Raw genomic sequence first — 57671 nt, forward strand, 5'->3', positions numbered from 1 at the left:
GTCTTTTATCTATCCTCTTTACTCTATTTCCTAAAAAAAATAAAAAATGCCAATATCTCCCAATTTTACATCAGTTTTAAGCAAGGACTGGGAAATCAATTTCACGCAATGTACGCCAAACGGCTACTTAAAATATACAGATTTGTGTAATCTTTTACAATTAACCGCTGCAGCACATTCTGAAGTTGGCGGAATCAGTTTTTCTGATATGCAGGAATTTGATCAAGCTTGGGTTTTAAGCCGCATGCGTGTTGAAATTACAGCATTACCAAAATGGCAAGATGTTGTAACCGTAAAAACATGGATTAACAGTTTAGAAAATTCACGTTCTGTCCGTGCCTTGGAAATGTATGTAAACGGAAAAAAAATCGTAGGAAGTGAAACCTATTGGGCCGTTTTCAATACCAAAGCACGTCGTCCAGAAGCTTTAGCATTGCCTTTTGAACATTTCGAATTATTTCCAGAAAAAAGAGCAACAGAAGAAGGTTTTTCAAAAATTAATATCAACCACGAAAAAGAAGCCGTTTTCGAAAAGACAGTCTATTTATCAGATTTAGATATTGTAAATCACGTAAATAACGTAAAATACTTGGAATGGTGCCTTGATCATGTTGATCCAAAACGGATCATGAAACAAGAAGTTAAAAGCTTTGAAATGAATTTTATGAAAGAGCTTTCCCTCAATGATAATGTTGTAATTCACGAAAGTGAAGATGATGATCATACAACCGCAACTTTCAGCATTACAAAAGGTGAAAAAACGTGTTTTGCTTTGGAATTGCATTGGAAATAACTTTTCTTTAATCTCACAATACTATCCACAATATTGTCATTTCGACGAAGGAGAAATCTCCACAAGTAAATCCACAACGAAAATCAAATCTTTGTCGAGCTTCTCGCGAAGATTTCTCCTTCGTCGAAATGACAAACTTGATGCATATAAAAAAAACGATGCAAAATTTGCATCGTTTTTTTTTATTCAAAATCATTTCGATCTCTTTTTAGAGCCTTTCTTAGATTTCTTATCTTTCTTCTCTTTTTTCTTTTTCAGCAAATCAATTTTATTTTCAATCCTCTTTTCAACATCTATAATATCAGACTCATAATTAAATTGCAACAAATGAAGTTTCGCATTTTTTATTTCTTCTAATGCTTTTTTAAACTCATTTTGCGCTTCTAAAAGAATGGCTTTCTTGACATAAATTTCTGATTTGTTTATTCCTTTAACAGTCAGAGCAAAATCAATTAATTTTTGTGCTTCTTCGTAATCTTCATTTAAAATCAACGTTTTCAGATAATACGGATATACTTCAAGAGCATGAATGTTAATCGCTAAAGCTTGCTGAAAATAAGATTTCGCTTCTTCATAATTCATTAACTGCTCCGCCTGAATTCTTCCGTACAAACACAAAACCATTGTATTTTTGTCATCATAAGAAAAAGCATAATCTAAAGACTCAATTGTTCCTTCCAACCAAAACGGATAATTATCCAAGGCTTGAAAAAGGTATTTATCAGTTGTTTTCATTTCGTAAATCGTTTTTTAATTTCTGACGAGTTCCTTTGTAGCTTTTCTCCACTTTGTTCTTTTTAAAATCACTTCCTGTAAAAACTCTCACAGGATTTCCACGCTCCACATGGAGCTGATTTTCCCATTGTTTTCCAACATGATTTTTAAGTTGAACTAGTTTCTCGTCTTCTAGTTTTTTAATTAATCTTTCTGTTGCCAGTTTTTTGTTTTGGTGCTGCGAACGGCTGTCCATTGCTACAACAGCAATTCCAGTCGGAATATGAGTTGCGCGAATTGCCGAACTCACTTTATTCACATGCTGACCTCCCGCTCCAGAACTTCTCATGGCTTGATATTGAATATCATTTTCTGAAACTATAGCATTCTTCTGTGGTTCAATTTCAAAAATTCCAATAAACCAGTTTTTTCTTTTATGCATTTTCCTAAACTGACTCTGACCAATCCACTGAATTGTTCCAATCCAAGATTTCACAAACTCATCGGCATTTTTTCCTTTTACAGAAATTGAGGCAGTTTCAATAGTTCCATTTTCTTCTCCTTTCTCTCTCTGAAGTAAAACCACATCTAAATTCTGATCCTGCGCTTCTTCCAAAACTTTTTTAAGCACTTGGGCAACTACCCAAGTGCATTCTGCAGGTCCGCGACCCGCCGTTATCTGAATAATTCTTTCCATTTTAAATTTCTCCTTAACGATCCATTCTAACAATTTTCGGCGTAAAAGTCCCCAAAACTTCAACTAGATCAGTTTGATTCGTCATTACTTTCGTGATGTCTTTGTATGCCATTGGAGCTTCGTCAATATTCCCACCGATTAAAGTCACTTCGTGTTTCTTCAACTCTTTATTGATCTGACTTTGTGTAAAAGTGCTTTTACATTTTGCTCTCGAAAACAAACGTCCTGCACCATGAGAAGCCGAGTTCAGACTCTCTGCATTTCCTTTTCCTTTTACAATAAAACCTGGGGCAGTCATCGACCCTGGAATAATTCCCAATTGACCTTCACCAGCAGGAGTTGCTCCTTTTCTATGCACAATACATTCTTGACCATTCACGATTTCTTTCCAGGCAAAATTGTGATGGTTTTCAATTGTTACAACTACTCTTTTTCCAATTGCTTTTGCAATTCGTCTGTGAATATCATCATGACAGGCTTTTGCATATTCTCCAGCCAAATTCATCGCCAGCCAATATTCCTGACCATCGTGCGTATTCAGATCCAGCCAAGCCAAATGCTGTACGTTTTTTGGCAACGGACATTGTTTTGTTGCTAAATACGTATAATGTTTCGCAATATTAGCGCCTAATCCGCGAGAACCGCTGTGTGAAAGAACAGCAAAATATTCCCCTTTTTCCAATTTCCATTCATTTTCAGGATTTTCAATTTTGGCGATTCCAAATTCTACAAAATGGTTTCCTCCTCCTGATGTTCCTAATTGTTTATAGGCTTTTGGAAGAAGATTCTTCAATAATGGAATATCTTGAAATCCACTATTGTAAAACACCTCATGATCTACACGAGAAGCGTGCGTTTCATACATTCCAAACTTTGTATTGTCTTTTAAAATGGCTTCCAATTGATGTTCTTTTCCTTTAAAATGAGAACCGGGCAAATCAAAAATCGAAAGGCTCATTCGACAGCCAATGTCAACTCCAACTCCGTATGGAATCACGGCATTATCAGTCGCTAATACGCCACCAATTGGCAATCCGTAACCCGAATGCGCATCTGGCATTAATGCTCCTGCAACAGAAATTGGCAGTTTCAATGAATCGTACAATTGAAATTTTGACTGTTCATCAATTTCATTTTCACCAAAAATTTTAAAAGGAGCTCTGGTGTTTTTAAGCTGATGCATCCTTACTTGGACAGGTTTAATTAGCCCTTCAGCTACTTTTCCCCAAGTTCCGTTCCCTTCGTACTTTTCAGGATTTAGCAAAACATCTTTTGCTTCTGTTAGAATAGATTCTTTTTTTTCTCTTTTTCTATATCTGTTTATCTGCCCTAAGGCGATGTTTATTGAATTGTTTTTTGGAAAACCCAATTTAATCAGGTCTTTTCCAGATAATTTATTTCCCATAAATTGTTTAATTATGTTATTGTGCAGAATAAATCAGATTGAAGTCTGAAAGAAATCAAAATGAAAATAAACATGCGGAATCATTTATCTTTTGGATAAATACTAAATGTTTTTTCGGGAAAATTTTGAAGTGTCTAGAATAAAAAAAAGCCCGAAACTTATTATCTTCGGGCTTTTTTATATATCTAAAAATGTATTTTTCTAAGATTGAAATAAGCCACGAAGAATCGCTGCACCAAATTCGTTTGGTGTGAAGCTTTGTGATGTCGATGTAAGTACAAACATTTTTTCTTCGTTTTAAAGGGTTATTATTTTTTTCGTGTGCAAATATTCAGAATTGTTTTTTGAATTTCCAAATTTATTTTAAAGAAAATTCTTTAAATAATTTTAAAATCAGAAATAACAGAACAAGCAAAACTAGTATATAACTTTAACAATCAAATAATTAGACTGATAAAAACATTTCATTTTGAAGCAATAAAAAAGCTCTGATTTCTCAGAGCTTATATTTTATATAAATGAACTTTAATTATTCAGAAACTTTGCTTTTTACTACTAATCTGAAACCTTCTCCGTGAATGTTTAAGATTTCAACATCTTCATCCGCTTTTAAGTATTTTCTCAATTTAGCGATGTAAACGTCCATACTTCTTGAAGTAAAGTAGTTATCATCTCTCCAGATTTTAGTTAAAGCTAATTCTCTTGGCATTAAGTCATTTTCATGAAGAATTAACATTTTAAGCAATTCGTTTTCTTTTGGAGATAATTTAATCGGTTCCTCATCTTGGAAAGTAAGGAATCTCAATTTTGAATTTAAATGGAATTTACCAATATTAAATTCAAATTGTACCTGCTCTGCTTTTGTATCAGCTGATTTTCTTTGAATGATTGCTTTAATTTTCATTAAAAGAACTTCAGAATCAAAAGGTTTATTTAAATAGTCGTCAGCCCCAGCTTTGTATCCTTTTAAGACATCCTCTTTCATAGATTTTGCTGTCAAGAATATAATTGGCACCTCACTGTTCTTTTCTCTAATTTCTTTGGCTAAAGTGTAACCATCTTTATAAGGCATCATTACATCAAGAATACATAAATCATATACATCCTTCTTGAATTTCTCGAAACCTTCCATACCGTTTTTAGCTAAAGTAACTTCAAAGTCATTTAACATTAGATAATCTTTAAGAACCGCCCCAAAATTTAGGTCATCTTCTACTAAAAGTATTCTTTTGTTAGTATTTTCCATATTTTAATTTATTAATGGTATTTTTATTATAAAGGTGCTACCTTTTCCTTTTTCGCTTTCTACATATACTTGACCATTGTGATCCTCCACTATTCTTTTTACATATGCCAATCCTAAACCATGACCTTTTACATTATGAAGGTCACCGGTATGCTCTCTATAAAACTTCTCAAAAACTCGTTTCTGAGCTATCTTACTCATTCCCAAACCATGATCTTTTACTTTTATCAGAATCATGTCCTTCACATTTTCTGTAAAAATTTCAATCTTAGGCGCATCTGGAGAATATTTGATTGCATTTTCTAAAATATTAACCAATACGTTTGTAAAATGAACTTCATTTATCAAAACTGTTGTTCTGGCTGCATTATAATGCTTTTCTACAGTTCCTTGTCTGTCTTCTAAAATTAAATTAACATGCTCGATTGCATCGTCAATAATATCTGTAACTACAGTAGGCTCTTTTGTAATGTCAAGCTCCCTTTTTTCTAGTTTAGAAATACGCAATACATTTTCGACTTGAGCGTGCATTCTTTTATTTTCGTCTCGAATCATTTGAAGATATCGATAAACCTTTTCTTTATCTTCAATAACCTTAGGACTTCTTATCGCATCTAGTGCTAAATTTATTGTAGCGATCGGAGTTTTAAACTCATGCGTCATGTTGTTAATAAAATCTGTTTTAATTTCAGAAATATGTTTCTGACGCAATAGCTGATTTAATGCACTCGTGTAGGCCACAATTATGATTAAAGTAAAAACTATCGATAAAATAGTAATACTTAACAACTCGGATAATAAGAACTTCTTTTTATGAGGAAACGTAACCGAAAGTTCATATCTGCTATTTCCTTCATTATCTGTATAAATTGGAATATTGTATGTAGCTTCTTTATCATAATGAAATCCGTCAGATTTTATCTTTGTTGGATTACCACTACTGTATATTCCGAATTCAAACTTGGTTTTTACACCATATTCTTCAAGCTCTTTCTTCAATAATTTAAAAAGCTTATCTTTTGTGATTCTCCCTTCAATTGGAGTCAAAGAAGCAATATCTTTATATTGAATCTGTTGCTGAACTTTATTTAATATGTCTAAGCTTCCTGATTTTTCAATTTTCAGATCAGGAATAATACTTTGTCCTAAACTATTATTATCAATTCCGTTATTGTTATTATAAACTTCAGTTACTCTTTTTGAACTAAAATTTTTAAATCGTTCACTGCTGAATTTTTTGTTAAATACCGAACCATTGATATCATAATCCTCAGATGTCAAGGTATTAGAATAAACAATTGTTTTATTTGTTTTTGTGTTTCTCTGTACATAAAGTACTTCTAGTAAATCTTCTTTTTTTGGAATTTTACCCGTACTGTCTTTAATACGGTTGTATTTGTCGTAGAAACTGTACTCTTCTTGTTGTTCCAGCTTATCTGCAACATTTCCAATTACTTGAGTAACGTGGTATTTAAATTGCTCTTCATTATTTTTGAACGAAGAATTGAACCAAAATACTTGAACCAGAATTATCCCTATCAAGGACAGACTCATCAATAAAACAAGTATTCTAAAAAATAATTTATTCATCGAAACAAAATTAATATTTTAACAATATACTAAATAATACATTAACCAAATATTAACATTTAAGACTGTTTTTGTTTTATATTTAAAATTTTAAGAATTTTAACAACTTCTTCTTTAGCATTTTTAAGATTATTGTTATTAATCACGAAATTGCTCTTAGAAATTCGTTTTTCATCATTCCACTGCATTTTCATTCTACTCACAACTTGTTCACGGGTAGTCTTATCTCGTTTTATAACTCGTTCAATTCTCACTTCTTCTGGAGCTGTAACGGTTATAATTACGTCGCATTCTTTATATCGGCCACTTTCAAATAAAATTGCGGCTTCATAAATCACATAATCATAATTTTTATATTTTTCTAGCCAAGCTTCAAAATCAAGTTTCACTGCTGGATGCACAATGACATTCAATTTTGCCAATTGTTCCTTATCATTAAAAACTATCTGTGCTAATTTGGCACGATTCAAAATATCACCATCAAAAATATTGCCACCAAAAGCAGATTTTACTTCATCGAGAATATTTTTTGACTGCATTACTCTTTTAGCACCGTCATCGGCGATATAAACAGGAACGCCCATTTCTTCAAAATAGTTTGCAACAGTTGTTTTACCGCTGCCAATTCCTCCTGTAAGACCAATAACTTTTGTCATTCTTATAATTTAAAAAACATACGCGGAAAAGCTTCTTGTGGCTTTTTCTTTAACAAAATAACTTTCACATATGATTTCAAAAATCCTGTTCCGTAACCATAAAACTGTTTCCAAACAGCTATTACAGACAAGTATCCAATTTTGATGCTTTTGTTTTGCACACTGGCTGTAAGAAAAATTATAACGAAATATACGAAATATAATTGTAATAAAATATCGATATTAAAAATTAACAATAAAAAAGCTAATAATAATCCGAGTATAAAAAATGTTGGAAAGAAAAAAGTAAGCTTATTGTGTTCTGGATACCAACTATTTAAAATTGGCCTTGCAATACCAAACTTATTTACTTGAATAGAGAACTTCTCCCAATCAATTCTTCTTTTATGATACACATAAGCTTCTTTAAAAAGTCTTGTCTCGAAACCTAAATTCCATAAACGAATTGATAAATCTGGATCTTCTCCAGGATGTATGTTTCCAAAACCTTTCGAAGCCTCAAAAGCTTTTTTAGAAATACCCATATTAAAACTGCGTGGCTGAAATTTATTGATTTTCTCAGAACCGCCTCTAATTCCACCTGTTGTCAAAAAAGAAGTCATAGCAAAATTGATTGCTTTTTGAATGTCTGAAAAACTGTCTAGTGCTTTATCTGGTCCGCCAAAACAGTCCACATAATTTGCATCTAATTCTTTGCGAACTTCTGTCAAATATTGCGAGGGAATGATACAATCTGAATCAAAAATGATGAAATAATCTCCTCTAGCTCTCTGCATTCCAAAATTTCTAGAATCTCCAGGACCTGAGTTTTCTTTAAAATAATATGAAATATTTAATTTTCCTTGATAATTCATCACCACATCACGACATGGAATTGAAGATCCATCTTCGACAAGAACAATTTCAAAAGCTTCATTATAATCAGATTTTGAGAGACTTTCCAAAAGCTCATCAACTTCATCTGGACGATTATACACGGGTATAATTAAAGAAAAAATCATAGCAGGATGCGCGTTATTAAAGGGTATATTTTTAGTGTTGTAAAATTTTAACAAAGATATGGTATATTCATAAAAAAACCATCAACTTTTGGCTGATGGTTTTTCGTTTTACTAAGTAAATTGGTATTATTTGATGCTTTCTATCTCAACAACTTCGTTAGTATCTGCGTTATAATCAACACCAGGAACTTCAAATCCGAATAAGTTTAAGAAATCATTTCTGTATCCTGCTAAATCACCAATTTCTGGCAATGTTTCAGTTGTTGCTTCTAACCAAAGTTTAGCCACTTTTTCCTGAACATCTTCACGCATTTCCCAATCATCAATTCTGATTCTTCCTTTTTCATCAACAGGAACTTCAGAACCAGTGTATAATCTATCTTGGAATAAACGCTGAATTTGCTCGATACAACCTTCGTGAATTCCTTCTTCTTTCATGATTTTATATAAAAGAGAAATATATAACGGAATTACTGGAATTGCAGAACTTGCTTGTGTAACCAAAGCTTTGTTTACAGAAACATACGCTTTTCCTCCAATAGATTTTAAAGAATCACCGATAGTAAATGCAGTAGCCTCTAAATGATCTTTAGCACGCCCGATTGTGCCTTTACGGTAAACTGCTTCAGTCAATGCTGGACCAATATAAGAATAAGCAACTGTTGTAGCTCCTTCAGCTAATAAATTTTCAGCTTTTAAAGCTTCAATCCACATTGCCCAGTCTTCTCCACCCATAACAGCAACTGTATTTTCAATATCTTCCTCATTTGCAGGAGCAATAGAAACATCTGAAACTTTTCCTGTGTGGAAATCAACTGTTTTATTTGTAAACGTCTGTCCAATTGGTTTTAAAACTGAACGGTGCGTAACGCCTGTATTTGGATTTGTACGCACTGGAGAAGCTAAACTATAAATCACAAGATCTACCTGACCTAAATCTGCTTTAATTAAATCGAGAGTTTCTCTCTTAATTTCGTTTGAGAAGGCATCTCCATTAATACTTTTTGCATATAAACCTGCTTTATGAGCCTCTTTTTCAAATGCTGCAGAATTATACCATCCTGGAGAAGCAGTTTTTCCTTCAACTGGCGGTTTTTCGAAAAACACTCCAATTGTTGATGCACCAGAACCAAAAGCACTAGTAATTCTTGAAGCTAATCCGAAACCTGTAGAAGCACCAATTACTAAAACTTTTTTAGCTCCAGCAATTTCTCCTTTAGATTTTACGTATTCAATTTGATTTTTTACATTTTGTTCAGCTCCAGTTGGGTGGGCAGTCAAACAAATAAATCCTCTCATTCTAGGTTCTATAATCATCTTGCAATTATTTTTTTTGTATTATTTCAATTTCAGTTTTAATTTTTCAAAAATAGACATTTTATCTTTAACCCTTTTCATATTGGCCTTCATATTGTCAATAAAATTTGGGTTTAATGCGTTTTTCACAGCTTCTTTATAATACCCATAAGCCACAATATATTGGTTTTCGTATTCCGCCATTCTTCCTAATTCACTGTTATAAGAAGAGTTATCAGCATTTTCTAATGTAGCCAATGTAAAATTAATATGCTCTTTTGCCTCGGCATAACGGCCAATATCAATCAGCAAATACGTATAATTTAAGTATGGAGCAGGATATTTAGGATCAAATTTCATAGCCAATTTATAGTGATAGATTCCTCTCTCGTAATCACTTAGCTTGTTATAATAAATCCATCCCAGATGATTATGGGCTTTGCCAAAATCAGGATATTGCGATAAAATTTCTTCCAACAGTTCTTTTGCATCTGCCGAATTTCCTTCAGAAATTAACGAATCTGCTTTTATAAACTGATTTTCGTAAAAACTCAAACTTTCCATTTCTCTGTTTTAATTCAATAATTCCTTTGCGTGATTTAAAGCCGAGTCGGAAATATTAGCTCCTGACAACATCTGAGCAATCTCTATAATTCGATCTTCTTGAGCTAAAAGCTTTAACTCAGACTGTGTATCATCGCCAATAGTCGATTTAGAAACCTTGAAGTGAGAATCTCCTTTTGCTGCAATTTGAGGCAAATGAGTAATAGCAAATATCTGCATCGTTGTACTCATTTCTTTCATAATCTCTCCCATTCTAATTGCAATTTCTCCAGAAACTCCCGTGTCAATTTCGTCAAAAATTAAGGTCGGCAATTTTGAATATTTAGCCAAAATTGCTTTCACAGCCAGCATTATACGAGACATCTCCCCTCCTGAAGCTACTTTTTTCAGCAAACCAAAATCAGTTCCTTTATTGGCAGAGAATAAAAATTGCAATTCGTCTTTTCCATTTTGGAAATAAGTTTCAGAAGGTTGCAATTCCATATTAAAACGAGCATTCGGCATTCCTAATGTTTCTAAAATAGCAACCAATTGTGCTGATAGATTCGGAATTGCATTTACTCTATTTTCATGTATTTTCGATCCATAATTATCTAATTCAACTGCTTTCTCTTCGATAATTTTAGACAAAGAAGCAATCTCTTCATCCATATTATCCAATTCCAATAAAGAATTACCCAAATCTGATTGGATTTGAAGAAGATCATCTACAGAACTCACCTGATGTTTTTTCTGCAAATTATAAATCAGCTGTAATTTTTGATTTATCAATTCTAACTGTGCAGGATCATTTAATAATTTCTCTGAACAGTTTTCCAATTCTTTAGAAATATCATCAAACTCAATAGTCAAACTTGTAATTCTTTCGAATAGATTTTGATATTCTGGCGAAAAAGGAGCCACTTTTTGCAATGCATTTTTGATTTCATTCAAATTATGAAAAACACCAAATTGTTCTTCATTAGCAATGGCTAAAGATTTATCAAGAGATTCTTTAATGATCTCAACATTATTCAGTTTTTCGTAGTCAGCCTCTAATTCTTCTTGTTCTCCAGATTTTAACTGTGCTGCAACCAATTCATTTAATAAAAATGTATGGTATTCTTGCTCCTTGCTTGCATCACTTTGTTTTTTAAGCAATGCGTTTAACTTAGATTTATCTGATTTATAAGATTTCAGCAGTTTTTGATATTCAGCGATTACATCTGAATTATTCGCAATAGCATCTATAATCTTAAACTGAACGCTCTCATCAGAAAGTTCCTGAGTTTGCTGTTGCGAATGAATATCAATTAAATAGAAACTTAAATCTTGCAATTCCTGAAGATTTACAGGACTATCATTTATAAAGGCACGAGATTTACCAGAAGGAAGAATTTCTCTTCTTATGATTGTCTCATCTTCATAATCTAAATCATTAGCCTCAAAAAAATCTTTTAAATTGTATTTTCCGATTTCAAACTGTGCTTCAATAACACATTTTTCTTCTTTATTTTTTAATGAAGTAAGATCTGCTCTTTTTCCCAAAACAAGACCGATAGCTCCCAAAATAATCGACTTTCCTGCACCTGTCTCACCTGTTATTATAGAAAAACCTTTAGAAAAATCTATGGCTAGCTTTTCAATAAGAGCATAATTTTTAATTGACAGTGATGTAATCATAGGGCGATTTGGTAAAAATAAAAGTTATAATGATAAATAAAAGATTGTAAAAAGAAACGAGATTAGTATTTAATCTGTGACCATTTGGTAGAGTTTAACGGCGAAACTTTATTCAAAACATCCGTTAAATCTGTAATTGGAATACTTGGTCCACCAGAAAAAATAGAAACAATTTCATCTGATTTTGCGTCAAAGAAAACTCGAGTTATAAAAGCATTTGGTTTTACTGAATTTAGTTTTCCTATTAACAGCAAAGCATTTTTTATTTTTTCTTTTGCAGCTTTTTGATCCAATGTCATTGCATCCAATCCTGTATGATAAGCATAAGTTGTTTGGCGTAGATCGCTATAAGTTGGCGCGATCATATCATTAATCAAATAATAACGATTTTGTAGTCCGTCAGATTGATTCCACCCTTTAAATCCGCCTTGTTGCGCCACATTGGCAATATTTTGCGCAGTTTGAAGATATGGATTTCCTGCACCCATTTGAAAAGTGTCAGCATCCATACCTAAAATCATATAACAATAAAAAGAGATTACAGAAACCAAATTTGAATCGTAAGTATTTGGATTAAACAGCAATGGCTCGTATTCTGTATATCTAAAGTTAAAATCTTTATCGTTATAATTTAAAACAGGAGAAGAATAAGTAGAATTAAAAATCAATCTTGAAGATTGAACCTGAATGGTTCCTGTAAACTGATCTGAACTATTTGATGACAAAGTAATATACATAGAACAGTTTATTCTCTCGTTTTGTTTTAAAACTGATCCCGTCCAATCTGTTTTATTTACAAATTCAGATAAAGCAGTCTGAAGTGTTTTAAAGACCTGATTATTTGGATTTGTCAGACGTTCTGTATTGATAGTTACTGTACAATTTAGCTGTTGAGCTTGTACAAAACCAAAGCTTAAAAACACTAATAGCGTAACTAATTTATTCATAATCGTCTAAATATTTAATTTACAAACATAAATTGCTTCCAAATTATGTTTCCGGCGTATATTTTAAATTGATGATTTTGAAAAATGCTGAATAACCTTATTCAAAATATCAGCCGCTACAGATTCTTTTGATTTCAATTCCATTGGTTCAATTTCAAAATTCTTATCAATAAACGTTACTTTATTGGTATCTTTCTTAAAACCGGCACCTTTATCTTGTAAGGAATTTAGAACAATCAAATCTAAGTTTTTTTTCTGAATTTTCAACTTAGCATTTTCAATTTCATTTTCGGTTTCTAAAGCAAATCCGATTAAAAACTGATTTTTTTTGATGGCACCCAAAGAAGACAGTATGTCTTTTGTTTTTTCCAGCTCTATTGAAAATTCTTCTGTGGTTTTCTTAATTTTCTGATCTGCAACAAATTTAGGTCTGTAGTCTGCAACAGCTGCGGCTGCAATTGCCGCATCAACTTCATTAAAATGCAAATGACAAGCATCATACATTTCTTGAGCTGAAACAACATCAACCACTTTTATTAGACTATTTTTAGCTTTTAAATGAGTCGGACCTGCAATCAAAAATACTTCTGCTCCTAAGCTCGCCGCTTCATTGGCAATATCAAATCCCATTTTACCAGAAGAATGATTTCCAATAAAACGCACAGGATCTATCGCTTCGTATGTTGGACCAGCTGTAACTAGTATTTTTTTTCCTTTTAGCGGCAACTTGCTCTCTAAATCAGCTTCTAAAAAAGCAACAATATTCTCAGGTTCAGCCATTCGGCCTTCACCAGACAAACCGCTAGCCAATTCTCCGCTTTCAGCAGGAATCATAATGTTTCCATACTGTTTTAATGCAGTAAAGCTCGATAAAGTTGAAGGATGCTTGTACATATCCAAATCCATTGCAGGTGCAAAATAAACTGGACATTTTGCCGATAAATAGGTAGCAATTAAAAGATTATCGCAATTTCCCGTCGCCATTTTAGACAAAGTATTTGCAGTAGCAGGCGCAACCAGCATAAAATCTGCCCAAAGAGCCAATTCTACATGATTGTTCCAAACTTCGTCTTCATCATCTTGATTAAAGAAACTTGAATGTACTGGATTTTTTGATAAAGTAGATAATGTAAGTGGGGTTACAAAATCCTTAGAAGCAGGTGTCATGATCACTTGGACATGTGCACCTGCTTTTATAAAAAGTCGTACTAAAGTGGCTGTTTTATAGGCTGCAATTCCACCGGAAACACCCAGCAAAATCTTTTTCCCGTTTAAAACTGACATTGTACTATTATTTGTTTGAACTTCTGTGGTAAGTTTTACCGTCTAACCATTCTTGAACAGCTAAAGCGTGTGGTTTTGGTAATTTTTCGTAAAATTTAGAAACTTCAATTTGTTCTTTATTTTCAAAAACTTCTTCTAGACTATCATTATAAGTAGCAAACTCTTCTAATTTTTCAGTCAATTCTTTTTTAATCTCTGAATTAATTTGATTTGCTCTTTTAGCCATAATGGTAATTGCCTCATACACATTTCCTGTTGGCTCTTCAATAACTGTTTTGTTGTAAGTTATTGTGTTTACAGGAGCATTCGTCTTTTTTAAATCCATGACTTTATTTTATTTAGTAAATTTTTGTAAATCTGTTTCAACTCTGGCATTCATTTCGTCAGCCTTTTCTTTATATTTTGTATCGCTTTTAAACTTCAACAGATTAGCATAAGCGGTTTGTGCAACGTGCAGACGCTCTTCCATTTTTGAAGGAACACTGTTAATGGCCAATTGATATGCTGAATCGTATTTATAAAACAATGCATCTTCTTTTAAAGGCGTTCCAGGAAAATCAGCTATAAAGTTATCAAAAGCTATTATTGCCGATTTATAATCTGAAATTGTATTGTATCCTTTAGCATTTTCATATGCTTTTTTCTCTAATTTTCCGTTCAGTTTTTGCACAGCCTCGTTTGCTTGAGGAATATATTCTGAGTTTGGATAATTATCAATAAAAGCCTGTAATTTCTCCAATGCCTTTACGGTATCAGCCTGATCTAAACTGTAAACTGGCGATAATTTAGAATAGCTATATGCCCCTAAAAACGCAGCTTCCTGTACTTTTTCACTTCGTGGATAACCTGAAACAAACGCTTCAAACTGATAACCAGCCAAATAGTATTGTTTTGTTTTATAATACGATTGTGAAAACATGTAAAACAGCTTTTCTGCCTGAGGTTTTCCTCGGTAAGAAGTGGCTAATTGCTCAAAAAGACGAATCGCTTTTGTGTATTTACCGGCATCATACATTTTTGTTGCCATTTCAAATTTTGCTGCAACATCTTCATTTTTCAACGCTTTTTGATATTCTCCACAAGAATAAAAAAGAGTTACAACAATTAATAGCGATAGTATTTTTTTCATTTTCTTACTGTTATTACAATCTCTCAGACAATTATGCCAAAGTGAAATTGCACCGAAGTTTCGGTGGCAAATTTAGTTATTAATTTAGCTACTGCAAAATAATTTTTTAGTATCTTAAAATACTAACACTTTAACAATTATTTAATGCTGTTTTTTACAAACTCATTAAGCCTTGCTGCTAGAGAATCATCAACAGATACTAATGGAAGACGAACAGTATTCTCAGCAATTCCAAGTGCTTGGAAAATTTGTTTGATTCCAGCTGGATTGCCCTGCTCAAAAATCATATCGATACTGTCTGATAAAAAGTAATGTGTTTTGAAAGCGTCTGCTGCTTTTTTATTCAATCCTAATCGAATCATTTCTGAAAATTCTTTAGGGAAACCTTGTCCGATTACAGAAATAACTCCTGCTCCACCCGCTAAAACGATTGGAAGCGCCAGCATATCATCTCCAGAAATCACCAAGAAATCTTTCGGAGCATTTTTAATAATCTGCATTGCCTGAGCCATATCTCCTGCTGCTTCTTTAATTGCTACAACATTTTTAAAATCGTTAGCCAAACGCACCACTGTTGAAGGAAGCATGTTGCTTGCCGTTCTACCTGGAACATTATATAGGATTACAGGAATTGGAGAAGCTTCAGCAATTGCTTTAAAGTGCTGGTAAATTCCTTCCTGAGTAGGTTTATTATAATATGGAGAAACAGATAATATCGCTTCAAAAGCAGAAAAATCTCTTGTTTTTAACTCTTCTACAATCTGCATAGTATTATTACCTCCAACTCCTAAAACTAGAGGCAGTCTTCCTTTATTCACATCGATTACAGTCTTTATAACCAATTCTTTCTCTTCTGCTGTAAGGGTCGCATTTTCAGCTGTTGTTCCCATCACAACAAGATACTCCACTCCACCATCTATAGAAAAGTTTACAATACGCTGTAAAGCTTCGATGTCAACAGAAAAATCTTTTTTAAATGGCGTTACAAGCGCAACACCCGTACCTATTAATGATTGCATATTATTAATTAAAATTTATTTTATATTTTTTAAATACCGAAACAATTCTGAAATGAATAGTTTATAGTTCCCTAATTCTGTACTAATTGTCAATCGGTTCAGATTTTGATCTACAGCGGAAAATCCGACTTTAAATTTAGCTTTTGAATTGCTGGTTACCAACATTAAAAAAACATTTTCAATATCGTAGTAACTTAGCAAAAGATCAAATTCTGAATTTATAAATTCATTTAAGAAACCTTCTGTAATTTTTCCGTTCCAATTGATATGTTTTTTACCAAAAGTTGGACGCGAATAGGCTTCTTTTTCCTTAAATTTTTCTTTGTAGGCAAGAACTTTTATATTTTCTAAAGCAATTCCGTGGAGCGCTAACTCTTTTATTATGGCTTCTGAATATTCAAAAGTGCTCTCATCTATCAATAAACCAATTGTTTGAACGTTTTTAGTAAATACTTCGCTTTTTTCATTATTTAAATTAACATTTAATGATTTTTTTACAAAAAACTCCTTTATATAATTCAAAAACATAGTACTTTTACCAGATTACAAAATTAATTATTTAAGTTGCATTTAAAATGGTAAAACTAAAAAAGTATAACGGATTTTTAAAACTTTTTGTTATATTCTTAACACTTTTTTCAATCTCTTCGTGTAGTACAAAAAACTACAATTTAACTAAAATTGAGGGAAAACAGCTTCCTGTTAGTGAAAAAGCTGGCGAAACAGCTGAAATTGAAAATTTTATTAAACCTTATCGCGATCACATTAATAAGGATTTGGATAATGTATTGGCGTATTGTCCTGAGACTCTTGACAAAAGCACGGGAAAGTGGCAAACTGGCATTGGAAGCTTAATGGCAGATGTTTGTATGCAAAGAGGAAACATCGTTTTTAATGCACGCGAAAAGAAAGATATTGATGTATGTCTTTTAAATCATGGCGGTATTCGCGCTATTCTTCCTAAAGGAAATGTTACCACTAGAACAGCTTTTGAAATTATGCCGTTTGAAAACAGTTTGGTTGTGATGGCTTTAAAAGGAGATCAGCTCTTAGATATTGCTTCTTATATTATTAAAGAGAAAAAACCTCAGCCTTTGTCTGGAATGACGTTTACTATTACAAAAGGCAACAAGGCAAAAGATATCATGGTTCAAGGTAAACCGCTTGATCTAAACAAAACGTATTATGTTGCTACAAATGACTATTTGGCAAATGGAGGCGACAGCATGACTTTCTTTGCAAAAAGCACTCAAAAGTTTGACTTAAACTACAAACTTAGAGATGTTTTGATTGATTATTTTAAAGAAGTAGACACAGTTGTTGCTCCAAAAAATATCAGAATAACAGAAGAATAAAAGAGTTTGCCGCGAATTACACAAATTTGCACAAATTTTTAAATGATTGAAAAAACAATTCGTGTTAATTCGTGAATTTGGTGGCTAAAAAAAAAAATTAAAACGACATAGCGCCTCTGGCAAAAAAACATATAAAATGAAAAGAAGAGAGTTTATCGAAAAAACAGCAGCAAGTACTGCCCTACTAAGTTTAGGATTGTCTTTGAGCAGTTTTGAAAGTAACGACATTAAGCATCTAACAATTCTACATACAAATGATGTGCACAGCCACATTGATCCTTTTCCTGCTGATGACCCACGTAATCCGAATAAAGGGGGCGTTTCTCGTCGTGCTGCCTTGATTGAAACTATTCGTAGAGAAAATCCAAATGTGCTTTTGTTAGACGCAGGTGATATTTTTCAAGGAACACCCTATTTCAATTATTATGGAGGTGAATTGGAATTTAAATTGATGAGCATGATGAAATATGATGCTTCAACAATTGGAAACCACGATTTTGACAATGGTCTTGACGGATTGTATGCTCAGCTTCCGCATGCGAGTTTCGATTTTATCAATTCTAATTATGATTTCAAAAATACCGTTATGGACGGACATGTTAAACCGTACAAAATCTTCAATAAAAACGGAATTAAAGTTGGTGTCTTCGGCGTTGGAATTGAGCTTCAAGGTTTGGTAGATAAAAAATTGTACCTAGAAACAGTTTATAACAATCCTGTTGAAGTTGCTCAGGATATGACAAAACTTTTAAAACAAGAACAGAAATGTGATTTGGTAATTTGTCTTTCGCATTTAGGTTACAAATACAAAGATGAGCCAACGAAAATTAGTGATTTGACATTTGCCGCACAAACTCAAGATATAGATCTGATTATTGGAGGACATACTCATACCTTCTTAGACAAACCTACAGTTGTAAAGAACAAGGCTGGAAAAGATGTATTGGTAAATCAAGTAGGATGCTACGGAATCAATTTAGGCCGCATCGATTTCTATTTTGACAAAGATAAAGCTCATACCAACCAAAGCGCCACTATTGTAGTGTAGTCTTTTTTTGAATTCTAGCTTTTTCTAAAAAGTATTCTACCATAAAGAAATAAGCTAGAATTTGAGTTGTATCTCGTATTAGGACTAGAACGACCGAATACGAGAAATATTCATTAAAAATGTAAAAGATATCAGAAAAGATATAGCTTATTGCCATCAGAGACATCAATAAAGCGATATGCGTTCCTTTTGTGATATAGCTTACGAAGCAGAAATAGCTTAATATACTCAAAACGATTCCGTATACAGTGTAAATCAAAATAAATTTTCTCATACTGTCAAGCTGCAGACTCAAAACAGAAATCAATAAATACACTATAAAAACAACTACAATAGAAATTGGCAAAATATCTCGTTTAGTTAGTTTTATCCGTTCATGTTCCCTAATAAATAAAGTAACAATTAAGCTATAGACCGCCAGAAAGCAAAGCACTCCCCCTAGTTCGGAACTTTCTACATCCATCAAATCATAAACTTGTCCAACAAAACAAAAGAGAAAAATGACACCTTCTGTTTTTTTTATTTCGAACTCACTGCTAATTAAATAATAAATAAAAATAGCAGGAAGAACAATCGCTTTTGAGTATGTCGCAAAAACTTCTTGCTGAGTCCAATCAAAAATAATTGTACACAACAAGGCAAAAAAGAACAAAATTAATGACGGTTTATTAAGCTTCATTCAGTTTGTTTATAAAATCTTCTTCTGATAATATAGGGATGTTTAGTTTTGTTGCTTTTTCCAGTTTTGCTGGTCCCATATTATCTCCTGCCACTACAAAATCTGTTTTTGCAGAAATTGAGCTTCCTACTTTCCCTCCGTTATCTTCTATGGTTTTCTTTAATTCGTCTCTAGAAAATTGACTGAAAACGCCAGAAACCACAAAAGTTTTTCCAACAAATTTATCAGTAGCATTTGGGTTTATTTTTTCTTCAATTTCAAATTGGATTCCATAACTTTTTAAACGCTCAATAATTTTTCGGTTTTCTTCATTTTCGAAGAATTCGACAACACTTTTGGCGATTCTTTCTCCAATTTCATCAACTAAAACTAAATCCATTAAAGAAGCTTGGGCTAAAGCATCGATATTCTTATAATGTTTAGCAAGTTTTTTAGCTACAGTTTCTCCCACAAAACGGATTCCAAGCGCAAACAAGACGCTCTCAAACGGAATTTCTTTTGATTTCTGAACTCCATTTACCAAATTTTCTGCAGATTTCTGAGCCATTCTTTCCAAATGCAGAATATCCTCAACTTTCAATTCATATAAATCTGCATAATTGTGTACCAAACCATTTTTAAATAATAAAGCGACAGTTTCACCTCCAAGTCCTTCAATATCCATTGCTTTTCTTGAAATATAATGCTGGATTCTTCCGATAATTTGCGGAGGACATCCGTAGAAATTAGGACAATAATGATTGGCTTCACCAACATTTCGAACCAATTCGATGTGGCATTCTGGACAATACGCAATATAATGGGTTGGTTCTGAATTTTCAGGACGTTTTTCTAAATCTACTGCAATGATTTTTGGAATGATTTCTCCTCCTTTTTCAACAAAAACAGTATCGTTTATTCTGATGTCTAATTTTTCAATCTGATCGGCATTATGAAGAGAAGCTCTTTTTACAATGGTACCTGCAAGCTGTACAGGCTCCAAATTCGCCACTGGTGTTATAGCTCCCGTTCTTCCGACTTGATATGAAATTGATTTTAATACAGTTGAAACTTGTTCTGATTTGAATTTGTAAGCAATTGCCCAACGTGGTGATTTTGCTGTATACCCTAATTCTTCCTGATGCTGGATACTATTGACCTTTATCACAACTCCATCAGTTTCATAAGGTAAATTATGGCGGTGCGTATCCCAATAATCAATAAAGTCAAAAACCTCCTCCATACTGTTGACTAGTTTTGCTTCCATAGGCACTTTAAAGCCCCAGCTTCTAGCCAATTCCAATCCTTCATATTGAGTCTTGAATGGCAAATTATTCCCTGTCACAAAATAAAGAAGACACTCCAACGGACGTTTGGCAACCTCAGCGCTGTCTTGCAATTTTAAACTTCCTGAAGCTGTGTTCCTTGGATTTGAATAAGGTGTTTCGCCAATTTCGATTAATTCCTGATTCATCTTTTCAAAACCAGCAAATGGCAGAATTATTTCGCCTCGAATATCAAATTTATCTGGATAATTTCCTTTCAAATGTAAAGGAACTGATTTTATAGTTTTTATATTAGTAGTGACCTCATCTCCTTGAAAACCATCTCCACGTGTCAAGGCTTGAACTAGTTTTCCGTTTTCGTAAGTAATGCTTATCGAAGCTCCATCATATTTTAGCTCACAAGTGTATTGCAAGTCAACATTCCCTAAAACTCTTTGAATACGGTTTTCCCAATCCAAAAGATCTTCTTTAGAATAAGAATTATCCAAAGAATACATTCTATACTGATGCGCAACTGTTTTGAAATTTTTGGTAACAGCTCCACCTACTCTTTGTGTTGGCGAGTTTTCATCAAAAAACTCTGGATGTTTATCTTCTAAATCCTGAAGTTCTTTTAATTTAATATCAAAATCATAATCTGAAATTGTAGCATTGTCTAACACATAGTAATTATAGTTGTGTTGATTAAGTTCATTTCGTAATGCTTGAATAGTCTCTTGAATGCTCATAAATTGTAAAATATTGCAGATTATTGTGATGAAAAACTGAATATCAAAATTAGAATTTATTTTTGTTACAATGCAGAAAAAATAAAAGTTTTAGAAATCAAAAATCAGACTGCAAATTCATGCAGTCTGATTTTCTCCTTGTCCATTATTCTTAAAAAAGAATTAAAAAAAACCAACTTCCAAATGGTTTCGACGTTTTATATTTTAACTGAAAATCAATATTTTACAGCGAAAATATAAAATTATTTTTGAATAATGATAAAGTCTGAACGTCTATTTAAGAGATGTTCTTCCTCAGAACATTTTACACCATTTTTGCATTTATTAATTAATCGGGTTTCTCCATACCCAATGGCACTTTCAATTCTAGAAGCATCTATGCCTTGCGAAAGGATATAATCTCGAGTTGATTTTGCTCTATTGTCTGAAAGTTTCAAGTTGTACGAATCTTTTCCACGCGAATCGGTATGAGATTCAATTTTGATTCTGATGTTTGGGAATTTCTGCATGATGAACACAACCTTAGATAATTCTTCTACTGCTTTTGGCGTAATGTCATACTTATCGTAATCAAAATAAATCGGGTTTACATCTACTTTTTCTACTCCTTGTTTTTTAACAACCAAATCATCGTAATTGCTCAGCTCAAAATTAACATCTTTTATTTCGCCTCCATTCTGATCGGTGGTTTCCACAGTTTTATCGTCACTACTGTAATTTGGTTTTGCAGCAATCATTTTGACTACTTTGTTACAAGGAACTTCGATAGCATATTTTCCATCAAAATTTGTTTTGGTTTCGCCTAAAACTTCACTAAAAGAGTTGTACGCCATTATAGTAACATCTGCTAAAGGTTTTTTCGTTTTACGATCTATTGCCATTCCAGAAATACTTTGGTTGCAAACTGGTTTTCCTTTTACGAAAGAATAAATATCATCGTCTCCTTTGCCTCCTGCTCTATTTGAAGAGAAATAGCCGTAAGCATCTGTTTTGTCAATGATAAAAGAAAAATCGTCTTTGTTGCTATTGATAGGCGCTCCAAGGTTTTTTGGCACTGAAAAAGTTCCATCTGCCTGAAGTTTACTTTCGTAAACATCCAAATCCCCCCAGCCGTAGTGTCCGTCAGAAGAAAAATATAAAACTCCGTTTTGAAAGAATGGAAACACCTCATTCCCAATAGTATTAATATTAGGGCCGAGATTCTGAGGCGAACTCATTGTTCCATCAGCCGCAATTTTTACCATGTACAAATCGGTTTCTCCATGTCCGCCTGGCATATCTGAAGCAAAGAAAAGCAATTTTCCATCTTCGCTTAATGACGGATGTCCAACAGAATAATCGTCACTATCAAAAAACACTTTTTCTGGATTTTCTAATTTATTATTGACGATGGATCCTTTGACAATCTGGAAATTATTTACCCTCGCTTCATCAACAACCAATTTGTTTTTCTTTACAATATTGGTCGAATAATAAATCGTTTTTCCCTGACTGTCAAAACTTGCAGTTGCTTCGTGATATTTAGTCATTACATTTGGAAGAAAAACCGTTTCGTTGAATAAATTTCCATCTGCCGGATTTCTTTCTGCGATATACAGATTTAGAAAAGGCTGATTGTTCCAAGTATACAATTTCTCACTAAACTTCGTCGTATCGCGAGCCGATGTAAATACGATGTTATCTTTGAAAAATGTAGCTCCAAAATCTGATTTACTCGTATTAATATCTAAATTTTTAATGGTATAAAGAGGTTTTGCCTTCGCAACGCTGTCCATGTACTTCTTTTGGGCAACATATCGGTTAATTTCTGCTTTATCTCCTTTTTTATTCAGGTATTCTTTTGTGATTTTATCTGCCTCATCATAATCCATAACTGCTTTCATAGATTGAATGTAACGCAAATAGTAAATATCAGTCAGATTATTTCCCTGCACTTCATATAATTTTTTATACCATTTTAGTGCATTTCTAGAATCAGAAATAAAATAATAAGAATCTGCCGCATTCTTCAAAGTCTGCGCTGATGGATCTTTTATGTTTTGCAAACATTCTTCATAAGCTTTGGAAGCATCCAGATAAGAAAAGCTTCTAAACAAAGCATCAGCTTTCTTTAAGTTAGTTTTTTGAGCGAAACTAAACGTAACGCTCAAAATTAAACATAGGATATATAGTTTTCTCATAAGTTTTGTTTTTAGAAGAATCGAGGAGATTTAATTTTACTTTGTTTTTGAACAAATTGATAACGCAAGATGAATTCGTGAGAACCATCGTTGTATTTGTTCAATTCGCTTACAGTGTAATCAAAAGAATATCCGAGAAAGAAACTTGGTGAAATTTGAAAACCTGCCAGTATAGCTATCGAATCATCTGTTCGATACGCTCCTCCTATAACAAACTTTTCTTGAATCATGAAATTTGCTGATATGTCTGCAGTGATGGGAGCCCCGCTTACTGCTTTCACTAAAAATGCTGGTTTAAATTTCAAATTTGGATTCAAATCAAAAACATAACCTCCCATTAAATAGTAATGCATACGATCATAATCAATAGATTCACGAACATCGTCATAGTAATCATTCTGAATAAAACTCGGAATAGAGAATCCTACATACCATTTTTCTGTATAATAGTAAACCCCTGCTCCTACTGCTAATTTCATCTGATTGTTAATGTTCTGATTTAACAAAACATCATCATCATCGTAATATCTCCCTTTAGACCAATCGATGTTTAACATCCTTGTACCCGCTTTTACACCAAACGCCAATCTTTGTTCGTAGCCAAGAGGTATTGAATAAGAGAAATTTCCATCCAAATACAGCTCATTTGAAGGCCCAATTTTATCATTTACAACGCTTAAACCTACTCCTAGTTTTTCATTTCTAAGTGGAGAATGAACAGAAAAAGATTGTGTTTCTGGAGCGCCTGGCATTCCTACCCATTGCGAACGATATAAAAGTGCTGCCTCTATGGTTCCGGTAGATCCAGCATACGCTGGATTTACCGCCATAGTGTTATACATATACTGCGTATATTCGGGATCTTGTTGTGCCGAAGCGCAAACCGTAATAAAAGAACATATTAAAATGAAATATGTTTCTAATGATTTTATATATAGTTTCATAACGATACTTATTTAGTTTAATTAATTAGATGATTAATAGAAGTGGGTTATCTCATGATAGACAACCAGCCTTTTTTAACCGTTCCATCTCCAATGGTTATCACATAAAAATAAGTACCTGTTGGCAACATATCTCCTCTATTAACTACACCGGATACATTAGCTGTTCCGTTCCAATCATTTTCATAATGTGCTTTACTATACACTAACGCTCCGTATCTGTTAAATACTCTCAGCTCGTTGTTTGGATAAGACTCAATACAGTCTATTCTGAACAAATCATTTTTACCATCATTATTTGGAGTAAACTCATTGTAAACCGTTAAACAAATTGGTTCTAATGTAACTGAAGCTGAATTGTTTGAAGCATCAACATCTAAAGGAGTTGAAGTTTCCACAGTTGCTACACTTGTATAATTACCGTTTGGCAATACTTCTGCAACAATTGTTAATACTACACTCTGACCTGCATTTAGCGTTGGTATTGTCCAAAGCTGCGTCGCTGGATCATATGTTCCTGATGTTGCAGAAGAACTAACTAATTGCAAACCGCTAGGAAGTAAATCACTTACGATAGTATTTATGAAATCGCCTTCTCCTACATTGTTCACTGTGATAGTAAAGGTTACCTGATCACCAAAATTTGGAGTTGGATTATCAACTGTATGAGTAATCGTTAAATCTGAACAGCTTGCTACAGTAACATTTAAAGTCTTCATTGTTCTTTCGTCACAATTGTTAACATAAGCCACTGTTACTGTTCCTGGTCCGATGTCTGACCAAGAAACGGTTACAGATCCATCGTTTGTACCACCTCCTGAAATAATAGTACCTCCATTAATGGTCCATACATAATTAGATTTTCCATTTGCAATTGAATAAGTTACACCTTTGAATACACATGGAGTATCGTCTGTAGAAGTAAGCTGAACTGCAGCATCATTTTCAAATGCAATGGTAATTCCTAATCTTGGTCCGTTATCACAACCATTAAATGTATTAGCTAACGCCCCTGCATAATAAGTAGTTGCCGTAAGCGGAGTGGTATTTGCTAATGGAGTTCCACCAGTTGCAGACGCATACCAAACCACATTTGGTTCGTTTACCAAAATATTAGCTAATGTTGGCAAAGCAGATAAACAGAATGTCTGTGTTGTTCTTGGTGTTGTAATTACACTTGGTGAATTTACATTTACCGTAACAGCCAATCTTGCTGGATTTTCACAACCTATCGCACTTGAAACTGCTCCATAATAAGTTCCTGTAACAAGCGCTGTTGTTGGCGGAATTGCTGTTCCTCCTGTTGCTGTGCTATACCAAACAACATTTGCTTCGTTTACTTGAATATTTGCCACAGTTGGCGAATTTAAAGTACAGAAGTTTTGAGTTGTATTAGCTGTCGTCGGTGTTGGACTTGGATCGGCTACTGTTACTGTTACCAGAAGACGAGTTGAGCTTTCGCAACCTGCTGGATCAACAATATTTCCAAAATATATTCCAGAAGTAAGAGCCGTTCCTGCAGGAATTGCTGTTCCTCCAGTTGCAGCTGTATACCATGTTACATTGCTTTCGTTTACTTGAATATTTGCAATTGTCGGAGAGTTTGCAGAACAAAAAGTCTGCGCTGTATTGTTTGTTGTTGGGTTTATTGTATTACCAACCGTTACAGCTACTTGTAATCTTATACTGCTTTCGCATCCTGTTACCGGATCCTTAATTGCTCCAAAATAAGTTTGCGTAGTTAGCGCAGCTGTAGAAGCTAAAGCTGTTCCTCCCGTTTGAGTTGTATACCAAACTACATTGCTTTCATTCACTTGAATATTAGCCACTGTCGGATTTGCTCCTGTACAAAAAGTTTGTGCCGAAGCGTTTGTTGTTGGTGTTGCAGGATCTGACACAGTTATGTTAACAGTTAATCTTGAAGCGCTCTCGCAGCCTGTTGTTGGATCTGAGATTGACGCAAAATACTGGCCTGTTGTCAAAGCTGTTGCTGGCGCAATCACTGTTCCGCCTGTTATAGCTGTATACCAAACGATATTAGTTTCATTAAACTGAACGCTTGCAAATGTCGGAGCATTTGCCAGACAGAAGTTTTGCGTTCCCGCTGTCACCAATGTCGGCGTTCCTGGATCATTTACAATCACATCGACCGTCAATCTTGTAGCGCTCTCGCAGCCTGTTGTCGGATCTGAGATTGCCGCAAAATATTGGCCTGTTGTCAAAGCTGTTGTTGGAGCTATAACTGTTCCGCCTGTTATTGCTGTATACCAAACGATATTAGTTTCATTAAACTGAATGCTTGCAAATGTCGGTGCATTTGCCAGACAGAAGTTTTGTGTTCCCGCAGTCACCAATGTTGGTGTCCCCGGATCATTTACAATCACATCGACCGTCAATCTTATAGCGCTCTCACAGCCTGTTGTCGGATCTGAGATTGCAGCAAAATACTGGCCTGTTGTCAGAGCTGTAGCAGATGGAATTAATGCTCCGCCTGTTAATGCCGTATACCAAACTATGTTCGATTCATTAAACTGAACGCTCGCAAATGTTGGAAGATCTTCTTTACAGAAACTTTGTGTTCCTGCAGTCACCAGTGTCGGTGTTCCCGGATCGTTTACAATCACATCAACCGTCAATCTTGTGGCGCTCTCGCAGCCTGTTGTCGGATCTGAGATTGACGCAAAATACTGGCCTGTTGTCAAAGCTGTTGCTGGCGCAATCACTGTTCCGCCTGTTATAGCTGTATACCAAACGATGTTCGATTCATTAAACTGAACGCTTGCAAATGTCGGTGCATTTGCCAGACAGAAGTTTTGAGTTCCTGCAGTCACCAATGTTGGCGTACCCGGATCGCTTACAATCACATCAACTGTTAATCTCGTAGCGCTCTCGCAGCCTGTTGTCGGATCTGAGATTGACGCAAAATACTGGCCTGTTGTCAAAGCTGTTGTTGGAGCTATAACTGTTCCGCCTGTTATTGCTGTATACCAAACGATATTAGTTTCATTAAACTGAATACTTGCAAATGTCGGTGCATTTGCCAGACAGAAGTTTTGTGTTCCCGCAGTCACCAATGTTGGTGTCCCCGGATCATTTACAATCACATCGACCGTCAATCTTGTAGCGCTCTCACAGCCTGTTGTCGGATCTGAGATTGCTGCAAAATACTGGCCTGTTGTCAAGGCTGTTGTTGGAGCTATAACTGTTCCGCCTGTTATTGCTGTATACCAAATGATGTTCGATTCATTAAACTGAACGCTCGCAAATGTCGGAGCATTTGCCAGACAGAAGTTTTGCGTTCCCGCTGTCACCAATGTCGGCGTTCCTGGATCATTTACAATCACATCGACCGTCAATCTTGTGGCGCTCTCGCAGCCTGTTGTCGGATCTGAGATTGACGCAAAATACTGCCCTGTTGTCAGAGCTGTAGTAGATGGAATCAATGTTCCGCCTGTTAATGCCGTATACCAAACGATGTTTGCTTCATTAAACTGAACGCTTGCAAATGTTGGCTGATCTTCCTGACAGAAATTTTGCACTCCTGCAGTTACTAAAGTCGGAGTTCCTGGATCGTTTACATTTACTGTTACTTCCAATCTTACAGAGCTTTCACAGCCAGTAACCGCATCAGTTGCTGCTCCATAATAAATTCTGCTTACTAATGGAGTAGTTGAAGCAATTACGTTTCCTCCTACTGCTGCATCGTACCAAATCACATTGCTTTCATTTACTTGAATATTTGCAACTGTAGACGCAGAAGACAAACAGAAATTCTGAGTACTATTTGTAGTTGTTGGCGTATTTGGATCACTAATAATAATTACCGCGTCTTGCAATGTTCCTGCTAAATTTTCGCAGGTATTAGTGCTAGCAACAGCTACATAATACGTTATTGGACTTACCGCTTTTGTTATACCTGTAGCGGTTAATACACCGGCAGCATCTATAGCATAAGTAACTCCTGCTATTACAGCTCCATTTGTAATTGGCTGTGTTTTATTAGCATCTAAGTACCAAGTGAATACTGGACTAGTTAATGTTGGTGCTGACGGAGTTAAAGATGCCGGAACACCATTACAAACTGTTACATCGTCAACTGTAATATCGTTTACTGTTGAAGGAGGCAAAATAGTGAATGTAATTTGTTTTCTGTCCGCAGCTGCAGTTTCACACAATTCATCTGAACTCACTCCAACAAAATAAGTATAAGTTCCAGGAGCCAATCCGTTTACTACCAATTGTGCAGTCGTTTCACCTGGGATTAACTGGCTGGTCGTTCCATCAAAACGATACCAGTGGTAAACAGGATTTGTTAAAACTGGTGTTCCGCTTAAGCTTGTTGCTAAAGTTACAGTTCCAGAAGCAGAACAAATTGATGTTGCTGTTCCTCCATTCAAAGTAATATCTGTCAAAGCATTTAATGGAGCAGAAGCTTTCACTTCAACAGTAACTTCTCCTCTTGCGTAATTTTCACAACCATAACGTACTGGCTGCACATAATATCTGTAGATTCCTGCAGTTAAATTATCTGGCACCGTAAAAGTCGGTCCGCTTGCAACCAAATTTCCTCCTGTTTCTGCATCGTACCATCGATAAGTAGAGCAAGCCACTTCGGGTATCTGAAGCGTAATATCGGATCCTGGACAGACCGTTATTTTATTCTGCGGATCTGCTCCAATGACAGTTGTATTGGCTGTTCTTTCTACAGTATGAACTCTTAAGAAATCTAGTACACCTGCAACACCTCCTAAACGAATTCTAACTCTATCGTAAATTTCTGTTGGAGAAGATACTAATACCATTGCCAAAGAATTCCCAGGCAATAATTTTACACTCAACAATGTACTTGTATTTTGAATTGGAGCACCAACTGCCACATTTCCTAAATAGCGCTGAATTGAAAACCCTGTAAGCGCATTAACACTTAAAAGAGTCCCCGGTTTAGAAATCACAATTCTTAAAGTATCACTAAGAACAGAAGGTGTTTTAAATTGCGCTGTTAAATCTGCAGCCGCTAAGACTCCTGCTCCGCTATACATTGTTGCAAAAGTAGTCACATCATTGTCAGCAATATTCCAAGCATCACTTACTCCTACTAATGCAGTTGCTGCTCCTATTCCTAAATCTGTTGCACCATAAAAAATATCCTGAATATCTCCTGAAGTACAAGTTACTGCTGTAACAGGTTTATTATAATGAGCATCAAATACTTTTGTATTTTGAGCAACACTTAAAAGTGAGGCTGATTGAATACGAATACCATCATAATCTTGTGGTCCAGATGCATCTGAAGGAACAAAAGTAAATTCATATGTATTATCTCCTGAAATCAGATTTAACAATGACCCAGAAACAGGCTGCATTGCGCCGATAGGAGTTCCTCCAATAGTTCCAACTACTGATAAATTCTGGCCAACAGCCAATAAACTATATTCAGAACCTAATTTTACTGTTACTGGAGTACCTTTAGCAATAGGAGAAGACCAAGTTAAATTCTGCCATGTTGTACCAACTCCCAAAAGTCCTAAACCTGTAGTAATTGTTGAGAATGTCTGAGGATTTCCGTCAACCGCATTCGCACCGTTTGAAACACCTCCAGTGATTATAGAACCTTGAGATTGCGCAGAAGCATAAACTCGTTCTGTTAAGTTTTGACAGCTTGTAAGGTCAATTACATTGATTATTTTAGTTGCAGTTGTAGTACAAATTCCGTCACTTGCAACAGCTGTATAAGTATAAATTCCCGGAATATTTAGTGGACCAGTTGTAAATGGAGGTCCAGCAATTGGATTTCCTTGCGGATCAAACCATGTAATTGTCCCCGTAGAAACTGCATTTAATGGAACATCTGTTCCAACGTTTACAGATTCTTGCGGAGTAGTTACTGTCAAACTTGGTAAAGCATTAATTGTTACCGTTACAGATTGTTTAGCTGAAGGACAAGTGCTTGTTGCACTTTGTGCTTCTATAGAGTAAACTCCGCTTACTGTTATATTTGCAGCCGCATCGGCAGTTATTACATTATTTGAAGGATCGTAGAAAGTATAAGTAGTAGCTCCTGTCGAATCAAAATTAGTGATTGCATTTACCAAATTAGCACTTCCACAAGCTTGCAATGGAGTAGTAATGACAGTTAAAGGAGTTGTTGAAGGGAAATTAACCGTTACTTGTTTTAAATCTCCATTCACGTTTTCACAAGTACCACCATTTAATGTAGAGATATAATAATTATAAGGAGCTCCAGCAGCAGTTAAACCGCTTAATGAAAGAGCACCAGTAAGAGCATCTTTTGCGAATGTTACTCCACCAATGACACTTCCGTCTACTATTTCTGTAGTTTTATTTTGATCTGTGTAATATTTGAACTGAACACCTGCAATAGCAGAAGATGGGGTTAAAACCGCCTCTCCTGTACAAGTCGCTTCAACTGGACTTGTAATTACAATATCTGCTGCAGTCGGTATTGGCAAAACATTAACTGTCACAGCTTGACGTAAGCTATTTATACAAGTTCCGCGAGTTGCCTCTAAATAATAAGTAGTGGTAGCTGATAGAGCTGCTGTTGGAGATACTGTTACAATATTACCTCCTGTTGGAGCATCATACCATACAAAAGTTTCTCCTCCCCCTAAAGTTGCAGATAAATTAGCTGTCTGACCAGCACAAATTGGTGCTGCAGCTCCAGTAATTGTAGCATTTGGATATCTATAAGCCGCTTGATAGATATATAAATTACTTAATAAAGTTGCAGTGCCTCCCAATCGCACTTCTATACGGTCAAACGCCGCTGTTGCTGTGAAACTAGCTTTAAATTTATTTCCAGATAATAATTGAATGTTTAATAAACCACCATTTACCGCTGTTCTGTCATTATTATAAGTGGCACCATTATAAGTGGCAAGAGTAACATTAGATAATGCCCCTATATCTAAAAGCCCTCCTGGAACTTCTAAATCAACATCGATGATATCTCCTGCCAAACCTGGATTTGCAAAAATCAATTGTTGCTGTAAGTAAGCCCCCACACCAACTGGCACACTAAGCTGTGAGAAAGTAGTAATATCACCATCAACGGCATTATTTGGGTCTGTAGGTGCACATAATACACATAATATACCATCATTTGATGATACTTGAGAATTAGCCTGCAAACAAGTACTAGCATTTGCTATTACCGTAACCGTAACCACTCCTCTTGTTGTATTAGGACAATCAGTTGTTAAATCAGAAGCCTCTACATAATAAGTTTGATTACTTGTTAATATTGGAGTCGTAAAGGAAGTAACATTACTAGCTACTAGATTTCCATTTGTTGCCGCATCATACCAATTATATCGTACTCCAGAATCTGGATTCGCAATCGTCAATGTAGCACTCTGACCAGACTGAATAATTACATTAGATGCTGTAAAAGTTGGTGTTGCAGGTATTGGACTAACAGTCAAATTTACTGTTGTGCGTGTTGGCGTTGTACATGCACCAATAGCAGCTTCTACAAAATAAGATGTATTTACAGTTAATACAGGAGTCGTAAAAGCATTACCTGTAAATAGTAAAGTACCGCCTGTGGCAGCATCGTACCAATTATATGTAGTACCTGCAACAGGTGCCTGAACAGTTAAAGTCGTAGTCTGACCGCTACAAATAGTTGTAGGTGAAGCAGTAACAGTAGGCAATACAGGATTATCTATTAATACTTGAATTGGATTTCTTTCGCTATTCACACAACCATTTCTTGTAACCTCAACATAATAAGTCGTTGGTGTAGTTAAAGCAGGAGTTGTAAATGCAGCTGTAGAAGCTAACGAAGTCCCTCCTGTAGCAGCACTATACCAATTTACAGTTTCTCCCACTGCAAGAGCCGCTGTCAACGTTGTACTTGATCCACTGCAAATAGTTGTATCTCCAGTAATCGTAGGTGCCTTATATCTATATGCTGCCTGATAAATATCTACACTTGTCAAAACTGTTGCCAATCCTCCTAATCGAATTTCTACTCGATCAAAATTGGCTCCTGCCGTAACACTTGCTCTAAATCTATTGCCACTTAATAATTGTAAAGTAATAAGAGGATTATTTATAGCAACTCGATCGTTATTATAAGTTAGTCCATTATATGTTGCTAAACTAACTGCGCTTAATAATTGTACATCAGCTAAACCGCTTGGCAATTCTAATTCAACATCAACAATATCCCCTGCTTTTCCAGGATTATTAAATTGTAATGTCTGCTGAATATACCCGTTTACTAACCCAACTGGTACAGTTAATCGGGTTGCAGTTGCCGTATTTCCATCTACAGAAAAATTTGGATTTGTAGAACTACATAATAAACACAAACCGTTTTGAGTAATCTGCTGACTTCCTGCTTCAAGACAGCCCATAAGTGAAGCTGGCTGAACCGTTACAGTAACCGGTACTCTAGTTGCACTGACACAATTTCCATTTGGACTTTGCGCTTCAACATAATAGGTTTTAGTAGCCGTTAAAATTGGCGTCGTAAAAGTGGCTGTATTGGTCGCAACAGCAGTTCCGCCAGTAGCCGTTTCATACCAATTTAATTGTGCCCCAACTTCTGAAGTTGTGGCATTTAAAGTTGCATTCTGACCAGATTGAATTGTTACACTTTGCGTCAGAACTGTTGGTGTAGCGGGAACCGCTGTAGAAACTACATTAACCTGAGTACGAGTTGGACTAATGCAGCTTCCTATGGAACCTTCCACAAAAAATGGAGTAGTTCCTAAAGGAACAGTTGGCGAATAAGTCGTACCTGTTGCTAATGCGGTACCTCCATTTGAAGTAGCATACCAAGAATAAGTTGTTCCCGGAACAGCATTTACGACTGACAAAGTAGTCTGCTGTGTAGATCCTGTAGAACAAACGGTAAGTCCTGTGTTACTAATTGCAGGTGCAACCGGATTAGAAACATTTAAAACAACAGGTACACGAACATTTCCTTCGCACCCTGCTGCTCTAGTTATTCCTATATAATATGTCGTATTTGCTGTTAAGGCAGGAGTTGTATACGTATTTCCTACCGCCAAAGCTGTTGTCGAAAATTCAGAACTATACCAAGCTAGCGAAGTACCCGCAGCTGGTGTTGCGGTAAGAGTTGTTGGAATTCCAGCGCAAATAGTCTGTGTTAAACCGCCAGAGACAGTTGGCTGTGCAAATTCTAATCTAACATCATAAATTCTTAAATTTACCAAGAGACTTACTAAACCTCCAACCTGTACTTGAATTTGGTTGGTATCGCCTGTTATCGGAAACTTTGCAACAGCAACAGTATTGCCATTTAGTAAGTTTAAATTCAAAAGCGGACTGTTTAAAGCCACACTTGAACCTACATTTGTTCCAGAATTTTTCGCTTGAAGAGAAGCATTTGACAGTAAACTTAAATCAAGTAAACCATTACCCGTACCAAAGTAAATAGCAATTTGGTCACCGGCTCGTGCCGTTTGGTTCAAAGTCATTGTTTCTTCGGCGAAACATCCCAGCAATCCAACACCATTTGTTAGAGTTGCATAAGTAGATAAGCCAGCACTATCATAAGCATTGGCTGGACTATTAACATCTAATCCTATACATAAAAGTCCTCCTCCCGTACTATTTGTCTGAGACACAGGTCTACAAATAGTCTGAGAGAATGCATGAGTACATATAAAGAATAAAGTTAAAAGTCCCAATAATCTCTTTTGAAAGAGATTACAAAAAGTAAATTTTTTTTTCATAATTTGGAAGATTAGAAAATGGACAATAAAACACCTCTTGCAATAAGTGCAAGCACTTAAGCAATTAAACAATCAATTAAAAATCAAACAGTTAAAACAAAATACAGCAACTTGTAAAAAAAGCTGTCAAACTCTGTTTTAGTAAAAAAAATATGCTGAGTTCGGCATACCAAAATATACCGGAGAACAAATTCGATCTCTCTGAGACAAAATAAGTTCTGCATTTTCAGGAAAAATGATTGTTGTCAGTTTTCCCAGAGGAGTGATTTGTTGTAGGTCAAATTTTCATTACGAAAATTTCTTAGTTGAAGTAGAACTGGGGAATTCTATATAGTCAATTCATTTTTAGAGAAGGTTGATTAGTCATTCCTAAAAATATCAAGCTACAAAGCTAGATTAGAATCTTCATTATATCCAATAAATTATTACTCCTTACAATTAGCACACCCAATGGGGTAATTATAAGACAGCAAACCAAAAGGTAAACGTTTTGACAAAAAACTAAATATATTATAACGATTAAAATTATCGTTGAGATGAAGTAAGCTTAATAGAGTAAAAAATAAAGCTAAAATAAGGTAAACAACTAAAGTAAATTTGATAAAGAAAGTAATTGTCAATTCCATAAGCAGACTTATTAAGTTATTATTTAATTGTTCTAATTTCAATCTCAACAATTAGTAAAATAATTTTACCTGTATGTTTAGAAACCAAAAGAAAAACTTTGTTTAACTTTTGTTACCTAAAATTAGGAAAAACAAAAACATAAAACAAGCCTAAAATTCTTATAATTTATTCTTAAAACTTAATTCGAAAACTCTGGACGACGCAAAACATTAGAAAAATCGCTACATTTAACATAATTTCTATGCTGTTTATTCACTAGATAAAATAATAAACAAAATATGTTAAATCGATATAAATAAAGTAAAATCCTACATATTGGACAGATTTTAAAAGCAAAATTGTCTGTTAAAGAGTTCATTTAAGCAATTTACCCCAAAAAAAGTTCATTTTTCAATATATTGAAAGATTAGAAATAATCACGTAGAAATACGGGGTCAAAATTAACAAAAACATTAAACAAAAGTTAAAAAATAAAAAATGGCAAACAATTATTTGTGAATTGATTGCCATTTAGACGTTTTCAAAAAAAAAAAAAAAACTAGAATTAAGATTCGATAATAGTATTAATTTGATTAAATAATTGACCGTCGCTTAAAAAAGCACCTTGTTTAATCAATTCAAAAATCGAAGAATTTCGTTCCTCTGTAAACACCTTCTTCCCTACCTTCATTTCAATATTGTCAGTAAACATATTATCACTCAACCATTGAAGTCCGTCTTTAGTTAAAAAATCAACTTCAGGAGAAAATGATTTTAAAACAATAGATTGAATGTAGGTATCAAAACAATGAAATAAAAAGATATGATTCTTAGAAAAGTGCTCTAAATATTCTGCTCTAGTCAATACGCCTTCCCAGATCAAATCTGAAAAAACATCAAGTTCCTGTTCTGCAACTTCTGGTTTATTAACTTTAAGTTCTTCCCACTCCTTTCTGTCTATTGCTTGTGTAGCCAAAAAACTTGCAAATTCAGCATGTAATTCATCAAACTGCTCTTTTGTTAATCTCGCGTATTTCATTTCCCTTTAAGTTTTAAACTTTACGCTGCAAGCTCTAAGCCTCAGCCATAAATCTAATTGTTAGTGTCAGTTTTTTTTAAACAAAAAAATCCCGATTTACATCGGGATTTTAATATAGGTTTTAAAACTATTACTTTTCAGCAACAATTTCGTATGGTAACTCAACAATTACATCTCTGTGTAAACGGATACTTGCATTGTATTTTCCAATACGTTTTACGATACCACTAGTGATGAATTTTCTGTCGATAACGTTTCCAGATTTTTCTAAAGCTTCAGCAATGTCGATGTTTGTGATAGAACCAAAAAGTTTCTCTCCACCAGCTTTTGCAGAAATTTTAATTTCAAGAGCTTTAATTGTTTCTGCTAACGCTTTTGCATCAGCAACAATTTTAGCTTCTTTGTGCGCTCTTTGTTTTAGGTTTTCAGCTAAAACTTTTTAGCAGAAGGTGTTGCTAAAGTAGCAAAACCTTGAGGAATTAAAAAGTTACGTCCGTAACCAGGTTTTACAGATACTACATCATCTTTAAATCCTAAGTTCTGTACGTCTTGTTTTAAAATAATTTCCATGTTGTTGTCCTTATATTTTAGAAGTTAGGTTCTGTTCTAACAGAAACCAGCGACTAGATTTTTATACTATTTTAATAAATCGGCCACGTATGGCATTAAAGCTAAGTGACGAGCTCTTTTTACAGCTACAGAAACTTTTCTTTGGTATTTTAATGAAGTTCCAGTTAAACGACGAGGAAGAATTTTTCCTTGCTCATTAACGAATTTCAATAAGAAATCAGCATCTTTATAATCGATATATTTGATTCCAGATTTTTTGAAACGGCAATACTTTTTAGTTTTGTTAGTTTCAATGTTTAAAGGCGTTAAATATCTGATATCTCCGTCTTTTTTTCCTTTTGCAGATTGCTCAATTGTAGACATAATAATTACGCTTTAGTAGATTTTAATTTTGCTCTTCTTCTTTCCGCCCACGCAATAGCATGTTTATCTAAACTTACAGTTAAGAAACGCATAACTCTTTCGTCACGTCTAAATTCAGTTTCAAAAGCAAGTAGAACTTCTCCTGGAACTTTGAATTCGAATAAGTGATAAAAACCACTTTTTTTGTTTTGGATTTCGTAAGCCATTTTTTTAAGACCCCAATCCTCTTTCGATACCATTTCAGCTCCTCTACTAGTAAGAAATTCTTCAAATTTCGTTACTGTTTCCTTCACCTGAACCTCAGATAAAACGGGATTTAAAATGAAAACAGTTTCATAATGATTCATAAATAAAAAATTTATTTGTTAAAATTGGGTGCAAAAGTAAGCATTTAATTTATATATGCAACATTTTTTTCCTTTTATTCGTCGTAATGCAAAAAAGATGCCTCGACTTTAGTTTTTTTTACAAAAAAATAATACATTTACTACTGCTATCCTGAATTTATTCTAAATTTAAATGTTATGAAACTAAACTGTGTTGTTGTAGATGATAGTTCTATACAAAGGACAATTATTGCCAAATTGGTTAATAATCACCCAGGCTTGCATTTAATCGGGGATTTTTCTAATGCAATTGAAGCAAAAAGTTGTATCTCATTAAATAATATCGATTTAATATTTCTTGATATAGAAATGCCAGTTATTAACGGCTTTGATTTCCTTGACGGGCTAAAATCAAAACCGCAGATTATATTTATCACATCTAAAGCCGAATATGCTTTAAAAGCTTTCGACTATGACGCTACCGACTATCTTCAAAAACCAATTGCAGTAGATCGCTTTAACGCCTCTGTAAAAAGAGCAATCGATATGCATCTGCTCAAAAAAGACATCAAAGAAGAAGAAGGCGAGCATATATTCATCAAAAGTAATCTAAAAAAACTTAAAATCTTCACTTCAAAAATAAAATGGATTGAAGCTTTTGGAGATTACGTGAGAGTAGTTACCGAGGATGACAGCAATCTGGTTCTTTCTACCATGAAATCTTTTGAAAATGATTTATCTAAAGACAAATTTATCCGTGTTCACAAATCATATATTATTAATATAGATAAGGTTGAGCGTTTTAACAGCAAATTTGCTGAAATAGGCATCACCAAAATACCATTAAGCCGCAACAAAAAAGAAGATTTAGTAAAAGCACTCTCAACTTCTTCTTAATTGCTATTTAATAGAAATCTACATTAATCACAACTTTTATAGCCCTGTATTGGGCCACAGCTTCAAAACTATTCAGCATTTTCTGAATAGTTTTTTTTGTGTTTCCTAAATGAAGATTTTGCGGAATCTTAATCAAGATAGTTCTAATATATTCGTTTCGAATTCTGCTTATAGCAGGCTCTTCTGGCCCTAAAACCGGCATGCCTAAATTCTGGCTCAAAACCTGATACAGCCACATTGCTCCCTCCTTTAGTTTGTCAAAATCTTTGTGTTTTAGCGTAAGTTTTATAATTCTGAAATAAGGTGGATATCTATAAATTTGCCTGTCATACAATTGCTCTTTATACATACCTATATAATTATGGTTTGTAACCTGCTGAATTGTATTATGATTAGGATTATAAGTCTGAATGACAACCTTCCCTTGTTTTTCAGATCTTCCTGCTCTTCCTGCAACCTGAGTCATCATCTGGAAACTACGCTCAAAAGCCCTAAAATCGGGATGGTGAAGCATATTATCGGCGTTCATTATTCCAACCAAACCAACATTATCAAAATCAAGTCCTTTGGCTAGCATTTGTGTACCGACTAAAATATCAATTTCACGATTTTTAAATGTATCTATTATTTTTTCGAAACCGAACTTGCCTCGAGTAGTATCTTGATCCATCCTAGCTGTTTTAGCTTTTGGAAAAAGTGAAGACAATTCCTGTTCAATTTGCTCTGTCCCAAATCCTTTTGTAGTCAAATCAATACTTGAACAGCTGTGGCAATTTGTAGGTTTTGCAATCGAATAACCGCAATAATGGCAACGAAGCTGATTTTTATGTTTGTGATACGTCAAACTCACATCGCATTGCTGGCAATGCGGAACGTGCCCGCAAGTCAAACATTCAATTATAGGCGAATATCCTCTCCTATTTTGAAACAAAATAACTTGTTCGCCCAATGACAATGATTCGGCAATTTCTTCAATTAAAAGATCACTAAAATGCCCTGTCATTCTTTTTCTGAAATGTTTGTCTTTGATATCAACTAAAATTACTTCAGGCAAACGAACATTTTTATAACGTTCAGAAAGAGTTACCAATCCGTATTTGTCATTTTGAGTGTTAAAATAAGTTTCGATGCTAGGCGTTGCTGAGCCTAATAAAACTTTAGCTTTATGAAAATTAGCCAAAACTATAGCCGCATCTCTCGCATGATATCTGGGCGCAGGATCAGTCTGTTTGAAAGTCTGCTCATGCTCTTCGTCAACAATTAACAACCCTAAATCATTAAATGGCAAGAATAAAGCCGATCTCGCTCCTATCACAATTTGTGCTTTTGGCGAATTCTCAAGCGTTTGCCTCCAAACCTCAACTCTTTCATTATTGCTGTATTTTGAATGAAAAACAGCTACTTTATCGCCAAAATGAAGACGCAACCTCGAAACGAGTTGTGTGGTAAGTGCAATTTCTGGCAAGAGATACAAAACCTGTTTTCCTGTATGCAGATATTCTTCAATTAGCTTTATATAAATTTCGGTCTTCCCGCTCGAAGTTACACCATGCAGCAAGCAAACTTCTTTCTCTAAAAAGCTGTTTTTGATTTCAGAAAAAGCTTTTTCTTGCGCTTGGCTCAACTGCAATTCCTTTTCCGTTTTTTCTCCATCAAATGTAACACGGTCATGCTGCAAATAATATTCTTCAAATATTTCTTTTTCAATCAAAGATTTTACAGCTGCTGAGCCTGCATTTGAAATTTCAGTAAGCTTCTTTACTGTAATTGGCTTTTTTTCTGAGGCACTGATTTGAAAATAAGCTAAAACGATTTCTTTTTGTTTATTAGCATTTTTCAGCACCGTCAGCAATTCTTCCAAACCATTATCCGATTCGTATTTAGAATGTAATTTTACATACCGAACCAATTTTGGCTTGTAGGTTTCTTTTATTTCTTCATCCAAAAAAATAATATCCTTCGCAATCAATTTCTGCAAAATTGGAAGTATATTCTTTTTGTTTAAAATCGAAACAATTTCCTGAACCTTCAGTGAACTCTGATGGTGTAAAGCTTCATATATCAAAAACTCGTCGTCAGAAAGCTCGCTGTCGTTTACGATAACATCAGGTTTGTGCGAAATAATGGTTTCGCTTTCCAACAGTAATCCACTTGGAAATGCTCCGCGGTAAACATCGCCAATCCCGCACATATAATAATTTGCAACCCAAAGCCAGTGTTTAATCTGGATTTCGGTCGCAATTGGTTTTTCATCCAAAATCTGATGAATTTCTTTAGCCTCATACAATGTTGGCGCATTTTCATGAACATCCAAAACGAGCGCCGTATATATTTTACTTTTACCAAAAGGTACCGCAACCCGCATTCCTTTTTTTATAAAATGGAATTCAGCCTCAGAAACACGATATGTAAAGGTTTTTGCTAAGGAAAGTGGTAAAATAACTTCGATAAAAAACATGTACTATATATATGAATGCAAAGTTACTTTTTTTCGGTAGACTTATGAGCCAAATACTCCTTAACCAATTTCAAAGTATGGTCTATTGATTTATTGGTTGTTCCGCCATCATGTCCCGGAATAACATACTTTGGATTTTTAAACTTTAATTGAACTTTCTTGATTGATTTCTCCCATTCTTTGACATCAGCATCTCCTAAATAGCCTAAATCTTTCGCTTCAGCGCTTTTTATAAAACATCCACCATAAAGAATTTTATCTTTTCCAAACCACACTACGATATTATCTGGCGCATGTCCTTTTCCTGGATAATAGACTTCAAACTTATATTGTCCGACAGTAAAAGTAGTATCATTTGGAATTACAAACTCCGCTCTTGGTTCATTTTTGCTTTTCAGAATATTGTCGGTTAATTTACCTGAATAGGTTTTAATTCCTTTTTTTCTATAAAAATCAAATCCTCCTGCACGATCCTCATGAGAATGCGTACCAAAAAGCATAATAACGTCTTTATTATGTTTTGCTTTTATGCTGTCCAACAAAGGCTGAAACTGCGTTTTATCCCAAGGCGCATCAAAAAGCACAACTCCTTTATCTGTAACCACATACATGGCATTGGCAGAAATAAGAGTTCCGTCGTAATCATGAAACGTTTTATAAACATAAAAGTCACCTGTTAGATGACTTATTGGTAATGGCGAATTCTTAGATTGTCCAAAATTATTTGAAACTGCAACTAAGAATAAAATTATCGAAGTTAATTTTCGCATTAGATTTTAATTAGCTTTTTACTCTAGTCCAATATTGTGTTCTACCCATTAAAGAAATCCCAACATAACCTCGTAGTTTCAATTTATCGGCAGATTCTAAAGTAACATAACATTTGTATTTTTTACCGCTTGTAGGATCCAAAATTGTCCCTCCGTTATATTCAGAACCATCCTTTTTAAGTCCGTTTATAATAACCATTCCTAAAATGGGTTTGTTTTTTTCGGCACCATCACATTTTACACAAACATCTTTCTTGTGGCCTTCACGAAGTATATCCACTACCTTGCCATATATTTTTCCTGATTTCTCGTAAATCTCAACAATCGATTTTGCTTCGCCAGTTTCATCGTCAATTGTCTTCCATTTTCCAATTACACTTTGACTTTGCATGGTTAGGGCAAAGAAGAACACTCCGATAGTTAGCATCAAATTTTTCATATTATTTTTCTTTTTTTTGTTTTAATTTTCTGATAGAAGCATTCAATTCGAACCCTAAAAGCAGAATCATACAGTTTATCCAAATATAAAACATTAGAATTAATAATGTCCCAATTGAACCATAAAGTTCGTTGTATTTTGAAAATTTTATAACCCAAATCCCAAAAAAGAATGAAGATATAACAATTAAGACCGTCGTAAAAACAGAACCAATACTAATAAAAGGTACTTTATTATACTGCTTTGTTCCATAACGCAATAATATTGAAGATGTTATCAAAATCATTAAGATAACGAATAAATATCGTCCTAAAATAATCAGCGGAATACGATCACTCAGCACATCTTGAATAATGGTTTTTTGAATGAAAACCTCAAAAACTACAATTGTAGCCACGGTCACAAACAGAATAACCGTCATTACAAGAGAAATCGCTAAGGCAACGAGATACTGCTTAAAAAATCCGCGTTTATCAAAAACATGTTTTGAAGATTCAAAACCACTCAAAATCCCATTAATTCCATTTGCCATCAAAAAAATCGAAAGCAAAAATCCAGACGATAATAATCCCGAGTGACTATTGTTTAAGATATCGCTGATAATTTTACTAATTGCATCAAATGTATTTGGAGGTACACTCTGCTGCACAAACTGTAGAAAATCTTCCTGAAAATTATCTATCGGAATAAACGGAATTAAGTTTAAAATAAATAAAGCAAAAGGAAATAATGCCATGAAAAAGCTAAAAGAAACAGCACTTGCATGATATGAAAAAGCCCCTTCAAGAATTCCCAAAGAGTACATTTCGAGCAAATCATACAAAGAAAATCCCTCTAACCAAGGGAATTTTATTCTTTTAAAAAGTCGGGCCAGATTGCGTATTACAGGCAGCTTCTCAATCCGATCTTCTATCTCTTTCGACATATTATATAGATTTTTAGACTTCTTAGATGTTAGACTTCTTAGATTTTAAAATGGATAATTACAATCAAAATTTTAAAAAGCTTTTAGGCTCAAATCCATATTATAGACAGAATGCGTTAAAGCACCTGACGAAATATAATTCACACCGCATAAAGCATATTCGCGAACTGTTTTTTCGCTGATATTTCCAGAAGATTCTGTCTGGCATTTTGAACCAATCAAATTGACTGCCGTTTTTGTATCTTCATAGTTAAAGTTATCTATCAGAATTCTGTGAACTCCATCGCTCAATAAAATTTCTCTGATTTCATCCAAATCACGAGCTTCAACAATAATTTTCAAGTCAAGATTATTCTCTTTCAAATATTCTTTAGTTTTTGCAATAGCGCGTGTAATTCCGCCAGCAAAATCAATATGATTGTCTTTCAGCATGATCATGTCATATAACGCATATCGATGATTCTCGCCTCCGCCAATTTTTACAGCCCATTTTTCTGCCACTCTAAAATTTGGAGTTGTTTTACGCGTATCCAAAATTTTTGCGTTTGTCCCTTCCAAAAGCTGCATTAAATGGTTTGTTTTTGTAGCGATTGCTGACATTCTTTGCATAGTATTCAAAACCACTCTTTCGGCTTTTAAAATAGATTGCGAGCTGCCAGAAACTTCAAAAACAATTTCACCATATTCTACACGCGTGCCGTCTTCAATAAAAGTTTTTACTTTTAATTTTGGATCAACGTATTCAAATATCATTTTAGCCAATTCAACTCCAGCAATAATTCCCTGATCTTTTACCAATAGCTTTGCCTGACCATGAGCTGTATCAGGAATACACGCAAGCGAACTATAATCGCCCGGTCCGACATCTTCTCTTATGGCATTTTCTATTAAGAGTTTTAATTCTGCTTGAAATTGAACTTTGCTTATCATTTTTCTGTTTTTAATAATAATGCTAAATTAGGATATATTTTATGGATTTGAAAATTCCAATAACATGAAAAATTATGCAAAACATTAAATATCTCTTTTTTAACCCTTAAGATATTCTGAAAAATAAAGTTACAATTCTTAACAACACTTAATCTCTTAATAAGCGTTCAATTAAATATCTTTGAAGTTCAATCAAACAAAAATCATGGGATTAATTAAAGACATTTACTCCGTTACTTTTTACGAAAAATTTACTCAGGCTGTTGCCGAAGTGTATCCAGCATTCAATAAACAAAAATTTATTGAAGCGATTTATGAAGGCGATTTTGCTCAAAAGGAATGGAAAGAAAGAATGAAACATACAACAGTAGTGTTACATCAATTTATGCCTCAAAATTTTCCCGAAGCTGTTTCATTGATTGATAAAATCATAGAAAGTTTAAAGAAAAATAGTTTTACAGAAGGAAATCTGGCTTTCGTCTTCTTTGCAGATTACATTGAGATGTGCGGTTTAGACGATTTTGAAACTTCGAAAAAAGCTTTTGTTTCTGTAACCCAATTTATAAGCTGTGAATTTGCCGTTCGCCCTTTCATTTTAAAATATAAAGAGAAAATGATTTACGAAATGATAAAATGGTCATTGCATAAAAATCATCACGTACGCCGTCTAGCAAGCGAAGGTTCTCGCCCGAGATTACCATGGGCAATGGCAATTCCGTTTCTAAAGAAAGATCCTTCATCTATTCTGCCGATTTTGGAGAATTTAAAAAATGATCCTTCAGAATATGTCCGCAGAAGCGTAGCTAATAATTTAAACGATATTGCTAAAGATAATCCGCAGATTGTGCTCGGAATTGCTTCGAAATGGAAAGGCCACAGCAAAGAAACCGACGGAATTATTAAACATGGTTCACGAACTTTACTAAAGCAAGGCCATCCTGAAATCTTAAGCCATTACGGTTTAGAAAGCACTAATATTGAGCTTTCTTCTTTCGAAATCAAAACGCCTGTGGTTAAAATTGGTGATTATCTTCAGTTTCAATTTCATTTAAATAACAAAAACGAAGAACCAAAAACAGTTCGTTTAGAATATGCCGTTCATTATAAAAAAGCAAAAGGACATTTAGCAAAAAAAGTCTTTAAAATTAGTGAAAAGGTGTATCATCCAAATCAATTAACCAAAATTGAAAGAAACCAATCTTTTAAGTTAATCACAACTAGAGTTTTTCATACTGGAGCGCATCAATTGTCGATTATTATTAATGGAACTGAAAGTGAGGTTTTGGAATTTGAGTTGATTGGTTAAACAAAAAACATTTTATTTTCATGCTCCAGCGGAGCAAAATATTTATAGAAAACATCATAGTTACCGCAAAAAAGCTCCAGAGGAGCGACATTTATTTCGCCCCGATGGGGCTTTTGGTGATGTTATATTTTATTTGCTTAAATATTTTGTCCCTCTGGTACTTCTAAACTTAAATTTAATCATATCCTAAAACTTAACCACCGTTTTTTCTTATTTTTATAATTCAAAAAAAAATCCAAAAACAATTTTCTTAATCTAAATTAAGTTATAGAAAAACACAACTACTGTAATTTTGTTTTCAAATCAAATAAAACCATGTCAAATATCAGTTTAATAATCGAAGAACGTGCTGCCAATATTGGCAACTTTTTGGTAGGCCGTTTATTGCCTTTCCGTGAAAAAAGATCCGTCGGACCATTTGTATTTATCGACCATATGGGACCTGCACATTTAAGTGACCACGAAAATATGGATGTCCCACCACACCCGCATATCGGACTTTCAACGCTTACTTTTTTATTCGAAGGAAGCATTATGCACCGCGACAGTTTAGGAACAGAATTGGAAATAAAACCTGGAGCCGTAAACTGGATGACGGCTGGAAAAGGCATCGTTCATTCTGAAAGAACTCCAGAATATTTAAGACATTCAGACAAAATGCTTCACGGATTGCAGATTTGGGTAGCGCTTCCGAAAGAATTGGAACAAATGGATCCGAATTTCACGCATGTGGAAGCAGATGATATTCCAGCTTGGGAAGAAGACGGTGTTTCATATAAATTAATTGCTGGTGAAGCTTTTGGCAAAAAATCGCCAGTTCCTGTTTATAGTCCGTTGTATTTTATTGAAATTAAAAGTAAAGAAGCTAAGAAAATCAATATCGGACATCATTTATTTGGTGAAAGCGGTTTGTATATTTTGGAGGGGAGCATCAAAAACGGCGAACATGTTTACGATCCAAAACAGATTCTAATTACAACTGAAGCTTCGCTTTGCGAGTTTGAAATTGCTGAAAATTCTACGGTTTATCTTTTTGGCGGACAGCCATTTCCTGAAGAACATTTTATCTTTTGGAACTTTGTTTCTTCTGATAAAAACCTCATCGAAAAAGCTAAAATTGACTGGACAAACCAAACTTTCCCAAAAGTTCCTGGCGAAACCGAATTTGTGCCATTACCAGAACCAAGAATTAAATAATTATGGATACACTTTCAGCAAAAATAGATACGCGCCTGTATCGAACGGAAATCACATCTGCCAGCGGAAATGTTTTAATTTCAGATGAACCACAATCTTTAGGCGGAAAAAATTTAGGTCTAAATCCTACTGAACTTTTAGCGTCATCATTAGCTTCTTGTACCTTAATTACTTTAAGAATGTACATTAATCGCAAACAATGGAATGTTGAAGAAATCAATATCAAAATTGATTTCGAAAGAGATTCAGAGCGAAATTGCACCTCATTTACCAGAAGAATTGAAGTAATCGGTGAAGTTGACGAAACGCAAAGACAAAGACTGGAAACGATTGCAAACAGTTGTCCAATTCATAAAACATTGACACATTCAATCGAAATCAAAACCACACTAATATAATTATCATGGAAATTCAACAAATAAACGATATAAAAAGAGGCTATTTTGAAGCCTTAGAAGACGGAAAAGAAGGGGGAAAAATGACGTATACTTGGGCAGGAGACTCAAAATTCATTATCGATCATACCGAAGTAAGTCCAGATTTTAACGGAAAAGGTGTTGGTAAAAAACTGGTTATGGCTTCTGTAGATTATGCACGAGCAAACAACTTAAAAATTATCCCGCTTTGTCCTTTTGCAAAAAGTGTTTTTGATAAGGTTCCTGAAATACATGATGTACTTTTTTCGTGAGTTTCTAAGATACTGAGATGCTAAGATTCTAAGTTTTTTTTAACCGCAAAGCGCTCAATCCCGATAGCTATCGGGAACGCAAAGTTCGCAAAGTTTTTCACATAAAGCTTTGCGAACTTTGCGTTTATACTAAGTCTAGTAAATAACAAAACCTTGCGTTCTTTGCGGTAAAATCTATTCCAGCAAAAAATGAATTAAAAGCAAAGCACGCAAAGAATAACGCAAAGTTTATAGACAAAACTTTGCGAACTTAGCGTTTATATTAAGCCAAGCTTGGAATAAAACCTTGCGAACTTTGCGATAAATCTTAGCGCTCTTTGCGGTAAAACTCACCGCAACAGAAAACAAATTTTCAAATTTCTCCGAAAACTCGTATATTTGCGCGTAATTTAATCTTAGAGTATGACAAGAATAATTACGCTTTTCTGTTTTTTTATAGCACAAATCGGCTTTTCTCAATCAGCTGAGAGTTATTTAGAAAAAATCAGGAATAATGAAGCTCTCTTAACAGCTTTCTTTCAACAAATGCCTAAAGGAGGCGATTTACACCATCATTTTTCAGGATCAGTTTATGCAGAACCTCTTTTGGAAAGAGCTATTGCAGAAGACTTTTATTTGAATCTGGAAACTATGGCCGTTTCTAAAACCAAACCTTCAAACGGAAACTGGGAAAACTTTTCATCTCTTAAAAATAAAGGAAAATTAGAGCACTATGAACAGCAAATTATGCAGACTTGGTCTGTTAAAGATTATAATGGTTCTGTGCCTTCTGACGATCAGTTTTTTGATTCTTTTATGAAGTTTGAACCAACCATTCAAGGTCATTTTGCAGAAGGAATGCTGGAACTGAAAAAACGCGCCATTGCCGAAAATGTGAGTTATATTGAAACACAATTATCAACAATTCCTTGTGATATGAATGTTTCTGATTTAACTGATTTTAACGCCAAATTACGTCAAACTTCAGCTCAAAAAGATGAAAAAGCGGTTTTAAAACTTTTGGATGAATTGTACAAATCGCTTCAGAAAAAAGAGGCCAAAAAATATGCCGATGATTTCAATACCAACTTCTTAGCGAAACTTCACAAAGACTTAAAAATTGATGATGAAAAGTTCACGATGCGTTATCAAAACTTTGTACTTCGTTTTATGGAACCTGTAGATTTATTTAAAAATCTGGTTATTGCTTTCGTTTCGTCAAGCGAAAGCAAACTAACTGCAGGTGTAAACATCGTTTCTCCAGAACATGGCGAAAACTCTATGAAAGATTACTGGTTACATATGGTGATGTTCAAATATTGCCATTCTAAATTTCCAGACGTAAAATATACTCTCCACGCGGGCGAATTGACTTTAGGCTTGGTTCAGCCAGAAGAATTGACTTGGCACATTAACGATGCGATTTATGTGGCTGGCGCCAACAGAATCGGTCACGGAGTTGATATTGCTTACGAAGCCAATTCGTATGATTTATTGAAATATATGGCTCAAAAGAATATTCCGATTGAAATCAATTTAGTAAGCAACGAATTCATTTTGAAAGTAAAAGAAAATAGACATCCGTTTACGCTTTATAAAGAGTTTAATGTGCCAATTGTAATCAGTACAGACGATGCGGGAATTTTAAGAAGCAATATGACTGAGCAATATGTTTTATTAGCGAAAAGATATCCTGATGTGAATTATCAAACGATCAAAAAGTACGTTTATAACAGTATCAATTACAGTTTCATTCAGGATGAATCGGTTAGAAAACAATTGATTAAAGATCTTGATAATAGATTCAAAGTTTTTGAAGCAAGATTTTCTAAAAACTAATAAAAACATAAAATCTGCCAAATCTGCTAAATCTGCGTGAGTATAATTTTTTCCCGCAGATTTAGCAAATCAAGCAGATAAAATTCATTTAAATATGATTCTAGAAGCAGCATTTCTGTATGTTAAACCAGAATTAGCCAATCAATTTGAAGATGATTTTGCAAAAGCAAGTCAATATATTTCGTCCATTGAAGGTTATTTAGGACATCGTTTGGAAAAATGTCTCGAAGTCGAAAACAAATATCTTTTATTGGTCGATTGGAATACACTTGAAGATCATACGGTAGGTTTCAGAACTTCTGAAGCATATTTGGAATGGAAAAAGATTTTGCACCATTATTACGAGCCTTTTCCTATTGTAGAACATTTCGAGACCATTTTTGAAAATAAAAAATCGTAAACCGCTTTGCGGTAAAAAAATTAAACACATAGAAACATAGATATAATTGTTTCTGTTTTATGATTAGATAAAAAGCAAGCTTTCACACATAGATATGTGCATTGCAATAAGTGGAACGCCTTTTTGCAGACAAAGAAAACTATGTCTCTAGGTGTTTAAATTAAATTCGTGCTAATTCGTGTAATTCGTGGCTAAAAAAAAAATAACCAATGAACATCAAACTTATCGCAGTAGGCAAAACAGACAATAAATCGCTTCAAACTTTGATTGACGATTACACTAAACGTCTGTCATTTTACATCAAATTTGAATTGGAGATTATTCCCGACATCAAAAACGTAAAAAACTTATCTGAAAGCCAGCAAAAGGAAAAAGAAGGTGAATTAATTCTCTCAAAACTTTCTGCAACCGATCAATTGATTTTATTGGATGAAAACGGAAAAACTTTCTCCAGCGTTGGTTTCTCTGAAGAATTGCAAAAGAAAATGAATTCTGGCGTTAAAACTTTGGTTTATGTAATTGGTGGGCCTTATGGATTTTCTGAAACCGTTTATAAAAAAGCACAGGGAAAAGTATCGCTTTCGCTAATGACATTTTCGCATCAAATGGTTCGTCTGTTTTTTATCGAACAATTGTACCGCGGCTTTACTATTTTACGAAACGAACCTTATCATCACCAATAAACTATTTACTTCCTAAATCACCAAAACACAAACAACTAAAAACAGTATTTTATCACAATAAAACAGTTTATTCTGAAAATAAAATCGTAAATTTATAGTGATTTATTAAATCTTAATAAAATTTAATAATTATAGTTTTTTAATATTCTTCTAACCTAAAAAGCATATAATTATGAAATCTTTATTTCGCCTTTCGGCAATCCTACTATTGCTTTTAATTGGGACTTCGTGTTCTAATGGTTACGACGACAATTACACAACACCAGTAATTGTGACATTTACTGCTAATTTGACCCCAGTTACAGGCGCAACTTCTTCAGCTTCAGGCAGTGCAACACTAAAATTAAATCAAACTGCTAAAACATTTGATCTTAAAGTAAATTTTTCAGGATTAACACCAATACATGGTCATATACATGCGGCGGACGGCACAATTGTTATTCCGTTTCCTGATGCAAGCGTATCAACCTCTCCAATATCTGTATCTGGTTCTATTACTGACGCGCAAATTACCGAGCTGATGGCCAATCATTATTACGTTAATTTACACACTACTGCTTATCCTAATGGAGAAATCAGCGGTACTCTGACAAAAACTGGCACTTCTGGCGGAGACGGCGGAGGCGGTGGTTATTAAACTTCTAAAACTAAAAAGCCTTTCTTGAATTAGAAAGGCTTTTTAGTTTTTTTATGTTAACGTATTAAAAAATAAATTCTACTGGTAGTCTATCGAGATTATACGTTACCTCTTTTTGCAATAGGATTTTGTATTGAATGTATTCTCCATAACTCATATCCTTATCAAATAAAAACACCAAATCTGGCACTTTCTCAAACTTTATGCTATAGAATTGCTTTAATATCTCTGAAATTTTTATCTCTTTATTTCCCATAAAAACCTGTTGTTTTCCCTTTTTAAAGTAAACAACAAAATTTCCTATTTTGGGTCTTTCTGTTTTATAAAACACTTTTGTAAAAGGCAGAAAAGCTAAATTCTTTCCAACAGAATCTGCGTAAGAATAATAGTTCTCCGATTCTTCATTCTGATGCATTTTCTCGTTTCGCTTTTTATCCTGCATTTTTATTACGTGAGGAATCAACAATTTCAAAGGAAGACGTTTATCAATATTGAAAATCCAATTTGTTGAAATTATGGCACTTTTTCGATTTAAATCAGCTATTGTGTCTTTTCCTTCAACTTTAAAAAAGATATAAATTGGCGAATGATCTTGCACATCTTTTACAATTGAGACATTTGATTTTGGCAGTAAAACATCTTCTTTTTTTCCGCAAGAGAAAAGAAATAAAGCGATAATTAAAGTGAAGTATTTCATTGTATTTATTTTTTAAACAGAGAATTAACACAAAGTTTGTCATTCCGAGGAACGAGGACACGAGCGATAGCGAACTTGCAAAGCAATCACACTAGTATTTCCTCTCAGAAATTCGCCAATCTTTGTCGAGTTTCGATTGTGATTCCTCGTTGCTCGGAATGACAAAACGATCGTTAAATATTATTCGAAACTCATTTTATTAAACAAAGTAACACATTCCACCGCTTCTTTCACATCGTGCACACGAAGAATTTTTGCTCCTTTTGTCAAAGCGATTGTATTTAGAAACGTTGTTCCATTTAAAGCTTCTTGTGGCGTAATATCAAGTGTTTTATAAATCATTGATTTTCTTGAAATCCCTGCCAAGACAGGTAATTCTAAAAGATTAAAAAGTTCCATTTTCTGCATTACTTCATAATTTTGATCGGTTGTTTTGGCAAAACCAAAACCTGGATCTAGAATCAAATCGTTAATTCCTAAACTTCTTGCTTGTTGCACTTTCTCAGAAAAATAGAAAAGCATTTCTTTAATAATATCAACATATTGTGTCAAACTTTGCATCGTCTGCGGATTTCCTCGCATATGCATCATGATGTACGAAACGTTATATTTAGCGATAACATCAAACATTTTATCGTCCAATTCTCCTGCCGCAATATCGTTTATAATTGCTGCACCACTTTCTATGCTCGCTTTCGCAACCTCAGCTCTAAAAGTATCAATAGATAGTAACGTTTGTGGAAAATGTTTTAAAATCAATTCTATAGCTGGAACAATGCGGTCAATTTCTTCTTGTTCTGAGACAAATTCGGCACTTGGCTTGCTCGAATAAGCGCCAATATCGATAAATGTTGCGCCTTCAGAAAGCATTTTACCGACTTGCGAAATAATCTCGTCTTCGTTTTTATATTTTCCTCCGTCAAAGAAGGAGTTTGGCGTAACATTTAGGATTCCCATTACTTTAGGAACCGATAAATCTATAAGTTCGCCTTTGCAGTTAATAAACATTTGTTTCAAGTTTTTATTTGTTTAAAGTTTCAAGTTGGATTCAGATTGGACAAGTTTTGGAACGTAAAACTTGAAACCTGAAACTTGAAACATTTTTCCGTTTCAAGTTATCCCTATTAACACTTTGTTTAGAAAAAACTTGAAACAAAGCGAACCTTAAACTTGAAACTCTAAAAAAATTATCCTTATTTTTGAAGAAATTTTAGCAAATATACAGCATATAAATGAAGAATACTTCTCACGAGTTTGATAATGTTATAGCGGTTTGCCGCTCCTTGTTTATCAATAAAATGAAAGATTACGGCAGTGCCTGGAGAATCTTAAGATTGCCATCATTGACAGATCAAATTTTTATAAAAGCACAGCGAATTAGAAGTTTGCAAGAAAATGAAGTCCGCAAAGTGGATGAAGATGAAAAAGGAGAATTTATCGGAATCATCAATTATTCTATTATGGCTTTGATTCAGTTAGAATTGGGTGTTGTAGATCAGCCGGATCTTGATGTTGAAAAAGCAACTGAATTATACGATGCTAAAGTAAAGCTTACCAAAGATTTAATGGAAGCTAAAAACCATGATTATGGCGAAGCTTGGCGTGATATGCGTGTAAGTTCTTTAACCGATCTAATTCTGCAGAAATTGCTCCGTGTTAAACAGATTGAAGATAATAAAGGAAAAACGATTGTTTCTGAAGGAATCGATGCTAATTATCAGGATATGATTAATTATTCTGTTTTTGCTTTAATCTTAAACCCTATAAAATAAATCAAATTCCAAAAAATAAAATCCCAAATTCCAACTTTAATATTGGAGTTTGGGATTTAAAAATTTAGAATTTAAACCCTAAATATTTGCCATGAAAAACATCATTACCCAATTCTCCCGATTATTTGTCGGCGTACTATTTATTATTTCCGGATTAATAAAACTGAATGATCCTGTTGGTTTCTCTTATAAACTTGCTGAATATTTTAGTGAACCGGTTTTCAATATGCCATTTCTAGAGCCATTAGCTTTGGGATTAGCTATTTTCTTAGTAATTTTAGAAGTAGTTTTAGGCGTGATGCTTTTGGTGGGTTATAAATCAAAATTAACGATTTGGGCACTATTGCTTTTAATTGTCTTCTTTACTTTCCTTACCTTCTACTCTGCTTATTTTGATGTAGTAAAAGACTGTGGGTGTTTTGGAGATGCTTTACATTTAACGCCTTGGCAGTCGTTTACAAAAGATGTTGTTTTACTGTTCTTTATCTTGATTTTATTCATCAATAAAAAATTAGTAAAACCTTTATTTTCTAAACTAGTTACCAATATCATCGTATTGATTAGTATTGTTCTTTGTGTATTCATGGCGGTTTGGGTTATAAATCACAATCCTATCAAAGATTTCCGTCCATATAAAGTGGGAACAAACATCGAGAAAGGAATGGAAATTCCAGAGGGCGCGCCTAAATCGGTTGTTGAAATGATTTTTATCTACAAAGTAAATGGTGTTGATAAAGAATTTACAGAAAAAGATTTGATGAATATTCCTGAAGGTGCCGTATTTGTTGATAGAAAAGACAAAGTAATTTCTGAAGGATACGTTCCGCCAATTCATGATTTCACTATGACAAAAGATGATTCTGACTATAAAGAAGAATTATTAAAAGAGCCTAAATTGCTAATCTATGTAACTTACGATTTGAATTTATCAAATCCGGAAGGAATGAAAAAATTAGCAAAAGTTACGGCAGAGGCAAAAGCTAAAGGTTACAAAGTAATTGGAATGACGGCGTCTGGAGCTGAGGAAATTGCAAAAGCCAAAAAAGATTATGCTTTAGATATTGATTTCTATTTCTGCGACGGTACAGCTTTAAAAACTGTCGAAAGAGCAAATCCGAGCATTGTAGTTGTTCATAATGGAACTATTGTTCAAAAAGTTCATTACAATGATACAGATGATCTGAAATTGTAATATTTCAATTAACATATAAATCTAAAAAGCCTTCAATAATTTTAATTTTATTGAAGGCTCTTTTTATGAAATCTGACGTTTTTCTGCTTCAATTTTCATTTGCGAAAACAAAAAAAATGCTTTTTAATTATTTCCAAAAAAGGAGTTTCAAAAAAATACTTGATTTCACAGCCAACTATTACGTTTTCAAAACGCTTATTTCAACCAAAAAACACCATTTTGTTACAAAATAAACGACTCTTCAAATTTTGTTAATCTGCAATTGGCATTCAATTTGTTTGTTTAACTTTGTGAATTCAGTACCTTAATAAAAAATAATTTTAATAAAATATGAAACAATTAGTCCTAGCCGTAATTGCATTTATTTCTTTTTCTTGCACACAAGCTCAGAAAACAGCTTTTTCTAAAGAGGCTTTATCTGAGAAATTATTAGCCACTGACGGAAGTCAGGTTACTTTCAAAAATATCTTAAAAAAATACAAAGGAAAAACTTTGGTTATCGAAGTTTGGGCTTCTTGGTGTGGTGACTGCGTAAAAGCAATGCCAAAATTAAAAGAATTACAAGCCAATAATCCTGATGTTTCTTACTTGTTTATTTCGGCTGATAAAACAGCTGATAAATGGAAAGCAGGGATCGAAAAACACGAATTAAATAAAGGCGATCACTATATGATGAATGATGGTATGAAAGGCCTTTTCGGAAAAGCTATTGATTTAGATTGGATTCCAAGATATATCGTAGTGGACAAAACAGGAAAAATCGTTTTATACAGAGCGATCGAAACTGATTTCGAAAAAATCAATTCTACTTTACAATCATTGAAATAAGCTTCAATAACAATTGCAATGTCAAAATTCCAATATCAATTTGGACTTTGCTTTAATTTCAAAACAAAAAACAAAAAAATAATATAAAACTACCAAAATGAGAAAATCGATTGTTGCAGGAAACTGGAAGATGCATAAAAATGCTGCGCAAACTGAAGAGTTATTGAACGAATTAATTGCTAAAATTCCAGCGAAAACAAATGCACAAGTAATTGTAGCGCCAACTTTTGTAAACTTACAAGCGGCAGCGACTAAATTAAAAAACACAACTATCGGAGTTTCTGCTCAAAACGTTCACCAAGCTGAAGGTGGTGCTTTTACAGGAGAGATTTCTGCAGATATGTTAACAAGCATTGGCGTTAATACCGTAATCTTAGGCCACTCAGAGCGTAGAGCTATTTTCCACGAAACAGATGCTTTAATCGCAAACAAAGTAGATACAGCTTTAAAACATGACATGACAGTTATTTTCTGCTTTGGAGAAGAATTAAAAGACCGTCAGTCTGGAAATCACTTCAACATTGTTGAGAATCAATTGCGTGATGGCGTTTTCCATATTGCAAAAGAATCTTGGTCTAAAATTGTTTTAGCTTATGAGCCAGTTTGGGCTATCGGAACTGGAGAAACTGCATCGCCAGAGCAAGCTCAAGAAATGCACGAATTCATCAGAGAAACTATCCGCAAAGCTTTTGGAGCTGATATCGCTGATGAAGTTTCTATTTTATACGGTGGTTCTGTTAAACCAGAAAACGCTAAAGAAATCTTCTCTAAACCAGATGTAGATGGTGGTTTAATTGGAGGTGCAGCTTTAAAAGCTGATGATTTCTTAGCTATTGTTACAGCTATTTAATTTTAGATTTTAGATTTTAGATTTTAGATTTTAGATTTTAGATTTTAGATTTTAGATTTTAGATTTTAGATTTTAGATTTTAGATTTTAGATTTTAGATTTTAGATTTTGAAATCCCTATATAAAAAAACGTTCGCACAGCGAACGTTTTTTATATATTTATATTTCTCATCACTCAAAGTCAAGAGATTATATTCACTTTTAGCACTTATATGGTTAAAAAACAATTTTTAATTAATAAATGATTTCAAAAGCGGACAATTGTACTTTTTAAACGTTGGTGTGGTTTTGTAAATAGAATAAAAATTAACCAATTCTCTTCCTGCTTTAAAAGGATTTTTGGCTTCTTCTTCCTCGCTAATCAATTCTGCATAATGATCATAATAATTGCATTCAAAAATCATTAAGCTTGCCATTGCTTTTTCGTTGCTATTTTTAGACATTTTTAAAGCTTTTTCATAATACATTTTGGCCATTTTCAGATTGTAATAATTGCCATTTTGGTATTTTTTTTCATTTTCTGTATTATCTCCATAAACATAATCAGTGTAAGATGCTCCAGAACTCCAGTCATAAGCGGTCATCATCCAGGAATTTCCTAAATACGAAACATTAAAATATGCGTGCGCCAATTGCAGATTACTGCTTGCTGTATTTTGCTTTTTAAGCTGAATCAGTTTTGCTATAAAATCGGTTTTATTGAAACGATAATCAAACTTTCTTTCTTCTTGTTTCTGAAGAATTTTAGGAGTAAAAGGATTTTCGTTTAAATAGTTTTTATACTGATAATTCTTTTCCCAAAAATCCTGAGGCATACTTGAAAAAGTTTCATAAGCTAATTCCAAATTGTTATTTCTAAAGGCAATTGTTCCTTTTAAATCTTTATAATAATTGATATTTGGAGCAATTGTTCCAGAACAAATATATTTTTCAAAAGGCGTTTTATCTGTTTTTTGTTGTAAAGCCATCAAAAGGTCAATATCTTTTACAGATGCATTTCGGTCAAAATATCCTATATAACTAAAGAAGTACGGATTGCTATATGCTGCATATTCTCCTTCATTTTTAATATCCGATTTCATCCAAAGCAAACCAGCTGTAACAACATCTCCTTTTATATAAAAATCATTACTTGCAATTCGGTATAAACTATATAAATTTTTAAATAATCCGTGATCGGTTTCTACTAAATTTTCAACTGAATCAAAGTATTTATAAAGCTGATTCTGAACTTTTTCGTCCTTTAAATCATCTTGTTTTAATGAAACCAAAGCCAGCTGAATATTTTTTTGCATCTGTATCGAAGCATTGGCTTTACTAGAAATCAAATCAGTATATTTTTTTCCTTCATCGACCTGATCGTCAATGAAACATAATTGAGCAATTGCAGCGGTAATATAATCTTTCTGCTCGCCAGAAGTCTGTTCGCGAATCGAAATCAAATAATATTCTAATTCTCTCAAATATAAAATATCCTTGTTGAAGTTTTCTTCTTTCGCTTTAGCGTAATTTTCATACCAATCTGTACTGCTGAAAACTACTGATGGAGTTCCGTCATTGGTATATTGAGGCGTAAAAATCCAATCTTCGAGTTTGTTTACTTCTCTTCCAATTAAAAAACTTAAAAACAAACTGTTTGGACTTAATTCATAAATTGCTTTAATTGCTTTTAAGTCTGGTGCCGGATTTCGAAGACTTTCGATAGACAAAATAACGCTTCGTTCTTCATCGTTTTGTGCTAATGCCAAAGTTTCTTCAGTCAATTTCCAATTGTAATGCTGCAGCACCGCAAATGATTTTTCTTCGCAGGAATTAAAAACTTTACTCAGCAAATAATTTTGCAAAGGTAAATTCTCAATACATAATGCATTGTAATACAATGCCCATGGTTTAAGAATTGTATTCGATTCAGAAGCAAAGTAGGAATCATATAATTGCATAACATTTTGCTTTTGCTGTGTATAAAAATAATATCGCAACGCTAAAAAAGCATAGCGCTGTTTTAGAAATGAATCCTTAGTCGATTTTATTTTCTTTTCAAAATCGAAATTATCTTCTAAATCATAGTTTTTATAATTGCTTCCTAATTGATCCCAAGATTCCCATTTTGTGTATTCTACATTACCATATTCTAACTTTTTAGCCAGCAAAATATAATTTAAAAAGGCTTTATTTTTAGACAATAATAAAGCTTCTACAAAAGTGTTTTTAGGAAAGACACTTTTTAAAGTTTTGTTTTCAAAAGCAGTTTGAAATTGCTCTGAATCTGTCTCATACAAAATCTTATGAACGTCATCAGGATTAATGCCATTTCCTAATTTCTTTTTCCACTCTAAACAATTCTTTTC

Annotated in this window: 48 protein-coding genes and 1 pseudogene (1 of these 49 cut by a window edge); 16 read left to right on the forward strand and 33 right to left on the reverse strand. The window is 34.0% G+C overall.

Annotated features, from left to right (window positions below; genetic code table 11):
* Positions 1–46: 46 nt before the first annotated feature.
* The gene (locus BB050_RS21140; protein WP_008463084.1) at positions 47–793 is read left to right on the forward strand and encodes an acyl-[acyl-carrier-protein] thioesterase; all 747 of its coding nucleotides are present in this window, start codon (positions 47–49) and stop codon (positions 791–793) included.
* A 192-nt stretch (positions 794–985) separates the two neighbouring features.
* Here BB050_RS21140 and BB050_RS21145 read toward each other — a convergent pair whose 3' ends face one another.
* The 16 genes from BB050_RS21145 to BB050_RS21220 all read right to left on the reverse strand — a co-directional run bounded on the left by BB050_RS21145 (position 986) and on the right by BB050_RS21220 (position 16531).
* Complete coding sequence (locus BB050_RS21145; protein WP_066035012.1) at positions 986–1528, reverse strand: hypothetical protein; 543 nt, start codon at positions 1526–1528, stop codon at positions 986–988.
* On the reverse strand, positions 1515–2204 hold the full coding sequence (gene prfH, locus BB050_RS21150; RefSeq protein ID WP_066035013.1) for a peptide chain release factor H: 690 nt from the start codon (positions 2202–2204) through the stop codon (positions 1515–1517). Before prfH ends, BB050_RS21145 begins: the two co-directional genes overlap by 14 nt.
* A 13-nt stretch (positions 2205–2217) precedes the next feature.
* Positions 2218–3609 carry an RtcB family protein gene (locus tag BB050_RS21155; protein ID WP_066035014.1) on the reverse strand — a complete coding sequence of 464 codons (1392 nt, stop codon included), beginning with the start codon at positions 3607–3609 and terminating at the stop codon, positions 2218–2220.
* Between the two features lie 529 nt (positions 3610–4138).
* Positions 4139–4855 (reverse strand): response regulator transcription factor, encoded by a 717-nt coding sequence (locus tag BB050_RS21160; RefSeq protein WP_008463080.1) that lies wholly within the window; start codon positions 4853–4855, stop codon positions 4139–4141.
* Between the two features lie 3 nt (positions 4856–4858).
* On the reverse strand, positions 4859–6445 hold the full coding sequence (locus BB050_RS21165) for a sensor histidine kinase (protein ID WP_008463079.1): 1587 nt from the start codon (positions 6443–6445) through the stop codon (positions 4859–4861).
* A 59-nt stretch (positions 6446–6504) separates the two neighbouring features.
* On the reverse strand, positions 6505–7101 hold the full coding sequence (gene coaE / locus BB050_RS21170; protein ID WP_066035015.1) for a dephospho-CoA kinase: 597 nt from the start codon (positions 7099–7101) through the stop codon (positions 6505–6507).
* Positions 7102–7103: 2 nt separating this feature from the next.
* A complete protein-coding gene (locus BB050_RS21175; RefSeq protein WP_066035016.1) occupies positions 7104–8102 on the reverse strand; it encodes a glycosyltransferase family 2 protein in 999 nt (332 codons plus the stop codon).
* A gap of 126 nt (positions 8103–8228) precedes the next feature.
* Complete coding sequence (fabV, locus tag BB050_RS21180; RefSeq protein ID WP_066035017.1) at positions 8229–9419, reverse strand: enoyl-ACP reductase FabV; 1191 nt, start codon at positions 9417–9419, stop codon at positions 8229–8231.
* Between the two features lie 21 nt (positions 9420–9440).
* Positions 9441–9962, reverse strand: a complete 522-nt coding sequence (locus tag BB050_RS21185; RefSeq protein WP_008463071.1) for a tetratricopeptide repeat protein — start codon at positions 9960–9962, stop codon at positions 9441–9443.
* 9 nt (positions 9963–9971) lie between these two features.
* Positions 9972–11624: a DNA repair protein RecN gene (gene recN / locus BB050_RS21190; RefSeq protein ID WP_066035018.1), complete on the reverse strand. Its 1653-nt coding sequence runs from the start codon at positions 11622–11624 to the stop codon at positions 9972–9974.
* 62 nt (positions 11625–11686) lie between these two features.
* Positions 11687–12571, reverse strand: a complete 885-nt coding sequence (porD, locus tag BB050_RS21195) for a type IX secretion system protein PorD (protein ID WP_008463067.1) — start codon at positions 12569–12571, stop codon at positions 11687–11689.
* A gap of 63 nt (positions 12572–12634) precedes the next feature.
* Positions 12635–13855 carry a bifunctional phosphopantothenoylcysteine decarboxylase/phosphopantothenate--cysteine ligase CoaBC gene (coaBC, locus tag BB050_RS21200; protein WP_066035019.1) on the reverse strand — a complete coding sequence of 407 codons (1221 nt, stop codon included), beginning with the start codon at positions 13853–13855 and terminating at the stop codon, positions 12635–12637.
* 7 nt (positions 13856–13862) lie between these two features.
* On the reverse strand, positions 13863–14180 hold the full coding sequence (locus BB050_RS21205; RefSeq protein WP_008463064.1) for a DNA-directed RNA polymerase subunit omega: 318 nt from the start codon (positions 14178–14180) through the stop codon (positions 13863–13865).
* Positions 14181–14189: 9 nt separating this feature from the next.
* The gene (locus BB050_RS21210) at positions 14190–14984 is read right to left on the reverse strand and encodes an outer membrane protein assembly factor BamD (RefSeq protein ID WP_008463062.1); all 795 of its coding nucleotides are present in this window, start codon (positions 14982–14984) and stop codon (positions 14190–14192) included.
* Between the two features lie 137 nt (positions 14985–15121).
* Positions 15122–16003 (reverse strand): 4-hydroxy-tetrahydrodipicolinate synthase, encoded by an 882-nt coding sequence (gene dapA / locus BB050_RS21215; RefSeq protein WP_066035020.1) that lies wholly within the window; start codon positions 16001–16003, stop codon positions 15122–15124.
* Between the two features lie 15 nt (positions 16004–16018).
* Positions 16019–16531 (reverse strand): DUF6913 domain-containing protein, encoded by a 513-nt coding sequence (locus BB050_RS21220; RefSeq protein ID WP_066035021.1) that lies wholly within the window; start codon positions 16529–16531, stop codon positions 16019–16021.
* Positions 16532–16578: 47 nt separating this feature from the next.
* Here BB050_RS21220 and BB050_RS21225 point away from each other — a divergent pair, with 47 nt between their 5' ends.
* A complete protein-coding gene (locus tag BB050_RS21225; RefSeq protein ID WP_066035022.1) occupies positions 16579–17358 on the forward strand; it encodes a 5'-nucleotidase C-terminal domain-containing protein in 780 nt (259 codons plus the stop codon).
* Positions 17359–17494: 136 nt separating this feature from the next.
* Positions 17495–18406, forward strand: coding sequence for a bifunctional metallophosphatase/5'-nucleotidase (locus BB050_RS21230; RefSeq protein ID WP_008463051.1), 912 nt, complete (start codon positions 17495–17497; stop codon positions 18404–18406).
* Here BB050_RS21230 and BB050_RS21235 read toward each other — a convergent pair.
* From BB050_RS21235 to rpsF, 9 genes and pseudogenes are all read right to left on the reverse strand, one after another.
* A complete protein-coding gene (locus BB050_RS21235) occupies positions 18393–19085 on the reverse strand; it encodes a hypothetical protein (protein ID WP_066035023.1) in 693 nt (230 codons plus the stop codon). The genes BB050_RS21230 and BB050_RS21235 overlap by 14 nt on opposite strands.
* Positions 19075–21078 carry an NAD-dependent DNA ligase LigA gene (ligA, locus tag BB050_RS21240; protein WP_066035024.1) on the reverse strand — a complete coding sequence of 668 codons (2004 nt, stop codon included), beginning with the start codon at positions 21076–21078 and terminating at the stop codon, positions 19075–19077. Before ligA ends, BB050_RS21235 begins: the two co-directional genes overlap by 11 nt.
* A gap of 242 nt (positions 21079–21320) precedes the next feature.
* On the reverse strand, positions 21321–23258 hold the full coding sequence (locus tag BB050_RS21245; RefSeq protein WP_066035025.1) for an OmpA family protein: 1938 nt from the start codon (positions 23256–23258) through the stop codon (positions 21321–21323).
* An 11-nt stretch (positions 23259–23269) separates the two neighbouring features.
* Positions 23270–24202: a PorP/SprF family type IX secretion system membrane protein gene (locus BB050_RS21250; RefSeq protein ID WP_008463042.1), complete on the reverse strand. Its 933-nt coding sequence runs from the start codon at positions 24200–24202 to the stop codon at positions 23270–23272.
* Positions 24203–24249: 47 nt separating this feature from the next.
* Positions 24250–33933 (reverse strand): Ig-like domain-containing protein, encoded by a 9684-nt coding sequence (locus BB050_RS21255; RefSeq protein ID WP_066035026.1) that lies wholly within the window; start codon positions 33931–33933, stop codon positions 24250–24252.
* A gap of 1171 nt (positions 33934–35104) precedes the next feature.
* Positions 35105–35578, reverse strand: a complete 474-nt coding sequence (locus BB050_RS21260; RefSeq protein WP_008463038.1) for a DUF6495 family protein — start codon at positions 35576–35578, stop codon at positions 35105–35107.
* A gap of 130 nt (positions 35579–35708) precedes the next feature.
* Positions 35709–36148, reverse strand: a pseudogene (rplI, locus tag BB050_RS21265) (50S ribosomal protein L9).
* Positions 36149–36214: 66 nt separating this feature from the next.
* On the reverse strand, positions 36215–36511 hold the full coding sequence (gene rpsR / locus BB050_RS21270; protein WP_002987043.1) for a 30S ribosomal protein S18: 297 nt from the start codon (positions 36509–36511) through the stop codon (positions 36215–36217).
* Positions 36512–36516: 5 nt separating this feature from the next.
* Complete coding sequence (rpsF, locus tag BB050_RS21275; protein WP_008463027.1) at positions 36517–36858, reverse strand: 30S ribosomal protein S6; 342 nt, start codon at positions 36856–36858, stop codon at positions 36517–36519.
* Between the two features lie 177 nt (positions 36859–37035).
* On the opposite strand from rpsF, the gene BB050_RS21280 reads away from it, so the two are divergent.
* Entirely contained in the window at positions 37036–37734 is a 699-nt protein-coding gene (locus BB050_RS21280) for a LytR/AlgR family response regulator transcription factor (RefSeq protein ID WP_008463025.1), read from the forward strand.
* A gap of 7 nt (positions 37735–37741) precedes the next feature.
* Here BB050_RS21280 and priA read toward each other — a convergent pair whose 3' ends face one another.
* From priA to nadC, 5 genes are all read right to left on the reverse strand, one after another.
* Positions 37742–40192 (reverse strand): replication restart helicase PriA, encoded by a 2451-nt coding sequence (gene priA, locus BB050_RS21285; RefSeq protein WP_066035027.1) that lies wholly within the window; start codon positions 40190–40192, stop codon positions 37742–37744.
* A 23-nt stretch (positions 40193–40215) separates the two neighbouring features.
* Entirely contained in the window at positions 40216–40962 is a 747-nt protein-coding gene (bla-B1-FLAV, locus tag BB050_RS21290; RefSeq protein ID WP_066035028.1) for a subclass B1 metallo-beta-lactamase, read from the reverse strand.
* Positions 40963–40972: 10 nt separating this feature from the next.
* Positions 40973–41401 carry a DUF2147 domain-containing protein gene (locus BB050_RS21295; RefSeq protein WP_008463020.1) on the reverse strand — a complete coding sequence of 143 codons (429 nt, stop codon included), beginning with the start codon at positions 41399–41401 and terminating at the stop codon, positions 40973–40975.
* A 1-nt stretch (position 41402) separates the two neighbouring features.
* On the reverse strand, positions 41403–42326 hold the full coding sequence (locus tag BB050_RS21300) for a YihY/virulence factor BrkB family protein (protein WP_008463019.1): 924 nt from the start codon (positions 42324–42326) through the stop codon (positions 41403–41405).
* A 72-nt stretch (positions 42327–42398) separates the two neighbouring features.
* Positions 42399–43256 (reverse strand): carboxylating nicotinate-nucleotide diphosphorylase, encoded by an 858-nt coding sequence (nadC, locus tag BB050_RS21305; RefSeq protein WP_066035029.1) that lies wholly within the window; start codon positions 43254–43256, stop codon positions 42399–42401.
* A 205-nt stretch (positions 43257–43461) separates the two neighbouring features.
* Here nadC and BB050_RS21310 point away from each other — a divergent pair, with 205 nt between their 5' ends.
* From BB050_RS21310 to BB050_RS21345, 8 genes are all read left to right on the forward strand, one after another.
* The gene (locus tag BB050_RS21310; RefSeq protein ID WP_066035030.1) at positions 43462–44562 is read left to right on the forward strand and encodes a DNA alkylation repair protein; all 1101 of its coding nucleotides are present in this window, start codon (positions 43462–43464) and stop codon (positions 44560–44562) included.
* Between the two features lie 315 nt (positions 44563–44877).
* Positions 44878–45759 carry a pirin family protein gene (locus BB050_RS21315; protein ID WP_066035031.1) on the forward strand — a complete coding sequence of 294 codons (882 nt, stop codon included), beginning with the start codon at positions 44878–44880 and terminating at the stop codon, positions 45757–45759.
* Between the two features lie 2 nt (positions 45760–45761).
* Positions 45762–46157 (forward strand): OsmC family protein, encoded by a 396-nt coding sequence (locus BB050_RS21320; protein ID WP_008463013.1) that lies wholly within the window; start codon positions 45762–45764, stop codon positions 46155–46157.
* Between the two features lie 5 nt (positions 46158–46162).
* Entirely contained in the window at positions 46163–46447 is a 285-nt protein-coding gene (locus BB050_RS21325) for a GNAT family N-acetyltransferase (RefSeq protein ID WP_066035032.1), read from the forward strand.
* A gap of 402 nt (positions 46448–46849) precedes the next feature.
* Positions 46850–48265, forward strand: coding sequence for an amidohydrolase family protein (locus tag BB050_RS21330; protein WP_066035033.1), 1416 nt, complete (start codon positions 46850–46852; stop codon positions 48263–48265).
* Positions 48266–48359: 94 nt separating this feature from the next.
* On the forward strand, positions 48360–48665 hold the full coding sequence (locus BB050_RS21335; RefSeq protein WP_066035034.1) for an antibiotic biosynthesis monooxygenase family protein: 306 nt from the start codon (positions 48360–48362) through the stop codon (positions 48663–48665).
* 209 nt (positions 48666–48874) lie between these two features.
* Entirely contained in the window at positions 48875–49348 is a 474-nt protein-coding gene (gene rlmH, locus BB050_RS21340) for a 23S rRNA (pseudouridine(1915)-N(3))-methyltransferase RlmH (RefSeq protein WP_066035035.1), read from the forward strand.
* Positions 49349–49520: 172 nt separating this feature from the next.
* Entirely contained in the window at positions 49521–49985 is a 465-nt protein-coding gene (locus tag BB050_RS21345; protein WP_066035036.1) for a CHRD domain-containing protein, read from the forward strand.
* Positions 49986–50049: 64 nt separating this feature from the next.
* Here BB050_RS21345 and BB050_RS21350 read toward each other — a convergent pair whose 3' ends face one another.
* Together BB050_RS21350 and folP are read right to left on the reverse strand one after the other, a co-directional pair.
* Positions 50050–50682, reverse strand: coding sequence for a hypothetical protein (locus tag BB050_RS21350; RefSeq protein ID WP_066035037.1), 633 nt, complete (start codon positions 50680–50682; stop codon positions 50050–50052).
* A gap of 180 nt (positions 50683–50862) precedes the next feature.
* Entirely contained in the window at positions 50863–51690 is an 828-nt protein-coding gene (folP, locus tag BB050_RS21355; RefSeq protein ID WP_066035038.1) for a dihydropteroate synthase, read from the reverse strand.
* Positions 51691–51914: 224 nt separating this feature from the next.
* Between folP and BB050_RS21360 the strand changes: the two genes are divergently transcribed.
* The 4 genes from BB050_RS21360 (at position 51915) to tpiA (ending at position 55324) form a co-directional block, all read left to right on the forward strand.
* A complete protein-coding gene (locus BB050_RS21360; RefSeq protein WP_066035039.1) occupies positions 51915–52454 on the forward strand; it encodes a DUF1599 domain-containing protein in 540 nt (179 codons plus the stop codon).
* Between the two features lie 91 nt (positions 52455–52545).
* Positions 52546–53646 (forward strand): BT_3928 family protein, encoded by a 1101-nt coding sequence (locus tag BB050_RS21365; RefSeq protein WP_066035040.1) that lies wholly within the window; start codon positions 52546–52548, stop codon positions 53644–53646.
* A gap of 330 nt (positions 53647–53976) precedes the next feature.
* Complete coding sequence (locus tag BB050_RS21370; protein ID WP_066035041.1) at positions 53977–54474, forward strand: TlpA family protein disulfide reductase; 498 nt, start codon at positions 53977–53979, stop codon at positions 54472–54474.
* A 97-nt stretch (positions 54475–54571) separates the two neighbouring features.
* The gene (tpiA, locus tag BB050_RS21375; protein WP_008462994.1) at positions 54572–55324 is read left to right on the forward strand and encodes a triose-phosphate isomerase; all 753 of its coding nucleotides are present in this window, start codon (positions 54572–54574) and stop codon (positions 55322–55324) included.
* Positions 55325–55553: 229 nt separating this feature from the next.
* On the opposite strand, the gene BB050_RS21380 is transcribed toward tpiA, so the two are convergent.
* Positions 55554–57671, reverse strand: partial view of a hypothetical protein gene (locus tag BB050_RS21380; RefSeq protein ID WP_066035042.1) — the 3' portion only. The gene runs 219 nt beyond the window's last position; 2118 of the gene's 2337 nt are visible here — the last part of the coding sequence; the start codon falls outside the window, past its right edge; its stop codon occupies positions 55554–55556.

The sequence above is a fragment of the Flavobacterium anhuiense genome, from assembly GCF_001705175.1.
In the GTDB taxonomy this organism is placed as follows: domain Bacteria; phylum Bacteroidota; class Bacteroidia; order Flavobacteriales; family Flavobacteriaceae; genus Flavobacterium; species Flavobacterium anhuiense.

Excerpts from the sequence above, each read along its gene's own strand:
- fabV (WP_066035017.1), bottom strand. The coding sequence starts at position 9,419 with ATGATTATAGAACCTAGAATGAGAGGATTTATTTGTTTGACTGCCCAC.
- bla-B1-FLAV (WP_066035028.1), bottom strand. The coding sequence starts at position 40,962 with ATGCGAAAATTAACTTCGATAATTTTATTCTTAGTTGCAGTTTCAAAT.
- ligA (WP_066035024.1), bottom strand. The coding sequence starts at position 21,078 with ATGAGCATTCAAGAGACTATTCAAGCATTACGAAATGAACTTAATCAA.
- rpsR (WP_002987043.1), bottom strand. The coding sequence starts at position 36,511 with ATGTCTACAATTGAGCAATCTGCAAAAGGAAAAAAAGACGGAGATATC.
- BB050_RS21250 (WP_008463042.1), bottom strand. The coding sequence starts at position 24,202 with ATGAAACTATATATAAAATCATTAGAAACATATTTCATTTTAATATGT.
- rlmH (WP_066035035.1), top strand. The coding sequence starts at position 48,875 with ATGAACATCAAACTTATCGCAGTAGGCAAAACAGACAATAAATCGCTT.
- BB050_RS21310 (WP_066035030.1), top strand. The coding sequence starts at position 43,462 with ATGGGATTAATTAAAGACATTTACTCCGTTACTTTTTACGAAAAATTT.
- BB050_RS21225 (WP_066035022.1), top strand. The coding sequence starts at position 16,579 with ATGGTAAAACTAAAAAAGTATAACGGATTTTTAAAACTTTTTGTTATA.
- BB050_RS21300 (WP_008463019.1), bottom strand. The coding sequence starts at position 42,326 with ATGTCGAAAGAGATAGAAGATCGGATTGAGAAGCTGCCTGTAATACGC.
- tpiA (WP_008462994.1), top strand. The coding sequence starts at position 54,572 with ATGAGAAAATCGATTGTTGCAGGAAACTGGAAGATGCATAAAAATGCT.
- BB050_RS21220 (WP_066035021.1), bottom strand. The coding sequence starts at position 16,531 with ATGTTTTTGAATTATATAAAGGAGTTTTTTGTAAAAAAATCATTAAAT.
- priA (WP_066035027.1), bottom strand. The coding sequence starts at position 40,192 with ATGTTTTTTATCGAAGTTATTTTACCACTTTCCTTAGCAAAAACCTTT.
- BB050_RS21320 (WP_008463013.1), top strand. The coding sequence starts at position 45,762 with ATGGATACACTTTCAGCAAAAATAGATACGCGCCTGTATCGAACGGAA.
- BB050_RS21370 (WP_066035041.1), top strand. The coding sequence starts at position 53,977 with ATGAAACAATTAGTCCTAGCCGTAATTGCATTTATTTCTTTTTCTTGC.
- BB050_RS21365 (WP_066035040.1), top strand. The coding sequence starts at position 52,546 with ATGAAAAACATCATTACCCAATTCTCCCGATTATTTGTCGGCGTACTA.
- BB050_RS21335 (WP_066035034.1), top strand. The coding sequence starts at position 48,360 with ATGATTCTAGAAGCAGCATTTCTGTATGTTAAACCAGAATTAGCCAAT.
- coaE (WP_066035015.1), bottom strand. The coding sequence starts at position 7,101 with ATGACAAAAGTTATTGGTCTTACAGGAGGAATTGGCAGCGGTAAAACA.
- BB050_RS21155 (WP_066035014.1), bottom strand. The coding sequence starts at position 3,609 with ATGGGAAATAAATTATCTGGAAAAGACCTGATTAAATTGGGTTTTCCA.
- BB050_RS21165 (WP_008463079.1), bottom strand. The coding sequence starts at position 6,445 with ATGAATAAATTATTTTTTAGAATACTTGTTTTATTGATGAGTCTGTCC.
- BB050_RS21315 (WP_066035031.1), top strand. The coding sequence starts at position 44,878 with ATGTCAAATATCAGTTTAATAATCGAAGAACGTGCTGCCAATATTGGC.
- dapA (WP_066035020.1), bottom strand. The coding sequence starts at position 16,003 with ATGCAATCATTAATAGGTACGGGTGTTGCGCTTGTAACGCCATTTAAA.
- coaBC (WP_066035019.1), bottom strand. The coding sequence starts at position 13,855 with ATGTCAGTTTTAAACGGGAAAAAGATTTTGCTGGGTGTTTCCGGTGGA.
- BB050_RS21185 (WP_008463071.1), bottom strand. The coding sequence starts at position 9,962 with ATGGAAAGTTTGAGTTTTTACGAAAATCAGTTTATAAAAGCAGATTCG.
- nadC (WP_066035029.1), bottom strand. The coding sequence starts at position 43,256 with ATGATAAGCAAAGTTCAATTTCAAGCAGAATTAAAACTCTTAATAGAA.
- BB050_RS21260 (WP_008463038.1), bottom strand. The coding sequence starts at position 35,578 with ATGAAATACGCGAGATTAACAAAAGAGCAGTTTGATGAATTACATGCT.
- prfH (WP_066035013.1), bottom strand. The coding sequence starts at position 2,204 with ATGGAAAGAATTATTCAGATAACGGCGGGTCGCGGACCTGCAGAATGC.
- BB050_RS21160 (WP_008463080.1), bottom strand. The coding sequence starts at position 4,855 with ATGGAAAATACTAACAAAAGAATACTTTTAGTAGAAGATGACCTAAAT.
- BB050_RS21205 (WP_008463064.1), bottom strand. The coding sequence starts at position 14,180 with ATGGATTTAAAAAAGACGAATGCTCCTGTAAACACAATAACTTACAAC.
- BB050_RS21345 (WP_066035036.1), top strand. The coding sequence starts at position 49,521 with ATGAAATCTTTATTTCGCCTTTCGGCAATCCTACTATTGCTTTTAATT.
- porD (WP_008463067.1), bottom strand. The coding sequence starts at position 12,571 with ATGAATAAATTAGTTACGCTATTAGTGTTTTTAAGCTTTGGTTTTGTA.
- BB050_RS21325 (WP_066035032.1), top strand. The coding sequence starts at position 46,163 with ATGGAAATTCAACAAATAAACGATATAAAAAGAGGCTATTTTGAAGCC.
- BB050_RS21230 (WP_008463051.1), top strand. The coding sequence starts at position 17,495 with ATGAAAAGAAGAGAGTTTATCGAAAAAACAGCAGCAAGTACTGCCCTA.
- BB050_RS21350 (WP_066035037.1), bottom strand. The coding sequence starts at position 50,682 with ATGAAATACTTCACTTTAATTATCGCTTTATTTCTTTTCTCTTGCGGA.
- BB050_RS21145 (WP_066035012.1), bottom strand. The coding sequence starts at position 1,528 with ATGAAAACAACTGATAAATACCTTTTTCAAGCCTTGGATAATTATCCG.
- BB050_RS21255 (WP_066035026.1), bottom strand. The coding sequence starts at position 33,933 with ATGAAAAAAAAATTTACTTTTTGTAATCTCTTTCAAAAGAGATTATTG.
- BB050_RS21280 (WP_008463025.1), top strand. The coding sequence starts at position 37,036 with ATGAAACTAAACTGTGTTGTTGTAGATGATAGTTCTATACAAAGGACA.
- BB050_RS21330 (WP_066035033.1), top strand. The coding sequence starts at position 46,850 with ATGACAAGAATAATTACGCTTTTCTGTTTTTTTATAGCACAAATCGGC.
- BB050_RS21235 (WP_066035023.1), bottom strand. The coding sequence starts at position 19,085 with ATGAAGCTTAATAAACCGTCATTAATTTTGTTCTTTTTTGCCTTGTTG.
- rpsF (WP_008463027.1), bottom strand. The coding sequence starts at position 36,858 with ATGAATCATTATGAAACTGTTTTCATTTTAAATCCCGTTTTATCTGAG.
- folP (WP_066035038.1), bottom strand. The coding sequence starts at position 51,690 with ATGTTTATTAACTGCAAAGGCGAACTTATAGATTTATCGGTTCCTAAA.
- BB050_RS21140 (WP_008463084.1), top strand. The coding sequence starts at position 47 with ATGCCAATATCTCCCAATTTTACATCAGTTTTAAGCAAGGACTGGGAA.
- BB050_RS21245 (WP_066035025.1), bottom strand. The coding sequence starts at position 23,258 with ATGAGAAAACTATATATCCTATGTTTAATTTTGAGCGTTACGTTTAGT.
- BB050_RS21175 (WP_066035016.1), bottom strand. The coding sequence starts at position 8,102 with ATGATTTTTTCTTTAATTATACCCGTGTATAATCGTCCAGATGAAGTT.
- BB050_RS21295 (WP_008463020.1), bottom strand. The coding sequence starts at position 41,401 with ATGAAAAATTTGATGCTAACTATCGGAGTGTTCTTCTTTGCCCTAACC.
- BB050_RS21360 (WP_066035039.1), top strand. The coding sequence starts at position 51,915 with ATGAAGAATACTTCTCACGAGTTTGATAATGTTATAGCGGTTTGCCGC.
- recN (WP_066035018.1), bottom strand. The coding sequence starts at position 11,624 with ATGATTACATCACTGTCAATTAAAAATTATGCTCTTATTGAAAAGCTA.
- BB050_RS21210 (WP_008463062.1), bottom strand. The coding sequence starts at position 14,984 with ATGAAAAAAATACTATCGCTATTAATTGTTGTAACTCTTTTTTATTCT.